The sequence below is a fragment of the Pseudomonas sp. A25(2017) genome, from assembly GCF_002001065.1.
Lineage (GTDB): Bacteria > Pseudomonadota > Gammaproteobacteria > Pseudomonadales > Pseudomonadaceae > Aquipseudomonas > Aquipseudomonas kilonensis.
On the sequence record NZ_MUOA01000046.1, the window covers coordinates 1 to 57,671 of the forward strand.

Below are 57,671 nucleotides of genomic sequence, written 5' to 3' on the forward strand. Positions count from 1 at the left end.
CCGCTATCGCGAGCAGGCTCGCTCCCACAGGGGATCCAGGGTGTAGCTCGAATTTCATGATCACCCCGGAAAACTGTGGGAGCTGAGCTTGCTCGCGATGGCGGCGGCACATTCAACATCCTTGCCAGCTGACCCTCCGCTATCGCGAGCAGGCTCGCTCCCACAAAGGCCTGCGGACGGGGCTCGGTTTATTCGCTCAAGGCCTGGGTGAAGGATCTGTCGATAATCCCCGCAGTGGCCAGCGGTGCCGGCAGCGCCTTGACCTTGAACAGGAAGTCCGCCGTGCTTTGCAGATCGGCGGCAGCCTGTTGGTCCACCGGGCCGACGCTCATGTGTGCCTGGCGCAACCAATGACGCGAGACGTTCTGGTCGAGATTGGCCTTTTTCGCCCACAGGTCCGCGTATTGGTCGGTGTGGTTGTCGACCCAGGCGCGGGCTTGCTTCACACGCCCGAGAAAGTCGGCGATGGCTTCGCGCTTACCGTCGATGGCCGGCGTCGAAGCGGCAATGGCGCTGAGGCCGGGCATGAGGTTTTTCGCCGTCAGGATCGGCCGGGCGCCGGAAAACAGAATCTGTTGCGAGATGTAGGGTTCCCACACCGGAAACGCATCGATGCTGCCCTGGGGCAAGGCCGCCGCCGCGTCGATCGGCATCAGCTTGACGAATGCCACATGGTTCTCCGGCAAACCGGCCTGCTCCAGGGCGCGCAGGGTCAGTTGCTGGCTCCAGGCACCGGGCCAATAGGCTACCTTCTTGCCCTTGAGGTCGGCGATGGTCTTGACCGGTGAATCCTTGGGTACCAGCAACGCGATAGTGTCCGGGTTCTGCCGCGAAACACCGATCAACTTGACCGGCGCCTGTTTGGCAGCCAGGAACAGAAAACCCGAATCGCCGAGAAAACCCAGGTCCAGATCGCCGGTACTCAGCGCCTCGGCCAAGGGCGCGGCGGCCTGGAAGTGTTTCCAGTCGACTTGGTAAGGTGCGCCCTCAAGCACACCCGAGGCCTCCACCGACGCCCGTACGTTGTAATAGTTCTGGTCACCGACGTGCAATACCAACGGCTCGCTGGCCTGGACCAACGGTGCGGCGAACAATGTGCTGAGGAGCAGACGGCGCAGGGATTGGGAGACCTTCATGAAGACATTCCTGAATGAATTTAATAGAACATAACGCTCTCGTAATTCACATTTGAAATTCTTTTAACGCATAAGCTAAGAGTCACAAACAGCCAGTGTCCAGGGCGCAACAGTGCCGCAACAGACTGTTGGCTGGGCAACACCTCCCTAAAGCCTTCACCCCATGGCGACGCCCGCAAAACCGCCCTTTCCCGGGCTATGGCACAGAGCCTGCAATATTCCTTTCAAGCGCGATTTCCTCCCGCCGTCCGTTTTTTCGGAAATAAGAACATTGCCTTCCCGCCGCCTTGTCTGGAGCTGCTCCATGAAACCCGACGTCCGCTTCTCCCTGGCCCGCGCCAGATACCTGATCAGCGCCTGCGCCCTGGCGCTGGGCCTGCCGTCCCTGGCCCTGGCCGCAGAAAGCCCTCCGGCCGAAGTGCACCTGGACTACGCCTATTACTCACCGGTCAGCCTGGTGCTCAAGCACTTCGGTTATCTGGAAAAAGCCCTGCCCCAGACCAAGGTCAGCTGGGTCCTGAGCCAGGGCAGCAACCGTTCCCTGGAATACCTCAACAGTGGCGGCGTCGACTTCGCTTCGTCTGCCAGCCTCGCCGCGGTGCTGAGCCGGGCCAACGGCAGCCCGATCAAATCGGTGTATGTCTACAGCCGCGCCGAATGGACCGCCCTGGTGGTGCGCAAGGATTCGCCGTACCAGACGATCGCCGACCTCAAGGGCAAGAAAATCGCCGCCACCAAAGGCACCGATCCTTATCTGTTCACCCTGCGCAGCCTGCAACAGGCCGGGCTGAAAAAAGACGATGTGGAGCTGGTGCACCTGCAGCACCCGGACGGGCGCACCGCCCTGGAAAAAGGCGACGTCGACGCCTGGGCCGGTCTCGACCCGCACATGGCCGCCAGCGAAGTACAGGCTGGATCGCGCCTGCTGTATCGCAACCCGGCCTTCAACAGCTACGGCGTGGTCAGCGTCACGGAAAAATATGCCCAGGAGCATCCGCAGACCATCAACACCGTGCTCACGGCCTACGAACAGGCCCGGGCGTGGTCGGTGGAGCATCCGCAAGAACTGGCTAAATTATTGGCCGACGAATCCGGCCTGCCGCTGGAAGTGGCCAAGCTGCAACTGTCGCGCACCGATCTGGGCAGTCCGCAGTTGAGTGCCAAGGATGTGCTGGCCTCCAAGGCTGCCGCGCCGATCCTGGTCTCCGAAGAGTTGGTACGTCGCGGGGTGAATGTCGACCAGGTGATTGATCAATTGCTCGACACCGGCCGCCAGCAGGCCGTGGCCCGCCAATAACCCCTTGCCCAAGCGACAACCGATCCGCGCCTGTCGCGGATTCGGCGTTGCCGGAGAACCGCCATGAGCAGCAACAGCAAAGACCTCTCCAGCCCGCGCCTGGCCCTGTCCGCGCCGGACAAAGCGCCGCTGTTCAATCCCGACCATTGGCGGCTGCGCCTCAAGGGATTGGCCCTGCCGGTGCTGATCATCGTGTTCCTGGAAATCATCGTGCGCATCGGTTGGCTGCCCGCCTACCAGATGCCGGCCCCCAGCGAGATTGCCCTGACCCTCGGCGACCTGGCCGAAGGTGCGCTGTGGAAACACATCAGCGCCAGCCTCTTGCGAGTGTTGCTGGGCTTTGCCATCGGCGCTGGCCTGGCCTTGATCTTCGCCGCCTGGGTTGGCCTGAGCCGGGAAGCCGAGGCCTATCTGGAGCCGACCTTCGCCGGTCTGCGCTCGATCCCCAGCCTGGCCTGGGTGCCATTGCTCCTTCTGTGGCTGGGCATCGACGAAACCTCGAAAGTGGTACTGATCGCCATCGGCGCGTTCTTTCCCGTTTACCTCAATGGCGTGGCGGCGATTCGCAACATCGACCGCAAACTGGTGGAGGTCGGCCACATGTACGGCTTCAGCCGCCGCCGTCTGGTGCGCCGGATTCTCCTGCCGGCCGCCCTGCCCGGCCTGTTCACCGGCTTGCGCAGCGGCATGAGCCTGGCCTGGATGTTCCTGGTGGCCGCCGAACTGATCGCCGCAACCAAAGGCCTGGGCTACCTGCTCAGCGATGGCCGCGAAACCTCGCGCCCAGACATCGTGCTGGCGGCGATCATCGTGCTCGCCCTGCTGGGCAAGCTCAGCGACGGCATGCTTGCCGGCCTGGAAAAACGCTTCCTGGCCTGGCGCGACACCTTTAACGGCACCGAGGAATGAGCCATGACCCAAGCCCTGCTGGAGATCCACGTCGAGCGCAAGACCTTCGCCGCCACCACCGTGCTCAATCACATCCACCTGCAATTGCAGCCTCGGGAAACCGTGAGCCTGTTGGGTCCCAGCGGCTGCGGCAAAAGCACCTTGCTGCGCATAGTCGCCGGCCTGGAAAAGGACTTTGAAGGGCAACTGCTCAGCCACACCGAACAATTGGCCTTTGTGTTTCAGGAACCGCGGTTGATGCCCTGGCTGACGGTGCAGCAGAACATCGGCTTCAGCGATGACGACCATTACGACCAGGCCTGGGTCGCGCAGTTGATCGAGGAAGTCGGCCTCACGGGTTTTGCCGATGCCTTGCCCAAGGCGTTGTCCGGCGGTATGGCGCAACGGGTGGCGATTGCCCGCGGCCTGTACTCGCGACCACAGGTGCTGTTGCTGGACGAGCCCTTCAGCGCCGTGGATGCCTTCACCCGGATGAAACTGCAGGACCTGTTGCTGCAACTGGCCGAGCGGCACGCCATCGCCCTGTTGCTGGTGACACATGATGTCGACGAGGCGCTGTACCTGAGCGACCGGGTGTTGGTGATGGATAACCGCCCCAGCCGCATTCGCCAAGAATTGGCGGTGCAACTGGACCACCCGCGTGACCGGCGCGACCCGTTGCTGGCCCGACTCAAGGCGCTGGCCCTGACCGAATTGCACCGCGCCCACGTGATTTGATCAGGCGTCTCGCTAAGAACACAAAAGCATTAATAAATAAACAATCAGTATTTATGGTTATAAACATAACCACGTACTCTCAGCTCATCCCGTCCCATTGGTCACGACAGTGAAGTGCCTTATGAAACCGACTGACAACGTTATCGACTTCGTCCAATTCCGCAAACGCAAGCAGGCCCAGCAACTGGCCCGGGCTATGTGGGAAATGTACGCGCGTAATGCCGGTTACCAGGCGTTCCAGTGGATTCAGGCGTCCCAGCCGACCAGGACGTACCAGGCGTGAGCGCCCAGGAACCCTCGCGCTTTTTGGCGAGTACCGATGAACCCGAAGTGGACCTCAGTCACCTGGAAGCCTTGGATGAGGATCCGATCTGCGAACGGGTTGCGCAGAACCTGCAACGCCTGCGCGGCAAACGACACCTGTCCCTCGACGCCCTCGCCCGCCAGTGCGGGGTAAGCCGGGCCATGCTGGCGCAGATCGAATCCGGACGCAGTGTGCCGTCGATCAAGGTGCTGTGCAAAATCGCCAAGGGCTTGAAGGTGTCGGTGGCCGCGTTCCTGGAACACCGGGCTTTCGAAGGGGTGGAGGTGCTGTCGGCCAGCCAGAGCAAACGCCTGGTCAGCGCCAATGGCGCGTTCGTCAGCCGCGCCTTGTTTCCGTTCGATGTGGCACGCCAGTCGGAATTCTACGAGCTGCGCCTGAGCCCCTTGGGCGAAGACCAGTCCGAAGGGCACGGGCCTGGCGTCCAGGAAAACCTGGTGGTGTCCCAAGGTGTGCTGGAGATCAGCGTCAACGACGAGCGCTACCTGCTCTCCACGGGCGATTCGATTCTGTTCTATGCCGACCAGCCTCACCGCTATCGCAACCCGGCCGACAGTGAAGCGGTGGCGTATCTGGTGGTCACCTATCCGGAACGCCTGGACTGAAAGGCAGGGTGGTGTATAGCAGGGTGGTGTATATCCGTTTCTGCGGTAACGGCTACTTAGGGTTTCGCCCTGACGGCGACTCACTTTCGAAAAGCCCGGAAGCCGGCCCAGTCGAAAGTAACCAAAGCGCTCATGCCCCACCACTCGGTGCCTCGCCTTGGCTCGGCATGCCTGAACGAAGGTATTGCTCCGTGGGCCGCCGCGAAGGGCCATCCATGGCCCAGCGCGGCTAACCCGGCATCCATGCCGGGTTGCCCACTGCGCAATACCTTCGTTCAGCCATCGTGGTTAACGGGGCGCCCGAGATCAACATCCACCGCGAGGCGGCCTGATAGCCGACCTGGCTCTGGGTGACCGCGTTCCTCCTGTGGGAGCGGGCTTGCTCGCGAAGGCGGTGTCACAGTCGATGAAGATGTTGGATGGGCCGGCCTCTTCGCGAGCAAGCCCGCTCCCACAGGAGGTCTGTGTTGGATATAAATTTTGTGTCCACCGAGGGTTGAATGTGGGAGCGAGCCTGCTCGCGATGGCGGTGGTTCAGTCACATGGATGTTGGGCTTGCTGGCCTCTTCGCGAGCAGGCTCGCTCCCACAGGGATCCTGTGTTGGATATGAATTTTGTGTCCACCGAGGGTTGAATGTGGGAGCGAGCCTGCTCGCGATGGCGGGGGTTCAGTCAATGAAGATGTTGAATGGGCCGGCCTCTTCGCGAGCAAGCTTTGCTCCCACAGGAGGTCTGTGTTGGATATGAATTTTGTGTCCACCGAGGATTGAATGTGGGAGCGAGCCTGCTCGCGATAGCGGGGGTTCAGTCAATGAAGATGTTGAATGTGCCGGCCTCTTCGCGAGCAAGCTTTGCTCCCACAGAACTGACGGGTGTATGACCGGGAGGAGCCAGGTCGGCTACTAGGCCGCCTCGCGGTAGACGTTGATCTCGGCGCCCCGTTAACCACGATGGCCGAACGCAGGCATTGCGCAGTGGGCACCTCGGCATGGATGCCGAGGTAGCCGCGCTGGGCCATGGATGGCCCTTCGCGGCGGCCCACGGAGCAATGCCGGAGTGAGGGCACACCGAGCCTAGGCGAGGTGCCGAGTGGTGGGGCAGAAGCGTTTTGCTTACTTTTGCGCTTCTCAAAAGTGAGCCGCTGTAAGAGCGGAACCGTCAGTGGCCGTTACCGAAGAAACGGATATACACACCGCCTGAAAAAAACCTCAGAACGGAATACCAAAATCCCCACTAACGGCAAAGTAAACAACATCACCGCACTGCCAGGCCTCCCCACTGACCGTAGCAACGAATCAGCAGGTGCAGCACATCATCGGCATACCGTTGCAGCTCATCATCATCGGCATGCTGCAGTCGTTCATCATCTTCATCATCAAGGCGCAGCAGCTTTTCATCATGTCCATGTTCATGCCAGCCATCGGCATGACTTTGCACATCATGCAGTCAGCCATCACCGTGCATTCCATCACACACTTCATCGACGGCATCGGCATGCCCATCATCGGCATTGGCATCATCATGCTCGCCATCGGCATGGCCATGCTCGCCGGGGACATGCACATCATGCTCATGTTGCCGCAGTGCATCATCATTGGCATGCCGCAGTTCATCATCATCTGCATCATGTCGGCGCTGTTCTTGAACATGGCCATGTCCATGCCGGCAGCGGGCATCATTTTGCACAGCATGCCGTCATCCATCATTTCGCAGGTCATGGTCGCCATCATCATCGGCATGCCCATCATTGGCATCATCGGCATGTTGGCGTTCATCGGCATCTGCATGGCATTCATCATGGTGGTGTTCCCTGTAAGGTTCGAGAGTCGGATGAGGCTGATGGGGCGGATTCTAAGGATTGGCCCGGGCCCGACAAGATGACGGTCGAACAGCAGGAATGAACGTTCAAGCAGGCTTACCGGAGTGACGCGCGCAGAGTCGTCTGCTGCTGCATGCCCTGCGCTTCCATTGCAGACATTTACCCTACGACAGCTTCGATTATCCGGTCATGGATATGCCATCCAAACCTATATAAATAACCGTAAGAAATAATCGATCTAAACTTGTTGCGTGGAAACGCCTGCCACAGCGGCAAGCCTGGGTTCAGCCAATCAGATTCGCATACACCGGCCGGTCGATATTCCCACCGGACAGAATCACCGCCACCCTTTTCCCCCGCATCGTTTCACGCTCCTGCATCAGCGCTGCCAAGGCGGCAGCGCCGGCACCTTCGGCGAGGTTGTGGGTGTCGGTGTAATACGCCCGCATGGCCCCGGCAATTTCAGCGTCGCTGACCGCTACGATTCGCGCCGCCCCGGCCCCGTAGATGGCAAAGGCCTCGGGAACGGGTCTGCGCACGGCCAGGCCGTCGGCAAAGGTATTCGCCGAAGCGGTCTCGCATAGCCTGCCCGCTTCAAACGACAACTTCGCCGCGACGGCCTCGGTGGACACCACGCCCACCACGTGGGTCTTCAGGCCCAAGGCGTCGCGGGCGGCGATGACCGCGCAGATCCCCGAGCCACAGCCTATCGGCACATAGACGGTGTCCAGGTCCGGCACCGCGTTGAACAGCTCAAGGCCATAGGTCGCCACGCCCTTGACCAACTCGGGATGGAACGGCGGCACCAGATAGAGGCCATGCGCTTGGGCCAGGCGCGCGGCCTCTTCACGGGCCTCATCGAAATCGCGGCCATACTCGACCACCTCACCGCCAAAACCGCGCATGGCGTTGTTCTTCTCCACCGAGTTACCTTGCGGCACGACGATCAACGCTTTCAAACCCAATGCGCTGGCCGCCAGCGCCAGGCTCTGGCCGTGGTTGCCGCGAGTCGCCGTGACGATGCCTTTTGCCTCTGGGTGCTCGCGCTTGAGCCAGCGCACGAAGGTCAGGCCGCCGCGTACCTTGAAGGCCCCCGTCGGGGTGTGATTCTCGTGCTTGACCCACACCGTGCAACCCAGCCGTTCAGCCAACAAGGGCCAGGCGTACTGGGCGGTGGCGGGCATGACTTCGTATAAGTGGCGGGCAGCTTGTTCAATATCGTCGCGAGTCAGTGTGTGCATGATGGGCCTCCGGGTTTTGCCCAGTCTAATCAGGGCTCCACCGGCGGGCTTTCAGAAAACTGACCTGACTTTCTGACCCTCTCTTCACTACTATGCTGGTCATGAACCCTCGAAACCGCCAACAGCCGCCCCAGTCCGAACCGGTCCGTCGCATCGAGGCAGGGCCTTGGGCGATCGAATTGCTGCCCGGCTGCGCCTACGCCACCCGCTATGTCGCGACCCAGTCGGCGATCGGCTTCGCCTTCGACAACCAGCGCGGCCTGCACGCCATCGGCAGCGACCGCGTGCAACCCTTCGAAGCGATCCCCAACGGCCTGGCTTTCGTCCCCGCCGAATGCGACGTGTTCTCCGAATCCCCCAGGGGCGGTGAATACCTGCGGGTCGTGCGCACCGACGGTATGGCGTTGCCGGGGGAACAGGCGTTCAACAACCGGATGGATCCGCAGGCCACCCCCCTCGCCCTGAGAATGCGCAGCGCATTGCTGCGTGCCACCGCAGACGATGACTGGGAAGCCTGGACGCTCGGATTGGCTGAACGGGTGAAGGCGCACAAGACGTTTTCGGCCTCCGTACAAGGGTCCATCACCGGCGGACGAATGCGCCTGCTCGACGAGTTCATCGACGCCGGTCTCGACGGTCCGCTGGGGGTCAAGGAAATGGCCGGCCTGCTTGGCTTGTCCGAAGGGTATTTCATGCGGGCATTCAAACAGGCGACCGGCAAAAGCCCACACAGCTACCTGATCGATCGGCGCCTGGCCAAGGCACGGGCGCTGATGTGTGATTCAACCGCCCGCCTGACCGACATCGCGCACACCTGCGGCTTCAACTCCCAGGCGCACATGACCACGCTGTTCAAGCAACGCCTTGGCGTCAGCCCGGCGCAGTTGCGTGGGTATTCGAGGCCCTGAACGAACGGGACAAGCGGCAGATGCGAGTCATCTGAGGTCCGAAGTGGCGCCCCAAAATCAAATTGCCATCAGATCGCCTTGCAAAAACACACTGGCCGTCTAGATTCAAACCTGTCTCCGACCACATCACACACCACCCATAACAGCCCCTCGGGCGAGAGCGTCTATTGGCCTAAAACACACACTTGGCGTTGCTTTCAATTACTGACACGGAATCAGTCAATAACCACAAGAGGGATGCTTGATGAAGCATGGCCGTGGGTATCGTTTGCTCTCGCAAAAAGGAGCAGCCGGACATTTCTGGCTGTCATTGGTTTGCTTTTCAGCCCTGGTGATCGCCAGCTTCCTGTTGTTCGAACAACAGATCCAGGACTTCCTGACCCATCTCAACCTGTACCAGCCCTCGACGCCCGCGCAGAAACTCTACCTGGCGTTGTTGCTGATCGCCCTGCTGGCGCTGGACGTGGCGCTGCCGGTGCCATCGAGCATGGTCGCGCTGCTGGCCGTGGCCATGCTCGGCAGCGTGGGGGGTTACCTGGCGATTTTCGTGGGCCTGTGCCTGGGCGCCGGGCTGGGCTATGCCCTGGGAGCCGGCTATTTGCGCTTATTGTCCGGCCGCCTCGGCCTGCATCAGCGCCAGCCGGGGCAACTGGCGTACCGGTTGGGCACACTGTCGTTGATCTGCCTGCGCGGGGTCCCGGTATTGGCGGAAACCTCGGTCGTCGCCGCCGGGATGCAACGCTACCCACTGCGCGCCTTCATCCTGGTCACCACCCTGGCCAATGCTGGCCTGGCATTGGCCTACAGCGCCATCGGCACCTTTCTCGTCGAGCAGAACGCGCTGTTGGTGACCCTGCTCGCCAGCATGGTATTGCCCGGGCTGTTCATCGCCGGGTACAGCCTGTTCAAAAGCCTTCGCCGCAGCGACGCGGAGCAACTGTTGCACGGGCGCTTCAAGGTCAGCTACGACTACCCGGTGGTGTTCACCGATCATGTATTCGATCCGCTCAATCCCTGCCTGCACCGCCAGCTCATGGCCGGCCACAGAGGCCCGGTCACGGTGTTGATATTTGCCGATGAACAACTGCTGCACAGCGCACCGCACCTGCTGGAACAGATCAACGCCTACTTCGCCAGCCATTTTCCAGACCTGCACCTGCAGGCGCCGCCGATCGCGGTCCCGGCCGGCGAGTCGAGCAAGGATTCGCAGGTGTTGCAGCGGCTGTACACCGACATGCTGAAACATGGCTTGGACCGGCATTGCCATGTGCTGGCCCTCGGTGGCGGCGCGGTGCTGGATGCGGTGGGCTACGCCTGCGCCACCTTCCACCGCGGCATTCGCCTGATTCGCATCCCCAGCACCGTGCTCGCCCAGAACGACGCCGGCATCGGTGTGAAAAACGGCATCAACGCCTTCGGCCAGAAGAACCTGCTCGGCGCCTTCTATCCCGCCACCGCAGTCATCAATGACTTTCAATTGCTGACCAGCCTGACCCGGCGCGACCAGATCGCCGGGCTGGCCGAGGCGGTCAAGGTCGCGCTGATCAAGGACCAGGCGTTCTTCCAGTGGATGGAGCAACAGGCCGACGCCCTCGCCCATTTCGAACATGGGGCCAGCCGCTATGCGATCCGCCGCTGCGCCGAATTGCACCTGGCGCACATCACCGGTGCCGGCGACCCGTTCGAACGCGGTAACGGGCGGCCCTTGGACTACGGCCACTGGGCCGCTCACAAACTGGAAAATCTCAGTCAGCACCGACTGCGCCATGGTGAAGCCGTCGCGGTGGGCATGGCCCTGGATGGGCTTTATGCCAATGCCCTGGGGTTGTTGAGCGACAGTGACACCGAACGGGTGCTGAACCTGCTACTCAAGCTCGGCTTCTGCCTGAACCCGCCAGAACTGACCTTGAAAGATCCATTGGGGCGCTCGCAGGTTTTGCTGGGGCTGGAGGAGTTCCGCCAGCATCTGGGTGGGCAACTCTCCATCCCTATGCTCAGCCGGATCGGCGAGTCGGTGGACTTGCATGAAATCGATACCGCGCGAATGGAGCAGGCGTTGCAGCGGCTGTCCACCCAGGTCGAGCTTGCGCTGACCCTGAACGAGCGCTGTGCGCAATGAACCAGACGGCGCCGAACCTCAAGACCTGGCTGACCCTCGGCCGTGTCTCCAACCTGCCCACGGTGTGGACCAACACCTTGGCCGCCGCCCTGCTCGCCAGCAGCGCCGGGGCCCTGGCGCCGCCGTCTTCCCTGGTGTGGCTCCTGCTGCTGGCGGCACTGTCGCTGCTGTACCTGGCCGGCATGTTGTTGAACGACCTGTTGGACGCCGACTGGGACCAACAACACCACAACCCCCGCCCCATTACCCTGGGCCTGGTCAGCCGCCAGCACGTGCGGCTGGCCACTGCGTTGTTGCTGGTGCTGGCCGCGGCCTCGCTGCTGGGCCTGAGCCAGTTGATCGAGCAGCCGCACTGGCTGCTGGGCAGCGCCACCCTGTTGGTGGGCTGCATTCTCGGTTACAACCTGCTGCACAAGAAATACGCCCACAGCGTCTGGCTGATGGGGGCCTGCCGCTCGGCGCTCTACCTCACCGCAGCGGCCAGTCTGGCGCTGCCACCGGGACCGATCTGGCTCTGCGCCATTTTGCTCGGTGTCTACATCAGCGGCCTGACCTACCTGGCCCGCCAGGAACACCGCAACCAACTGATCAGCCGCCTCCCCCTGCTCCTGATGCTGAGCCCGCTGGCCTTGGCGATCTATGCAGGCAGCGCCTGGTTTTGGCCGGTGCTGCTGTTATGGCTTGGCTGGCTGGGCTGGCATTACTGGCACAACCTGGCCAACCCTCGGCAACGGCAGGTCCGCGCCTTTATCGGCGCTGGCCTGGCAGCCCTGCCGCTGTTCGATGCCCTGGTGCTGGCCGTGGCTAACCAGCCCTTGGGCAGCCTGTTATGTGTCCTGGTGTTTTTCCTGCTTCCTCATTTCCAGCGCTGGATCAAACCAACATGAACACGGACGTTACTGCAGCGGCATCGGCGGCCCTCGACATGCGCCACGACTGCCTGAACGAACAACGGCAAAATTTCATTCGTCAGCTCGAAGAAACCGAGCGGCAATGGTGGCGTCAGGCACAGGAGCACCTTGCCCAACACCCGGACGCCAATACCTCGGCGCTCTTGAGCAGCCAGTGCAAGCGCAACCTCAAGGAGCGAGCACTGCCCGATATCGCCGGCTGGAGTAACGTCCAAATGGCGCGAGCGTTGCTGCTGGCCCAGGTGCTGGAACAGCAGCCCGCCGTCGGGCAAGTCCCGCTGCTGCACCAGTTGTTCCTGTGGGGCGACGACCAGGAAAAGGTCGCCACCTTGAAGGCCCTTGATTGGCTCGATAGCCGCGGGGCCTGCGTGGAGCTTGCACGCCAGGCCGGGCGCACCAGCAACAGCCAGGTGTTCGCCGCCCTCGCCCTGGACACTGCCTACCCGTCGCATCACTACAACGAACAGGCCTTCAACCAACTGGTGTTGAAAGCGCTGGGCATGGGCCTCGATGTACGACGCCTGATCGGCCTGACGCAACGACACAGCGTCACCCTCAACCAGTTGGCCCTCGACCTGCTGGACGAACAACTCGCCGCCGAACGAACGGTGTCCGCCGGACTGCCCCACGTCATTGCCTTCGCCTTGCTGAGCCCGGCGCAACGTCAGCGCCTGGCCGGCCTGGGCCAGCAACGACGCTTGCCGGCGCAATGGCACGAGCACCTGGGCGGCGTTTCGCCGAACTGATGCGCCACCGTCCCCCGCTTTTTTTGACGAGGATTCACCATGCTCAAGTACTTTGACCCGCATATCCACATGGTCAGCCGCACCACCGACGATTACCAGAACATGGCCGCCGCCGGCATCACCGGGGTGATCGAGCCGGCCTTCTGGCAGGGCCAGGCCAGGACCAGCGTTGGCAGCTTCATCGACTACTTCGACACGTTGTTGGGCTGGGAGCGTTTTCGCGCCAGCATGTTTGGCATCCATCACTTCTGCACCATTGGCCTGAACCCCAAGGAGGCCAATGACCTGTCGGTGGCCAACGAGGTGCTGGAGATTCTGCCGCGCTACCTGGTGAAAGACGGCGTGGTGGCGGTGGGTGAAATCGGCTACGACGACATCACCCCGGAAGAGGATCGCTTTCTCGCCGCGCAATTGGAGCTGGCCAAGCAATTCAATCTGCCGGTGCTGGTGCACACCCCGCACCGCGACAAGATCGGTGGCACCAAACGCACGCTCGCCGTCATCCGCGAGGTCGGCATCGCCGAACACCTGGTGATCATTGACCACCTCAACGAACTGACGCTGCCCCTGGTGCTGGACAGCGACTGCTGGCGCGGCCACTCCATCTACCCCAACACCAAGATGTCGGAACAGCGCATGGTCGCGCTGCTCCAGCAGTACGGCACGGAAAAAATGGTGGTCAACAGCGCCGCCGACTGGGGCATCAGCGACCCGCTCAAGGTGCCCAAGACCGGCCAGGCAATGTTGGCCGCAGGCTTCAGTGAAGCCCAGGTCGAACAAGTGCTGTTCCACAACCCGGTGGACTTTTTTGCCCAGAGCGGCCAGTTGGACAAAGCCCTGGTCAGCACGCCCCTGCCCATCGATCAGCGACGGCAGTGGCAGGACAACTCCGCCCTGCGCGGCCAGGAACCGGTGATCAAATGAGTGCCCGCACGGGTTGGACGGCCACGCAGATCGGCTATTGCAGCAACGTGCACCCGACCCATGACCTGGGCGGGCTGCGCGCATCCATCGAACGGCATTTCCAGACCGTACGCACACTGCGCGGGCTCGACACGCAGGACAGTGGATTGTGGATCAGCGCCCTCGCCGCCGCCGAACTCCAACAAGCGCCGACCCGTGCGGATTTCCTCGACCTGCTGCAACGCAGCGGACTACGCCTGACCTCACTCAATGGGTTTCCCTATGGCCAATTTCACCAGGGCGCGGTGAAAGCCGACGTCTACCTGCCCAGCTGGGCCGATCCGCAGCGGCTGGCGTACAGCCTGGACCTGGCTCGATTTCTCGCCCAGGCCCTGCCAGCGGACTGTGCCCAAGGGGTGATCTCCAGCCTGCCGCTGGGCTATGCCGCCCACTGGAGCCCGACGCTACAGCAACGTGCCGAGCAGCAACTGCGCGAGCTCACCGCCGGGCTGGCCCGGCTGCAACGTGAGACGGGCAAGAAGATCGTGGTCTGCCTGGAGATGGAGCCCGATTGCGTGCTGGAAAACACCGACCAGGCCATCGCCTTCTTCCGCCACTGGCAAGCCACGGACCCGCACCATGAACACCTGGCGCTGTGCTTTGACGTTTGCCACCAGGCCGTGATGTTCGAAGACTGCTATCAATCACTGGACCGATTGCGTCAGGCCCAGGTCCCCATCGGCAAGATCCAGTTATCCAATGCGCTGATTTGTCGCCTGCCTGAGGACGAGCATCGGCGCGAACAGGTGCTCAAGACATTGAGCGGTTTTGCCGAGCCCACCTACCTGCATCAAGTGAAGGCCCGCGCTGGGCAGGATCGGTTATCGGCCTGGGCCGACCTCCCCGCGGCCCTGGATGATTGTGAGCAGAACCGCGCCTCTCATCCCGAACTGAGGATTCACTTCCACATTCCGCTGTTCAGCGAGCACCTGCTGCTGCCCGAACTCAGCGGCAGCCAGCTTGCCCTGTCGCAGACGTTCGATTTTTTGGCCGACCATGGGGATTTCCGCCCCGTGCTGGAAGTGGAAACCTACAGCTGGGGCGTCCTGCCCAGCCAGTTGCGGCCCACGACCGAGCACGCCCAGCTCCAGGGCATCGCGGCGGAGTTGCATTGGGTCGAGGATCAGTTGCAGCAGCGCCGCTTGCTGCAACCTCAAGCGCTGGAGGCCCATGCCCATGCGCTCTGATCCTGCGCGCCAGCCGCTGCTGCTGATCAACGTGGTCGGCCTGACGCCCGCACTGTTGGGTGCCGCGACGCCCTGCATCAATGCCCTGTTGAAAACGGCCAAGATGGCCACGCTGCAACCGGTGTTCCCGGCGGTCACCTCGACCGTGCAGGCTTCGATCCTTACCGGACAGCCACCGTCGGAACACGGCATCGTCGGCAACGGCTGGTATTTTCGCGATCAGGCCGAAGTGCGTTTCTGGCTGCAACCCAACGCACTGATCCAGGGGGAAAAGGTCTGGCAGACACTCAAGCGTCAGTACCCCGGGTTTCGCTGCAGCCAGTTGTTCTGGTGGTACAACATGTATGCCGACGTGGACGCCGCCATTACCCCACGGCCGCATTATCCGGCCGACGGCCGCAAAATGTTCGGCCTGTATTCGACGCCGGCCTCGTTGCATGAGCGTATCGAGCAGCAGATCGGCGAATTTCCCTTTCCAGGTTTCTGGGGGCCGGCGGCCGGCATCGCCTCGAGCCGCTGGATCGTCGATTGCGCCATCGCCGAATTCCAGCTCAACCGCCCCGACCTGCAATTGATCTACCTGCCCCACCTCGACTACAGCCTGCAACGCCTGGGGCCCGATCACCCGGCGATTGCCGACGAGGTACGGGCCATCGACAGTGAAGTCGGGCGTCTGCTGGACTTTGCCCAAGCGCAAGGCGCGGCGGTGATGCTGCTGTCCGAATACGGGATCGAAGCCGTCACCCAATCCGTTTCCATCAACCGGTTGTTACGTGCCGAGGGCTTGTTGCAGGTACGCCAATCGCTGACCTGGGAATTGCTTGATCCCGGTGCCAGTGCAGCGTTTGCCGTGGCCGATCATCAGGTCGCGCACATCTACGTGAAGCACGCGCGCGACATCCCCCGCGTCAAGGCGCTGTTGCAACGCCAGGCCGGCATCGAGCAGGTACTGGATAAAACCGAACAACAGGCCTGGCAACTGGATCATCCGCGCAGCGGCGAGCTGGTGGCCGTGGCCGCGCCCGGTTACTGGTTCGATTACTACTACTGGTTCGACGAGCGCAAGGCTCCCGACTTTGCCCGCACCGTGGACATCCATCGCAAACCAGGCTACGACCCGCTCGAGCTGTTCATCGACCCGGCCATTCGCTTCCCGAAATTGAAAGTGGCGCGCCGCCTGCTCCAGAAAAAGCTCGGCTTTCGCTACTACATGGACCTGATTCCGCTGGACACCCGCCTGGTCCGCGGCAGCCACGGACGGCTGCCCACGAGCGAGAAGACCGGCCCGCTGCTCATCACCAATTGTGATCTGTCGTTGCCACAGCACCTTGCGGCCACGGCGGTGAAGCAACTGCTCCTGGAACACTTCCAGGGGCGCCCTCATGCCGATACGGCGAATGCCAAGGAGCTTCCATGCGGCGAGCCATTTCCATAACCGTTCTCAGTGCCCTGGCCGGTTTGGCCCAGGCACAGAACACCAACAACTTCGATTGCAGCAACTTCCTGCAGTTTGGAGCAGACATCAACCAGACTCGGACCGCGTTTGCCCAGAGTCCCGAGACCATGGCCTGGAACTGGTTCGTCTGCTTGAACCAACCCAGCACCGCGCAAAGCAGCAATCTGGTGTGGGAGATGATGAAGCCCTCGGACCAGGTCTACCTGCCCAACGGTGCTCCGCCGGGCACCTATGACAGCTCCGTGCCGCTCCCGGCCGCGGTGGTGACGCAAGCCAAGGCACAAGGCATGGACCTGTCCCGATCCTTCCATAACATCAATGCCACCCAACAGGTCGATGGCCTGATCCTGCAAATGGGCGGTGCCGTGCCCGACACCCAACAGGGCAACCCGGTACGCTTTCAGTTGCTGATGGGCAAGGACACGTTCGATTACGTCGTGCAGAAGCAGGTCTACAACATGAATGGCCAGGCCGCCCTGGCCAACGACCTGGACTTCCCCCCCACCGCCTGGGAGTTGAAAGCCGCGTGGCTGTGGATCGGCACAGACACGACCTACCGACAAACCCTGGTGAACGACGGCTACTACATTGCCCAGGCCTACTACCAGCAGGACGACGGTACTTACCAGGTCGGCTATGTGGCATTGAGCGGTCTGCATGTGGTCAACAAACTGAACAGCGATTGGGTCTGGACCACCTTCGAAAACATCAACAACAGTAAATACACCGTCACCAATGCCGCCCCGCCTGCGCCGATGACCAACACCACGGGGCCGACTCCGGCCGCCAAGCCGGTCAATGCCAGCTTCCAGGCCAATAACCGGAACCTGTCGAAGTACGAGTTGATCGGGGTCGAGTTCCAACCCATCACCCAGGTACTGGCCAACTCGCAACTGGAGTCGGCGTTCCAGAACACCTCGTCCTGCCTGGCCTGTCACAGCACTGCCGCTTACTCGAACGACGACGGCTACTTCAATTTCGCCCTGAACCAAGGGGGCGGCATTGTTTACCCGACAGCCCCGCTGCCAGCCTCAGACTTCGATGGCTACAAAAAACTGGACTTTGTCTGGTCGCTGAAACGCGCCCAGTGGCAACGCTAAGGAGCATGACATGAGCGTATTGAATTTCCCCCGTATCTACCTCAACGGCCATATGTTCTGGAACCCACCAACGGCCAACAACAATGACGTGTACCCGCTGTATGACGCAGTCAACGCGGACATCAACTGGCCGTTCATGAACTACTTCGACATCAACGCCGCGAACGCCCCCACCCAGCTGATGCCCTGGGCCATCAAGCCGCTGAAAATGGACGAGCTGCCGGCCTATATGCTGCAGGTACCGACCAATGCCAACCCGAAAACCTACCCGTACATGCCCGCCGAATGGGATCTGTTTGGCGACAACGCCTGCGGCACGGTGAGCTACAAAGGTACTCGCTCGACGATCATTGGCGGCGAGCTGCAGGCCAACACCTACATCACCGAGGATGCGCTGGTTGGCAGGGACTACCAACTGCTCGGCAATCCCTTTGGCAGCAACGCTCCGACTGCCGCGCGCTTCGTGGACGTCAGCCCGTGGCAGAACACCTTCACCGCGTTGTACTTCGACAAGCTGATGCTGGGGGATACCACCTGTGGCCTGACCCTCAATCGCCAGTATCGGATGATGGACCGGTTCCTGAATTTCAATTGGGGCGCCTTCGGTGGCCTGGTGTATGTCACCACCACCTGGCAGTCCTGCTTTCCCCAGGAGAACCTGGAATGGGTCATCGGCGATTCGGCGCTGCTGAGTAACCTCCAGCAGCAGATGAAGCTGCAAGGGGCAAAGGGCCTGATGTTCAGGTTCTCCACCTACCTGACCTGCTACGACAGGAACGGTGTTTTCAACGACTTCCCGTACGTCAACACCCGTTCCAACGCCCCCTCGGATACGGCTCGTCTGCAAGCGATGTATCAGAAGGGCCTGGACAACGTTTCCGGTATTTTCTTCAACCCCGCCTACAGCCGCACCGCCGCGACCTTGGGCCTCTGGTTCGCCGACGAATACCCGACCGCCCCCGCCGGCCTGCGCCTGGTGCCCGTCGCCCCCGTGCCGCTCATTCAAACGAATCCACCTCGTGATGTCGCACCGGCCAAACTGGGTGTAGTGTCGGCCCAAGTCACCGGGAACACCCTGTCACTGGATCTGACCAATACCTTCCCGTTCTATCCGGTGGACCCCACCGCGCCTATCCTGACCGCAGAAAAATTCCAGGCCGGCGACTACCAATTGGGTGTACGCGAGGGTGATCAATTCACTCCGGTGGCCGACTTCGGTTACGAGCAGTACCGCCAGTCCGCCTTTGATGAACGCTCGGGCCTGCTGGACTTCGCACTCAACGACGACAAAGTGAAGGCCTTGCAGTCGGGTACATTGGAACTGCAACGCAAGAGCCCGGCTCCGGCCACACCGCTGACCGCCGCCGCCCAACAGACCTGGACCGCCGAGGTCATAGAAAGCGGCAGTTTCATCGACGTGGGCGACCACAAGACACTGACCATCATGGTGCAGAAAAATGGTCAGCCGGCGGCCAATACCACGCTGTGGGTGGCGGAATATGGCAACCCCTACATGGTGACCACCAGCGACTACTACCTGGCCTCCAGCAATGGGGCCAATTTCACGCTGTTCTTCAACCACCCAAGCGACCCGAACCTGAACAAGGCCAATCTGCCGCACTTCAATGACACGCCGCCCGTGCAAAACTATCTGGCCGAAGGCAGCGGCCGCCGACTGACCGCGCTGCGGAAGATGGATCAACCCAGCGGAGACCCGATCGGTTATCAGCAATTCCTGCAGGGCGAGGGCAAACCGGTCACGATCGACTTGCACCCTTGCCTGGCATTCGACGCCGGCGTCTACGCCACCGGAACCCTGTTCAACGATGTCCACGCCACTCCGGTGGATTACTCTTATGCAGCGACTACCACCGACGCCAATGGCATCGCCCAAGTGAGCTTCAGGGCCGTGGCCCCGGGCTTCCCGACCTTGCGCTTTTTCATCAAGGACGGCACCAGCGATCCGGTCATCCCCTTCAGCTTCCCCCTGCCCCACGCCTACATCGACTTCCTCGCCCCGCTCCGCGTCCTGCCCTTGGACGTGCAGCTGCAACAGGACTTCATCAACTACTGGAACACCGTCTACAAGGATCAGAACGCCGCCACGCAGCTGTGGGAGGGTTTCCTCTACCCACGCATCCTGCAGACCTTCTATTACCTGTACCCGATCATGAACAAGTACATGCCGCTCAACTCCCAGGCGCGAGTGGAAGGCGCCATCGACCAGTTGATTGTGCTGATCAGCAAGCCCTACCAGGAGGAAAGCACGCTCTCGATGCCCATCACCCGTGACATGTCCCAGAGCCTCCGTGCGGTATTGGAGCTGTGGGCCAAGAAACTGGTGAAACGCAACTATCCGCCACAACAACTCAAGATGAGCGATTACGACAACCTCTGAGCTTGTGTGGGAGCTGAGCTTGCGCGCGATGAAGGCACCTCGGTCTTTCGAATGACCGCGTTATCGTTCATCGCGAGCAAGCTTTGCTCCCACAGGCTCGCACCCAGTGTCACTCGGTACTTTTCAAAGGAATGACCTATGAAAACCAGTCTCTTGAACCGGTTGCTGCTGTTGATCCTGCTGTTCAGCCCGCCTCTGTTCGCCCAGGACAGCGGTGCCGTGTACTTCACCATGGGCGTGCACAACACCGAGGGCTGCAACGAACAGAACGGCAACTGCATCGCCAAACGCCTCCCAGGCGAGCCTTCCGATCCGTTTTTCCCGGCGTTCTGGATCAGCGACTGGACCATGTACCGGGTGATGCACAACTACGAAAAAAACCCGCCGCCCTACAGCAATCCACCCTCCACCCTGACCCCGGCGGACTACACCGTCTCCCGAGGAACCAGCTACTACGACACGGCCTATATCCCGGCCGATGGCGATGGTTTCGGTGCGATGATGGAGCACTATGAGAAGTACTGCCTGCCGATCTTCCCGATCAAGAACAACAACTACACTTGCTCCTTCGTGTCCCTGGGCAACAAGGCCTACTTCCTGACCTACCCGCAGGATCGCCCCAAGGACATGCCGGCCTGCTGCATGTTTTCGCCGATGAATCATCCGCCGCGGCAAGACTTCATCCAGCACCTGCCCTACAGCGCCGAGCGCAGCCAAAACCTCGACGGTAGCGTGCAGGCCTACGCGCTGGACCTTCAATCGCCGCAGGGGCCGATCCTGTTCGGCTATGCCTTCTACAAAAAGATGTCGGGACAACCGCCCTACCGGCAGCCCCAGTCGTTCTTTTTCTCCGGTGACACCAGCGTCGCCAATGCCCCCATCGTCAGCCAGAACTACACCAACTTCCGCATCGCCAAACCGGACCCTGCCCAGACCTGGGCGCAAGTGGCCGCGATGTGCCCGGCGAATCCACCGCCGTGCCAACTGTTCGAGCCACCGGCTTCACAGAGCAACGGGCAAAAGGCGCAGTGGAACAAGCTCATGCAGCGCAAACCCTGACAATGACGAAGGATCGCCATGAACATTTCAATCCGCCTCACCGTGGTACTACTGGGCTTGGCGAACCTTCCAGCCCAGGCCTTGGAGCAATCCCAGGAGCAAGCCTTGCGACAGGCGCAGGCCACCAGCCTGAATTGCCAGCCCCCCAGCACCGCGCCGGCGACCAACGCCAGCCAGGATCTGTTCGATCAATACAGCTGGCAGTTGTTCATCGCCATGAACTGGCCCGCCCAGGCGGGGCAACGCGGTGATCCCGACTGCAGTAAACAGCCGGGGGACCCCGGCTACACCGTCTGGCAGACCTACAAGACCGTGGAAGAAACCTTCCTGCCACTGGGGGCCGATCCAGGCCCCTGGAACACCCCACAGCTTGCCAAGAGCCTGGGCATCATCAACATCGCCGCGCTGAAGAACAGCTCCCAGGTGAATGCCGTCGACCAGGCCGTCGGCGGCTGGCTGATCGACCAGGCCGGCAACCCGACCTACTACGACATCTCGGCCAACGAGACCTCCTACAACTACATCGTCGCCAACCAGTTCTATAACGCCGATGTGGTTTCCAGAGCCAACAACATCAACTTTCCCTATGGGGTCATCGAGGTCAAATCGAGCTGGCGCATCCTCACCACGAATGACAACGCCAGCCGCTACCTGACCATGCTCGCGCGCGTGGCCACGTTCGACGACCAAGGCCAGCGCACCGGCGTCACCGAGGCCTACCTGGGGCTGGTGGGCCTGCACGTCATCACTAAGGTGAACGGCTATCCGCAGTGGATCTGGTCGACCTTCGAGCAGATCGACAACGTTGCGCCCAAAACAATGGTGAACGGTGTATGGGTCGACCAGCCGGCAGCCGGCACGGCCTATTCCTACTTCAACCCCAGCGCCCCGGCAGCCACCCTCAACCAGTCGCCCTGCGACTGGCAGACCCAGGGCGCACACCTGGTCTGCGTGCCCAAACCCGGCACCACCTTCCAGACCCCGAACCCGTTGAACCGCTTCACGCCGATCGCCGAGATCACCAACGAGGTCAACGCCCGTTACCGCAGCGACCCGGACCTGCAACGCAGCGTATTGAAGTACTACCAACTCATCACCACCCAACGCCCGCTGATGCCGGACAACCCCAGCAACCCGCTGGGCCAGCCGACCCCCGCCCTTTCGGCCAACGTGACCATGGAAAGCTACATCCAGCCCAACAGCAGTTGCATGAACTGCCACTCCATGGCGACACCGGTCAAGAGTCCCTACAAATCCGATTACTCCTACCTGTTCAAATTCGCCAATGCGCCTGTCGGCAACACCATCAAGGACGAGGAATAACTCATGAGCATCCTGAACGGACCACGGCTGAACTTCTGGGGCGGCATCCGCACCGACGTCAGCCTGCCGAACAACTCCCCGACCATTCCTTACGATGGCAACGATGACTGGCCGCTCTTCGACCTGACCACCTCGACCCTGGCACCGGGCGCCGAGTCCTACTCCGATGACCAGTTGAACAACATGATCAATGCTCCCACCGGCGACTACTACACCGCCGGTGGCTGGAATCACTACGGGCAACATGTCGTCGACATGCAGAACGCCCTGATCAGCTCCCAGGGCATCCCCGGCAGCATCAACACCACCGGCGACCTGGTGGGCCAGGCCGTCTATTTGCTCGGTTCGGTGGACCCGGTGACCGGCCAGGGGCCCGTTTCCGGCCCGATGATGGTGGACCTGGACCCCACCGCCTCGACGACCACCCAAATCTTCGTCGGTGGCCTGCAGATCGGTGGCAACGACAACATCCAACTGCTGATCCGCAGCAACACCGTGTGCAGCAGTTTCGACGTGGCGGGACGTGTGCTGCTGCCGAAAAAAATGGACGCGCCGGGCTCTTTCCACGCCAGCGGCACCTTTCAACTGACCTTTCCCTTGAGCAGCATTGTCAGTTGGAACCAGAACAGCAGCGGCCTGCGCTCGATCATCCAGGCACCGGGGGCGACGGGCATCGTCCTGCGTTTCGTCATGTTCGAAATGTGCCCGACGATGACCACCGAACAACTGGACGCCGACTACGCCGCCGGCAAGTACACGCCCAACCCGAGCATCGGCCGGGTCATCGGCACACTGGCCCCGGCCTTCGCCGACGAGCCGCTGAACTGCCAGCCGGGCCGGCAACTGGTCAACCAGAGTACCGGTAATGCCGGCTATGCCGACCTGGGCGACACCGGTTACCTGAGCATCGACATGGTGAACGTCATTCCGAAGGAAACCTTCCGGGCCGCCAGGGACGACATCACCAGCCCGATCGGCCCCAACGCCGATTACGGGACCGTGACCATCAGCGCCGGCGCCACCACCCTGACGACCCTGGAGCCGACCAGCCGCTTTTTATTCGACTACTACGTGTATGGCGGCATCGTCGACCTGCCCCTGACCGCCGACCAGCTGCAGGCAGTACGCACCTCTGCCTTGGCGATCAACGCACCGGGCAAGGTCGCCGGTACCACGTTGCAAGCCACCGAGTCGACCTATCGGATCTATGCCGACCAGCGCAACGTCTACCTGGAGGACTATCCCAACGGCCTGTCGATCACCTTGCAGGTCAGGTACCTGGGCGGAGCGGTCCCCAGTACGACCGAAATCGGCCTGCAGGCAATCCCGGCAGCGGATCCTCCCACGTACAAAGAACCGCAGTACTGGGACTTCCTCGACTACCCTGACTCGCTGACGGTCAGCGCCGGCCAGCTTTCAGTCTGCTTCCCCGTCAGCGTCAAGCCGGGCAGCGCCGCCCAGGCCGGTTTCGTCGCCCTGACCTGCACGGCCAACGGCCTCGACAGCAGCGCTTACTTCACAAACTTTCGCAAGTACGCCCAGACCGACTTCGGCATTCCCCAGGGCACCACCATCACCTGGCCGCTGATGTACCCCAACGTGCTGCGCTTTCACTACCTGGCGTTCCCCGCCATGTCGCGCTATATCCCGCTGAATCAGCCCGATGCAATCAAGGGTGCCAAGAACCCCATCCTCGCCCGCACCTCGGATGCCTACAAAGGCACCACGCTGTTCATGCCGGTGGTGCGCTCGATGTCGCCCTGCCAACGGGCGTTGCTGCGGGCCTATCTCACCGGTGAACCGTGGCAACCGCCGCAATGACCGTATCCCCTGCTCATTCACGGAGAGAGCCTATGCCCGTTCCCCTTCAGATCCCCGCACACCCCGGGGAAAGCCTGCGCCCCAGCACCCTGGTCGCCGAGGACTTGCTGAACCCTCGCGGCCTCTGCCTGCAAGCCGACGGCAGCCTGCTGCTCACCGAAGCAGGCTCGGGGTTGCCCGACCAACCCTTCAGCGGCCGTATCAGTCGACTGCGACCGGATCCGCAGCGGCCCGGCGCCTACCTGCCCCGCGAAACCCTGGCGCAAGGGTTTCGCGCCATGAACATGCAGGCGCGCATGCTGCGCGATGAAATCATGGGGGTGTCGGACATCGCCTGCGGTGACGGACGCTGCCTGGTCAGCCAGACCGATTATGTCGCCGGGTCCAAACTGCTGGACCTGCAATTCACACCGCCCGAACCGGTCTTTCATAGCCGTGGCAACCTGAATGCGCTGTGCTACCACCCGACCCGCGGCAGTTGGCTGGCCGTCAAGCCCGATACTAATCAGTTGGTGGAGTTCGTCACAGGCCAGGAAGAGCGCGTGCTGGCCCAACTGCCCGAACTGGATCAAGGCCAGGAAGCCGTTCCCGTGACGCTGGTGTACGAACCGGCGACAGACGCCGTGCTGATCAGCCTGTTCTCGGGCGAACTGCACGGCAACCCGAACCGCAAGGGCATCGACTTTGCCGAGAAGGCCGGCCAGGTGATCCGGGTCTGGCCCGCCAGTGCCAGGATCGACATCCTGATTTGCGGCCTGCAACTGCCCACCGGGCTGGCGCTGCGCCCCAACGGCCAACTGCTGGTGCTGGAACTCTGCGAGCGCCTGCAACAACCGCTGCTCCCCGACTGGAACGGCGAACCCCTGCATGGCGGCTTTACCCGGTTCAGTGGGCGACTGCTGAGCTGCGACTTGCAAACCGCCCAGGTCACGGTGCTCGCCCGCGACCTGGATACCCCTTCCAACCTGTGCCTGTTACCGGACGCGGTACTGGTCAGCGAAGGCATGGGGCTGGTCGGGCGGCCACTGCCCACGGCAGATGAAGGCGTGGTGCCGTTAAGTGGCAGACTTCGTCGGGTGCAACTCTGAACAAACGCTCAAGGCCACAGGCAAAAAAAACGGCGCTTACCCTTCATGGGGTAGGTGCCGTTTTTCCTTGACTCAGCCAGCGGTGACCGTCATGCCACCGTCCGCCATGACCACCGAACCGACGATAAAGCTGGCACGGTCCGACGCCAGGAACGCTACCACCTCGGCAATTTCTTCCGGCTGTGCGGCCCGGCCGATAGGCGCGGCTTGACCATGCTGGGCAAGGAACGCCGGGCCGTCCTCGACCACGTCATTGAGGATGTTGGTGACCACATCGCCAACGCCGACCGCATTGACACGAATACCCTGTTCGATGGCTTCCAGCGCCAGGGTCCGCGTCAGTTGCGCCAGGGCGCCCTTGGAGGCGGTGTAGGCAGCAATGGTCGGGAAGGCAAAATAGGACGCGTAGGAGGCAATGTTGACGATGGCCCCCGACTGGTTGGGCATCATCGCCTTGACCGCTTCGCGTGAATGCAGGAAGGCCGCGGTGGCGTTGACCGCCTGGATGCGCTCCCAGTCCTGACGCGTCATGTCGATCACCAGTTTGTTGATGATGATCCCGGCATTGTTGACCAGGATGTCCAGCCGGCCGAACTGCTCGAGCGCCAGGCCGACGGCGCGCTCGGCGGCGCCGTCCTCGGTGATGTCGGCCTCCAGCGGTACCAGCCCGGGACGAGCCAACTCATGGACGGCGGGGTTGATATCTTCCGCAACCACCTTGGCGCCACGGGCATGCAACAGCAAAGCAATGGCTTTGCCGATGCCACTGGCGGCGCCGGTGACCAGTGCAACCTTGCCTTCGACTTCGTGGGGAATGCTGTGTTGGAAATGGGTCATGATCGCTCTCCTGCGTGAGCAGGCCGACGAGGCATTCGCCGGCCCGACGCCCGTGGGCGCTGTCGTTATCGACGGCTTCACTCTCTCGCAACGGAGAATGCCGGGCTTTCGCAGGCTTGCTGGGACTGTCGGGGTTTTGCGCAAAATGTGGCCAGGGATCGCCCCCGCTGGGCCCTGTAGGAGCTGGCGAAGCCTGCGATCTTTTGATCTTGATCTTGATCTTTCGCTTGAGATTCTAGTGTCTGGGGAAAGATCGCAGCCTCGTTGCACTCGACAGCTCCTACACAGCTCCTACAGAGTCAGGAACAGTGCCGAGGTCCAGACCCGTGATTGATCCCGCTGGCGGGCGCAGATGAACAACGGGTGTTCACGACCTGGCTCAAGACCCAACCGGGCAAGTTCGATTGTCCCCTCCAACTCACGGGGCAGCGCTGCGGCGGTCACCCGTTCCAGGGACACCTTCAACTCCGCGCCCGGCAACTCTTCGACCACTTGCGATTGCGCCAGCAACTGTTCGCCGGACAGCGCCATCAACACCGTCGGCGCGTGTACGTAAGGTTGCGGTTCGGACGGGTCGCCGACCTTGACGTAGTTGTCGATACGGCTGTGGACCTGCAACGTCGCGCCGGCCAGTTGCGACAGGTCGATTTCGATGCTGTCGGTATCGCCGTTGGTGTCGGTGCGAAACGCCAGGACTGTCGCATCCTTGCGCCATACGGTCTGCTCGGGATGGTCGAGGCCCAAGGCGCGGAAGCCATTGATGACCGCCCCCGTGATGCGGATCTCACCGGTCCAGTAGGCGCCGCGATAACGGTCCTTGATCCGTGCGCCCCCCAGGCGCAGGCGAACGCGTTGCTTGCTAAAACCCAGCTCCTGATGCAGGTTGCGCGACCAGATCAGCTTGTCGCCATCGAACAGATCGACCTGCTCCCAGCCCGCCTCGCCCAACAGTCGATAGTCCAGCGAGGCATTCGAATCGGCGGTGAAAACCTCACCCATGAAATGCTTGCCCTGGCGCAGGTTGGCAAACGAGCGTTCACCTGTCGTGGCAAACGTGCGGCGGGCGCGCAGGGCCTTGCCAACACTGGCGCGGTCGAAAGCCTCGGCGACAACGCCGGTCAGCCCGCCACGGGAACCGAACACCGCCGTGGCCGGCACGCCGCCACCGCAGCGGCCCTGGTGTTCATCACTGTTCGCCGCGGCGCCCACCCGATAACCGCGCTGCAACGCTTCGGCGTAGACCCAATGGAACTGGCCCCAGGCCGAACCGACCTCGATCAGCCGCTCGAGCTCCGGGTGATGCCAGTCGAGGTTGCAACGGCGTCCGCCGACGTGGGGCATCATCAGATGCCCTTCGGGGTCCTTGGCATAGGCGGCGTACAACTCGTCCACCGGCCAGGCGCCCGGCTTGATGGTGCCGGCGGTGAACTCGTTCCATTCGAAGGAACGCACCAGCCGCCCCTGGTTGTCGAAGGGGAACTCGGGCTTGCGGTCATGCAGGAACACCACGTTGCGGTCGCCGCCGGCGCAAGAATTGCCGCACCATTCGGTGCCGGGATAACAAACAAATCGCCCCGGTTCGTTGAGTTCGTGAATCAGCTTGACCGCCTGGTCCCAGCGTTGCTCGGTGATATTGAAGTCATTGGCGGTGTAACCGAGTACATCGAGCCCGGCGACATCGCGACCGTAGCTAAGGTTATAGAGGGTGTCGTTGGTGCCCACCGTGTCATCGGAATGCACATGCAGGTCGGCGTAGAGCGGGCGCAACGCTGTACCGGCCGGGTCGACGGTAACAAAGGCCTGGGCGCCGTAGACAAAAGGCTCTGCCACCTTGGCGGACAAACGCCACTCGCCCACGGCCCCAAGATCAAGCCCCTCGAGCCGGGCCGTGGCCCAACCTTCGGCGGCCAGAGTGAACGGCTGTTGGCGCTCGCCGCCTTCTGGATCCACGAGGGTCAAGACACCGTTGAGCGGCAAGTTTCGGCAGGTGTTGCCCCAGGCATCGTCCACCCGCAACAGGACATCGAACGCCTCACCGGCGCTGACCAATCGAGGCACGATCAACTGCACGTTCCGCGCCGGCCCCGGCACGATGTCCAGCAAGGGATCACCCGGCACCTCGGCAAATTTCGAGCTGCCCAACGGGTCGATGAACAGACGGAAACGGAAGTCTTTCTCGACGAAACTCTGCACCCGCGTCCCCGCCCCGCCCTGGCGTCGGTCGCCCAGACGAATGATGACCTTGTCGCCCGGGTTCAGGTAACCGTCGATGATGTCGATGATGATCGCTTTCTGGAACGGCCGTTCATGGCCCTTCTGGTCGAAGCGCACTTTCAAGTGCTGCACCGTGGCCTGGCTCTGGCCACGCACCAGTTCACCCGCGTGGTATTCGGCGCTGACGTAGTTGGGGCCGGACGGGTTCGAGGTCTGGAACAAAGCCCAGTCGGAGTAGAACTTGAAGGCCAGCTTGAGCCAGGCACCGTCCGCCAGGCCGCTGCCACCGACCTCGTAGACCAAGGTAATTTCATCCCACTGCCCGGCGACCAGCGTGTCACGGTCACAGTGGACGCTGCCCAGGAACGGACGTTTCTTGTTGCGCTCGTACAGGCCTTGCGGGGCGATGTAATGCCCGGCTTCGCGGGGATCGAAAACGTTACTCACATGACACCTCGTGCAGTGGTCCACTGAAGGTTTGAAAGGGGGGACGAAGACAAGCAGGCAGCGCTTACTGCACGCGCCATTTCTGGTAGTGACGCTCGATGCGCCTGAATACAAAGCTCTCCATCAGCCAGGCAATCAGGCCGATCACGACAATGCCCAGCAGCACCTGGCTGCTGTTGCCGATCTGGCCGCCCGTGGAGACCATCCAGCCGATGCCCTGGGAGGCGCCGATCATTTCCGCCGCGACCAGTGCCCGCCAGCCCTGGCTGAAGCCAATGCGCAAGGCGGCGGTCACGAACGGCAACGAGGCCGGCAGGTAGACGTGGGCCAACAGTTGCCAGGCGTTGGCACCCAAGGTGCGTGCCGCGCGGACTTCACCGCCGCGAATACTCTGCACGCCCTCCTGGATGGTCACCGCCATGGGGAACATCGCAGCAATGAAAATCACCAGCACGATGGACACATAACCCAGGCCGAAAATGATCATGATCAGCGGCGCCCAGGCAATCGGCGGGATGGCCATGAACAGGCTGTTGAGCGGCGAGATAAAGTCGCGAAAACGCGAGGACAGGCCAGCGCCAGTGCCCAGGGCAATCGCAACGATCACCGCCGCGCAAAAGCCCCCCACCTCTTCAAGCACACTGGCCTGCAGGTGCTGCCACAGCGAACGGTCGCCCAGCCAGCGCACCGCCTCGCGGGCAACGTCCCAGGGCTGCGGCAGGATGTAGGTGGGAAAGCGGCTCGCCAGGGCGATCCAGATCAACAGCAGGAATGGCAGCGACGCCCATCCCCAATTCGGTTTTGGCAAGGACATGACGGACTCAGTGCGCGGCTTTTTCGAGGTAGGAGGTATCCACGATCTGATCAGTCTTGAGCGTGGTCTCGATAAAGCCCAGGTCGTGGGAGTAATCCATCAGACGTTGGATGAACTGGATGTCCGACGCCTGCAAATCCGCCGACCAGCCCAGCCGGGTACGGGCCTGGGCGACGATGGCGTCCGGGGCGATGGTCTTGCCGTCAGTGCCTTGCACTGCTTCAAGCTTGAAGGCCTCGGCGATGAGCCGGTTCGACTCGGCGGGATGCTCATTGAGGAAGGCGATGGCCTTGCGATGGGCACGCAGCAGCTTCACCACATCATCCGGGCGCTCCTGCAAGGTTTTCGGCAGGGCGATCACCACGTACCACGGGTACTGGGGCAGCGCCTGGTTGAGGTCCAGCAGGATCCGGCTCGAACCACGTAACACCGATTGGCTGACGAAGGGCTCCCAGGAAAATGCCGCGTCGACGACGCCGCGTTCCAGGGCCGCGTTCATGTTGCCCGGCGGCATGTCGATGATGTCCAGGTCCTTGTCAGGATCGAGCCCGGCCTTTTCCTTCAGGACATAGCCGCGCAGCAGCACATCCATGCCGCTGCCCTTCTTGACCCCGGCCAGTTTCTTCCCCTTGAGCGCATCCAGGCTAGTGATCGGACTCTTGGCGTCGACAATCACTGCAGCCTGACCGTAGTTGACCTTCGCCAGGATCCGGCTTTGCAGCCCGCGGGAAAACCACTGGTACACCGGCGGCGTGCCGACATAGGCCACATCCAGTTCACCGGCGGCCAGCGCCTGCTGGATCACCGGGCCATCGCCCAATGCCTTGAGGTCGACGTTCAAGCCTTCCTCGCGGTAGTAACCCTGTTTGTCGGCAATCAGCGCCGGGGCGTTGGCCATGGCGAAGACGTACCCCACACGCAAGGGTTTCTCCTCGCCCGCCACGGTGAATGCACTGCCTGCCAACGTGGCAGCAGACAATGTAAAGGCAAGCAGCGAACGTTTGATCATGCTGTCAGCTCAAGTCGAGGGATGGGGTGAGCAATGGCCTGAGGCGCGTCCATCACCTGGGCAATGCGCGTCATCAGTTCATTGCGGTAATCCAGGAAGGCCGGCAGGCGGCGGGTTTTCAGGTTGCTGCGGGGGCGCGGCAGGTGGATCTCCAGCTCGCTATGAATACCGCCCGGCGCGATGTTGAGCACGACGACCCGATCGGCCAGGAACACCGCTTCGTCGATGTCGTGGGTGATGAACAACACCGTCTGGCCCAGTTCGGCCCAGATGCGCAACGTCTCTTCGTTCATGCTGTTGCGGCTGATGGCATCGAGCGCGGCGAACGGCTCGTCCATCAGCAACACGCTAGGCTCCAGTGCCAGGGTCCTGGCCAGGGAAACGCGCTGTTGCATGCCGCCGGACAGCTGGTGCGGCAGCCGATGCGCCGCATTCTCCAGACCAACCAGGCGCAGGTACTGCAACGCCTGGGCGCGCTGCTGCGATTCGTCGATTCGAGCGCTCATCCGCAGACCGAAACGGACGTTTTCCAACGCGCTCAACCAGGGAAACAGTTGCGGTGCCTGGAACACATAGCCCAATTCCGAACGCTCCGGACGTACCGCTGTCTGGTTGATCGTGATACCGCCGCTTTGCGGTTGCACGAACCCCGACAACAAGTTCAGTAAGGTGGTTTTGCCACAACCGGATGGCCCCAAGATCGCGACGAACTCGCCAGGCTTGGCATTCAGGCTGAAAGCGGAAAACACGGGGTGCCCATTGGGGTAACTGAAGCTGATGTCATCGACCGTCAGGGCATCGGCTTGCGGCTGTGCGTAAGGAAAGGTTTTGAGCATGGCAAGTGTCGTCAGGTCGTTTACAATGGGAACACCTGACATAATACGTATTAATACAAGTAGTCCTAATAACCTATTTTTATAACCTTAGAAGTGAAGGCACCTTGCCCCGCTCAAGGCCATGGAAGCTGACCGTGTCCACGTCCATTCTTCGCGACAGCACCACCTCGCTCTACGAACAGATCGCCCATCAGCTGTTGGAGGAAATCCAACGCGGCGACTACGAACCCAGCGGCAAGCTGCCGTCCGAGGCACAGTTGGGCGAACGGTTCGGGGTGAGCCGCGTCACGGTTCGCCTGGCGGTAGGCAAGCTCAGCGAAGACGGCGTGGTGGAGCGCAAGCAAGGCAAAGGCACCTTCGTGGCGGCCAAGCAGGTACGCCACGGCCTGGATGCGTTACGCAGTTTTCATGAGGCGTTGTTACTGCAAGGGCTGCAACCAAGCATGCAGGTGGTCAGCCATGCCCTGCAGCCCGTTCCAGAGACCCTGCGTGGTTTGTTTGAGGAAGCAGACGACTGCCTGCTCCTGGAGCGGCTGCACTTCGTCGATGACGAACCCATCGCGTTGGGACGCAGCCACTTACCGGCAGCGCTGGCCGGCGTGGCCTGGGCGGAAGTCGAACATCAGCCGATCTATTCCATTCTCGAGTCGATCACCGGCCTGGCGGTCACCCGTGCCGACCTGGCGATCCGTGCGCAGGAAGCCGACAAAAGCCTAGCCAGCGCGTTGCAGGTCAAACGCGGCGCCGCGCTGCTGGTCATGGAGCGCACGTCCTATTTTGCCGACGGCCGCTGCTGCGACCGCACGACGTTTTTCATCCGCCCGGAACGCTATGCCTTCATCCTTAGCGGTGTTTTCAAATCCACGACGGCCAATTGATCTCGACGGATTACGCGTCAACGTGATGAGGCGGCAGGGCCTGGCCTGACAAAGCACTGTTCCATGACCCGTTGCCCCCATTGCTGCCCTTCTTGCTCCAGCTCCAACTTGAACCCGAAATCCTCGTACAACTTGCGAGCAGCGTCGAGCCCCTGAAACGTCCAGAGGCTCGTTGAACTGAAGCCCCACTCGTCACAGAACTGCATCGCTTCAGCCAACAGACGCCTGCCAGCGCCCTTGCCTCGCGCCGAATCATCCAGAATGAAGCAACGCAGCACCGCACTGCCGCCCTCGCCTTCGCCGTCGATGGCGATCGAACCGACCACTCGTTCGCCATCCAGGGCCACCCAGACCTCGTTGCGCGGGTTATGCAGACGCCCCATCAGCTCGGCCATGTCCGATGCAACCAGGCTTTCAAACGGCTGGCCGAAGTTTGAATGCCTTGCGTAATAGTCCGCATGCATTTGCACAATGCGGCCGATGACGCCAGGACGGTAGCCACGCGCAATCTCCAACTGCGTCGGCGCAGGCGGCTCTGTACCGAGTCGATGGGCGTGCAGTGCGACGGCATAGCTGGCAATCCCCTCACTCACGGTCTGACATTGCTCGCTGGATAAATGCGACATGGCCGCGACAACCTGTTGCGTGGCGAAAGTATCAATGGTTCGAAGAGTGTTTTGCCCCTGCACGGTGAGTCGCAATCGCTTGGCGCGTGCATCCTGTTCATGGGCAATTTCTTCGATCTCGCCGGCCTCGATGAGCTTGCGAACCATCCGGCTTACGCTGGATTTTTCCAGGCCAAGCAACTCGACAAGCTCGCCCGCGGTCAGGGACTCACGATTGCCGAGCTCCACGATTGTGTGCACCGACGACGGCGGATAATCCGTCGCAGCCAGCGTGCTGTGCATGAACCCCAGCTCGCGCACCATGAGACGCGACGCCGAACGGATGTTCTCAATCAGATCTGGTGGGCAATGGTTCACGGCGGACCTCGGACAAAATGAGCGATTAGTTGTATTGCACAACTAAATACTCATCAGTGCACTCAGTCAAGCTTCCCGGTCCAATTCCAGGATAACGTCAAGACCTTCCAGGCCCATGGCATTGCCGCCATGCCTTCATGTTGCTGGCATGCGCGCTGGTGGGGGTAATTGCGATTGGCTGAGCGCCAGTTGCTGGCTTATCAGCGATAACGTTCGGGGCTTACAGAGGCTCTGCGGTCTGGATGAGCGAGTTCAACACCAGCTTGATTTCAACAGCCGGGTCTTTATGCCCTTGCAATATCAGGCCTTCCGCCAGGGCGGTGAAGGTCTTGGCAAGCGCGGCGTAGGCCAGGGGCGGCTTCTTGCCAGCATGATTGAATATGATGGTAATCAACTTGCCCAAGGCCTCGCTGTTTTCCTCATGCAAGTCGTAGTAATGCGGCGAGAACTCTTCATCGCGCAGGGCGATCAATTGCAACTCGGCATCGAGGATCGCACAGCGGGTATTGTTCTTCAGCGTATCGATATAGGTATTCAAGCCGTGGCTCAACTGCTCCGCCGAGTATCCCGATGCCAGGGTCGTACTCAATCGGTCGATCTCAACTCGCTTGAAGCGTTGAGTCAATTGCAGCAGCAAGTCCGATTTACTTGAAAAATTTGAAAAAAAGGCGCCTTTGGAAAAGCCGGCCTCCTCGGCAATAACGTTGACGCTGGCGGCATGAAAGCCTCTTCGGATCATCAGCTCAGTGGCTGTGTCGAACAATCTGTCTCTTGTTACTTGCTGGCTCTCTTCTCGACCTAGTCTCTTTTTAATCACGCCCTCGGCTCCTTTGGCCAAACAAAATATCTACGTGTAACTGGATGCAACGAATCGACGCCTCACTGTACGGAACCCGTTCTCGCCATCATATCTTATACGCGCCTTGTTCAATCATTTACATTTTAACTTTCAAAAACCGCCATGTATGTGCCATGTAGTTGGAGCAACCGGCAGGGCACGCTAGATGAGCCGGTGGCCACAGTTTTTGCCGGTGTACAGGCGAATTGAAATTTTCGTTTGCCCCCACTCGATAAGTCCCTGACGTGGTGTCGGGCGACTCAAACCGGATATTTTTCTGTCCGACACCCCACGCTGGAGCGTGAAAAAACGGGCATGAAGCCCGATGCAGAGCCATCAGCTCATCAATCCGACGAAATACCACTTGATTTTCAGATACCGGATGGTTTTTACTTGCGCCGTTGGTGGAGCCCAACGCCTGATCAGGGCATCGAGTCAGTGACACGGGTCTCGATGCGATGGCAGGTCACCTCACAGGAGCGGGATTTTAATGGAATATGCCTTCGTTACAGGCGCTACTGGCCTGCTCGGGAATAATGTCGTTCGTGCGCTACTAAAACGAAACATCAAAGTAAAAGCGCTGGTTCGTTCTGTAGAGAAAGCCCGAAAACAGTTCGGCAACCTGCCCGTGGAGTTGGTCGAAGGCGACATGCTCAATGTCGATGCTTTCGCCCATGCCCTGCAAGGGTGTGACGCCCTGTTTCATACGGCCGCCTATTTCCGCGACAGTTACAAAGGCGGGAAACATTGGCAAAAACTGTATGACACCAATGTGACCGGCACCGAGCGTTTGTTGCAAGCCGCTTATGACGCCGGCATCCGTCGTGCAGTCCACACCTCTTCCATTGCCGTGTTGAAGGGCAATCGGGATCAAGTGATCGATGAAACCATGTCTCGCAGTGAGTTGGAGGCTGACGATTACTACTTGAGCAAAATATTGTCCGAACAGAAGGTCCAGCAATTCCTGGCGCAGCACCCGGACATGTTTATCGCCATGGTCCTGCCAGGGTGGATGTTCGGCCCCGGCGATATCGGCCCTACTTCGTCAGGACAGTTCCTGCTCGACTTTGTCGGACAAAAATTGCCCGGCGTACTCCCCGGAAGCTTTTCCGTTGTCGATGCCCGGGACGTCGCCGAGCATCAAATCGCGGCCATCAGTCGCGGCAGGTCCGGAGAACGTTACCTGGCCGCCGGCAATCACATGGACATGAAGAGCATTTTCCAGGCGCTGTCCAGCGTCAGTGGCATAAAAGCCCCAGAGCGAAAAGTGCCTCTGTTCATGCTGCGAATCATCGCGCTTATCTATGAAGGTTACTACCGGATCACCAAAAAACCGGTGCTCATCAGTACCTCCACAGTCAAGCTCATGGAGCAAGAACAAGGCCGTACTCATTTCAGCCATAACAAAAGCTCACGGGAGTTGGAGTGCAAGTTCCGCCCTGTTGCTGAAACCCTGACCGATACCCTGGATTGGTATCGGAATAACAACTACACAGATGCTTAATTGAAACATTTCATATATAGCCTACCTCTGTAGTACTTTTTTTGACTAGCCATACACCCAAGGATTGAGAGAGGTTGGTAAATGAAAAGCCTTTCATATAAAGAAGGTTTTCTGCATCGCTTTGTCGGTTTTTCGGAATCGTTCCCCGAGCAAGTTGCTATTCGGCATCTGGACACGGAAGAAGATACCGTTACTTACCGAGAGTTGCACATCAAGGCTGAACAATGCAATGGCGCTCTTACAGCGCTTGGTGTATTGCCTGGCGACAAAGTAGCGCTGGTGCTGCCCAATGGGGTGGCATTCATCGCTTACTACTTGGCGATCATCGGGCGAGGCGCCATTCCGGTCATCCTCAACTACAAGTTGACCCCCTTCGAAATGGCCAATGTCGTCAGCCTCGCCAGGCCGACGCTCGTGGTCACGACCGAAGCGCTATGGGTGCAACACAGTGAGGTATTCCAGGCTGACAACGGTGTCAGGCACTCCCTGGTGCTGGACGGTGGGAGCGAACCGTCATCGCCCCTGCCCGCCAACGCAACGGCCCTCTCTCAACTGCCTTGCCAGATCGAACCCTTGTTGTTGCCCGAGGGCAATCCGATCGTCTCGGTACAATTCACCTATCGTGGCATCGGCAGGCCCCTGGCGGTTTCTCACCGTTATCTGGACCTGACGCAATCGAGCGACGGGCTGCATGAGCACTTTCATCTGCAAGGCGTCGGATCCGTTCATCTGGTGACGCTGCCGTTGTATGCCATCTTCGGCCTCTCCGTGATGATGGTGTTTCCTTTGAGCATTGGCGCCACCCTGCTAATGACCAACACCCTGCTCAATCGAGACCTCGCCGAAGTGCTGTCCGAGCATCAGGTCACCTTCGCCTGCCTGGTGCCCGACGTCATTCGCTACTTCAATACACGCCTGGCCAAGCGCAAAGGCGCGCTGTTGCCGCTGCACCCGCAGCTGATGATTTACTCGGGCGGCAGCCACCTGCCGGCCGATGAAGCCGAGAAGCTGGGGAAACTGCTGGGGTGCAATCCGGTGCTGCAAGGCTATGGGTTGACCGAAAGCATGCCGGTGATCGTCCAGAGCTCGATTGGCACGGTCCACCGTGGCGCCATGGGCCAGCCGATCAGCGGTGTGGAGCTGCGAGTCGTCGATGCCCAGGGCCAGGATGTGGCGCCTGGGCGCATCGGCGAACTGCTGATACGCGGCTCGATGGTGATCGACGGCTACAACGATGCCGAGGACACCAATGCGCGGTTCTTCCGCGATGGCTGGTTCCACAGCGGTGACCTGGTCTGGCGGGACGACGACGGGCATGTGTTTTTCTATTGCCAACGCCTGCGAATCTCGAAGATCAAGGCGCAGATGGTCGACCTGGTGGAAATCGAATCCGTCGCGCTCAAGCACCCTGACGTGCTGCGTGCCAAGGCCTATATCGTCCCGGACCACAAGGAAGTCAACGTGCTGCACCTGTGCGTCGAAGGGACCGGCGAGCTGACCCAGAACGCGCTGTCCACCCTGCTTTCGCGCGACCTATCGGGCTTCAAGCTGCCCAAGACCATCGAGATTATTTCTCTCAAGGAAGAGGCACATGCACGCTAACAGCACACAACCGGTCCTGGCCGTTTTCGACTTCGACGGCACATTGACCGACCGACACACGTTCTGGCGCTACATGCGCTACATCGTGGGCACCCGCTCGTTCTGGCTGCGGATCATTCCCCTGCTGCCCAAGATGCTCAGCGTGATCGTCGGCATCACCCCGCTGATGCAAGCACGGCTGGCCTTCATTGCCTGTTACCTGGGCGGCCTGTCGGTGGAGCAAGAGCGCGAGCATGCCAAGTATTTCATCAGCGAGCTGCTGCCGCTCTGGCTCAGGCCCGAGGCGATGCGGCGGCTGCAATGGCATCAGTCCATGGGGCACGTCACCGCGCTGGTGAGCAATTCGCCGGAAAACTACCTGATCCCCTGGGGCCAGGCGGCGGGTTTTGACTATGTGTGCGGCACCCGCCTGGCCACGGCAAAGAACAAGCTGACCGGCGGAATATCCGGTACCAACTGTGTAGAGCGAGAGAAAGTCACGCGGCTCAAGGGCTGCTTGAGCAACCTTGATGATTTTTACATTTATGCCTACGGCGATTCATCAGGCGACGATGCCCTGCTCGGCATTGCCAACTCTCCCTTCTACAGAAACTGGTACTGATCGATGAACACTCTGAGCACGTTGGCCCCCAAGCATTTCAAGCGACCTGGCAGCGCCCCGACCGTGATGATCGTCGGTGCCGGTCCTGTTGGCCTGTCCCTGGCAATCCTGTTGAAGAAATGGGGCGTGTCGTTCCGCATCATTGAAAGGAACGCCGGCCCCTCGACGGCGACCAAGGCGATGGCCATCCATTCCCGGACCCTGGAAATCTTTCGGGACCTGGGCGTTGCCGAGCAAGCCATCAGCGACGGCTTCACGATCAACCAGTTTTCGGTGCAGTCCAATGCCAAGCGGGTACTGAACTACAACTTCTCCTACCTGGACGCGCCCTATCCCCTGCTCCTGAGCCTGCCACAGCCGCAAACGGAGAAAATTCTCCTGGAGCGGCTCAAGGCGCTGGGTGCCGAGGTGGAGTGGAATACCGAACTGGTGGACATCGAAAACCTGCCGGGTTCGGTGAGCATGACGCTCAAGCATGCCGACGGCACCGACGAACACTTCACCAGTCGTTGGGTGGCCGCGTGCGACGGTGCTCGCAGCAACATCAGAAAACGCCTGGACATGACCTTCGAAGGCTCGTCCTACGACCGCTTCTTCATGCTCGCCGATGCCGATATCGAGTGGTCCGGAAGCAAGGATGAGGGCGCATTCTTCCTGGGTGCGCAGGACGGTTATGTGGCCGTTGCACCGATCAGTGCTCAATCGCGTTATCGGCTGTTCATCGAAATGCCCTACAACCTGCCGCCAGAAGGCGAGCGCCCATCCTTGAGCCTGGAGAACTTCCAGCGCTTGTGCGAAGGGCGTGGGCAAAAGATGACGCTGTCCAACATTTCATCGACCACCATCGCCTCTTTCCAGCATCGCCGCGTGCAATCGATGCAGCAAGGCTCCGTGTTTCTGCTGGGGGACTCGGCGCATATCGGCAGCCCCATCGGTGGGCAATGGATGAACCTAGGGGTTTCCGAGGCCTACAACCTGGCCTGGAAAATGGCCTATGTCGATCAGGGCCTGGCGAACCCGTCCTTGCTCGACAGCTACAACGAAGAGCGCTACCCGGTTGCCCTGGAAGTCGAGAACACCGCCCACCGGCTGACGGGGCTGATTACAGTCCAACGTCGCGCCCTGGTGTGGTTGCGCGACAACGTCCTGCCGCTGTTGAGCAACCGTAAAAAGGCCCAGCGCAAACTGCCGTCGATGATTTCCGGTCATCAATATCACTATGAGAAAAGTGACTACATTCAAGAATCGCTGACGAAGAAGCAGCGCAAGAACTGGAGCAAGAAAGGGAAAAAACCCGAGTTCCAGACCGCACCGCCTCGCGCCGGGCAACTGGCGCCCGATGTCGAACTGTGGCAACTGCAAGGGATGCCAACAAAACGCTTGATCGACTTGTTCCACGGGACATTCACGCTGTTGATTTTCAGCGCGGCCGATCAGTTTTCGCCGTTGTTGCCAGGCTACTACACGCTGGCCAAGTCGGTGGAAAAGGACTACCCAGGCATCAAGGCCTACTGCGTGATCGACGCCCTGAGCGGCGCCGGCCTGCCGGCTTGGCACTCGACGTTGCTGGACCCCGATTGGCGGCTGCATAAGCGCTACCACGCCAAGGAAGGCACGATGATGCTGATTCGTCCTGACGGCTATATCGCTTTCCTCGGCGCCGATGCAATAACGCTGATGACATACCTGAACGTAAGGTCCGGGTTGCTCAAAGGCGCCAGAACAACAATATCTTGCGAGACCGAAGCAGTGGAACTCCAACTTTAAGTCGCTCCATGGCTACTGCCAGTTTGATTAATTGATATAAACAAGGCCCCGCCCTGGGCCATGATTTTTGATCTTTCTTACTTAAAGAAATATCGACCGACTTGGTTAGGAGAATCTTATGCGCTTGCAACTTAACGATGTTGTGCAGGAATTCATCGTGTCCAATGGGAGAATAGCCCATAGCTATTTCTCTCTTTCCGAAAAAATCATTGATTCACTGTGCGAATCCAATGTCGCCAAAGAATCGATATTACTGCGTCTCTTGGAACAGGCTGAAACGGTCACTGCGCATTATTTCAATGCTCATCAACAAGTCCTTGAAGGCGTTTATGCCAATGGGACCGAAGCTGCCGTCAACAAGAGTGTTCCCGTGCTGGAACCGGCTCATTCGAACCCGACCATACCGGCGCCGACGCCTGTCGTCGAAGCCGCCGCAGCCGTCGAAGAGACAAATGCACTCAGCTACGGGCAATGGTTGCGTGCGGAAATCAGCACGGTCACCGGCTTCCAGGCGCAACAGATCGACTTCGACCAGAGCTTCGAGAGCCTGGGGATCGATTCGCTGGGGCTGGTGGATATTTTCGAATCCCTGGCCCAGCACTTCCCGGAAAAGAAAGACCTGACCTCGCAGCTCTTCGACGCCCCTACCCCAACCGCTTTGCTGGCGCGGCTTGAAGCCGATCCGCAGGCGCCAGCGGTGGACGTCCAAGCGTGGGTATTCGAGCAATTGGCGACCATCACCGGCTTTACGGTCGAGCAGATCGACCCGACACAAAGCTATGAAAGCCTGGGCCTGGATTCGCTGGTGCAACTGGACTTCCTGGAGTCGGTAGTCGCCATGTGGCCTCAGCTCAAGGCCCACAGTTCCGAACTGGCCAACGCCAAGTTCCCGCAGGCAACCATCGCCCTGATTCAAGCCGCCCTGGCCGATCCCCAGCCGCAGGCGGTGCCTGGCGACGAGCCTTCACCGGCCACAACGAACACTCAAGGGCAGGAAGAAAACCTGCTGCTCAACGCCCTGTCTCCGTTGATCCCGGACGCCGCGCAGTCGATCGACATCCAGACGCCGTTCGCCCAACTGGGTCTCAACGGCTTTGCCCGAGAAGCGCTCTGCCAATCCATGGCGCAACAGTGCTCTGCCAGCGAGTTTGCCGGTGAAGCGCTGATGTCCCGTCGCACGCCCCAAGATGCCCTGTCGTTGCTCGCCAGGCTGAGCTGACCGGTAACGAGCGACAGGAATGGAATCCGGGTGATCGAACAGGTCACCCAGCTTTTTTGCGATCAGGGAGACAGGGTATGAGTGGCGCAGTCACAACAACGGGCGATTTTTGCTTCAGCGCGATGGCGGGCGAGTTTCCGGGGGCGCCGTCCACGGATGCGCTTTGGCAGTTGCTCTCGCAAGGGCAGATCGCACCGATCGAATCCATGCCGGCACGCTGGGAACTGGACAAGGCGTCGATCTATTCAAGCACGACCGGGGAAAAGGATCGCATCTACCTGGACAGCGCTTTTTGCCTGACCGACGACGCCTCGACCCCATCACGGCACGAAGGACGACAGGTCGCCATCGGCAAGAAAGTGCTCCAGGCGCTGCTCACCCAACTCGCTGGACAAGGCTCGGCGCTGAATAGGGAGCGCACCGCGCTGGTGGTCGCGACCTCCTGGAGTGACGAGAGCTATTTCGTCACCGGCATGTCCGGAAAAACCGACGCACCGGCGGGCTTTACACCGGGCGAACAAGTTGCAGAACTGGCGGCGGCCTTTGCCTTGGGTGGGCCGGCGTTATCGGTAGACACCGCGTGCAGTTCGTTCCCCTATGCCCTGGATATGGCCCAGGCGCTGGTCAACAGTGGCCAGGCGGACAACGCGATTGTCATGGCCCTCAACACCGTGCTGCCACCGGCACTGTTCCTGGGTTTCTCGCAATTGACGGCCTTTTCCGCCCGCGCGCGGATGGAAGCGTTCGGCCAGGACGCCGACGGCATCGTGCCGGGCGAATGTGCCGTGGCCTTTCTGGTCGAACCGGTGGCCCAGGCCCTGACGGCGCAGCGCCGTCCCCTGGGCGTGCTGCGCGCCTTGGGCATGTCCGCCGACGGCGCCGAAGGCTCGGTGTTTGCGCCAGGCAAACAGGCCCAGTACTCGGCCTACCAACGTGCCTATCGCGGCCTTGATCCACGGGACGTGGACTACATCGAGACCCACGGCACCGGTACACCGCTGGGGGACGCAACGGAGCTGGCCTCGCTGAACAGTTTCTTTGCCCCCCATCGCCCAGACGGCAAGAAAATCACCATCGGTTCGATCAAGTCGGTCATCGGTCATCCCCTGGCCGCTGCCGGCGGTGCTTCGCTCGCCAAGGCGTTGATGATACTGCGCCATAAAGGCATTCCACCGCAGCCCGGTTACCGCCCCAGCACGAAGGTCGACGAGACCTGCCTGCGACTCGCCACCCAACAGGTACACCCGCTGGAGGAGCGTCAGTCTGCAATCCGCATTGGCATCTCCAGCTTTGGTTTCGGCGGTGCCAACGCGCACCTGGTGGTGGACGAATACATTCCCGCCGACCGCCCTGCCACGCCCCCGGCGAGCGCCAGTGGCGTGGTAATGCTCGACCTTGCCATTGTCGAGGCCGAAGCAGCGCTGGGCAGCCACCGTTCCTTGCAGTCATTCCAGCAGCAACTCGATCAACCCGCCGCGCCCTCGGTCATGTTCCCCTATGGGCGCTTCGTTGATTACACCCCGGCGCCCGGTCAACCGTTGCTGGGCAAATTCCTCGCGCAAGACCACGTCATCGATATCGATGGCTTTGGCATGGGTCCCAAGCCATTGGCTCATGTCGACCCGTTCAAGCTGTTGATCACCGATCGCGTCAATCATCTGCTGCGACGTTTGCCAGGCGTGGCCGGTTCGCCCGGCACAGCGATGGTCATGTGCTGCAACATGGGTGGCGAGCGCTTCAGCAATGCCTACAGCAGCGCCCACACCTTCTACTCCCGGGCGCAAGGTGCGGCACCGGGCGTCGAGGTGACGGACGTGGCAACCATGCTGCCGAACATGTTGTCCGGCTACCCGGCGCAGATTTTTGACTTCAAGGGTTTCCATCAGACCCTGGTCGGCACGGCGGGACTGTTCTGGCAAACCTTGCTGGCCTCGCCGCAATGGTTCAACGACGGCATCACCACGCTGCTGCTCGGCGCAGGGCGTTTTGTCAGCGGTGAAATCGAGGTCGAGCGCGCCCGGAGCAGCACGATCACGCAAGGTGAAGGACTGGGGCTGATCGCGCTGCGTCGCTATCAACCGGATGCCGCAGACAAACCCTTGCTGGTGATCCGCGCGGCGGTCCTCGCCCACGCTGCCGACTCGTTGGAAGAGGCTTGCCAACGGCTGGGCAAAGCGCCGAGCGACTATGCAGACGTTGAGGTCTGTCAGTTGCAGCCTGCTGCGACACCTGCCAGTGGATCACTGCAGGAGATGACCGGTTTCCTGGCTGAAGCCAGTGGCATCGAGACCCTGTTGGCGGTGATGTTGAAGGGCGCGACCCATTCCGTGATCGAGGTACGCGACGCCGGCAAGACGGTGATGTGGCTGTTTACCGAAAAGCTTCGCCAATGGAGCCCGACGGCGGCCGAAGCCAGCTCGCCCATCAAGCATCCCTTCATGTTGCGCTTTGCCCATTCGTCATCCCACGAACTGCAGCAGGTCATCACGCCTGCCCGACCTGTCAGCCTGGTCCGCGAACCGCAGAACGATGGCGTCGACGTGCAGCAACTCAGCGACTTGCTCACCAGTACCCTGCTCTCCGGGCTGCGGGTGCGGGTTCGCGCCATGGAAGGCCTGTTCGCCCTGCACCGTGGCGACACAACCCAGCGTCCGACGCACTGGCAGCGCAGCGCGAAACATATCGTGATCGCCAACGCCCAGCGCAGCCCACAGTCACTGCACGCCCAGCTGGTGGTGGATGAGGCGCACCCGTACTTCTTCGATCATCCCCTGGATCACGTCCCGGGCATTTTGTTGCTCGAGGGGGTGCTGCAACTGATCGAACTGGCCATGCCGCCTCTGAGCGGACGAGTCGCCTACATCAAGAGCCTGACGATCAAGTTCCAGCAATACGTGCAGAAGCAGGGCGTGATCGATCTGCATGTCGAGCAAGGCCAGGATCCCCAGGTGTTCAATGCCAAGGTCATGCAAGATGGAAAAGTGATGTGCACCTGCGTCTTGGGGATGGGCTACAGCTCGGCGTTCGAGACATTGCCAGCCAGCGAATTCACCGCCACGCCCTGCCGTAACAAGGCCCTGTTGCACAAGGCCAGGGAGGAGAACGTCATCGTCAGTGAGATGAGCAGCGTCGCCCAGGGCCTGAGCGTGGACACGTTGAAACTGCCGCCGGAACACTTCTTCCACGCCGGTGATCCCGAGCACTATTCGATGGTGTATTTCCTCGAAGTCGCTCGCCAGTGCTACATGCAGATCGCCCACAGCCATCTGCGGATTCCACTCAATACCCCGATGAATCTGCTGGCCTTGAGCTTCACCCTGGATCGCCCCATCCCCAGGAACAGCCCGCTGTCATTGGCGCCGCAAGCCGGCTTTGATGCGGCGCTCCAGGCATTCAAGACCAACCGCATCTATATCGACCTGTTCAACCGGGGCGAAAAAATCGGTCAAGCGAGCATTACCGCTCAGGTGCTGAGTCAATCCGCACCGGCGGCCTGAGCATTGAATGGATCTGCCCTCCAGCATGACCGTGTCCCCCACAACCAAGGTGTCGCCGTGAACGATGTCAAAGTGCAAGTCATAGTCAAATCGCCTCCTTCTGAAATCTGGAAGATCTGGAGCAATTTTGCAGAAGCGCCGTTATGGGATACCGACGTTCGCCAGTGTCAACTCGACGGCCCGTTCCAGGTTGGGACGCGCGGCAAATGTGTGCTCAAGAATGGCTTGAACATGCCACTGAAACTGGAAGCCGTGAGCCTGCACGAAAGCTATCGCAACAGCGCACGGCTGCTGTGGATCGACCTCGAATTCGATCACCAGATGCGCAGGATTTCTCCCGATGAAACCCATGTCATCCATAGCGCGAAGATTTCCGGGCCGTTGAGTTTTCTGTATCGCGGACTGCTGCGCAAAGCGTTGACCGCAGCGATGACCACGGCACTGGACAACCTGTGCACGCTGGCTGAACAACGGGCCATCGGCGCCCCAGGACACGAGAAAACCGCGACGCCTTTGCACCTCGTGTGAATGCCTCCCGGAAGCACGCGTGCAGAACGCGCCTTCCCGGACTCGCTTTGCTTACTTATCGATAACAGCACATTTCGGATCTAGCATGAACGTACAGAAAAACACCCAGTATCTGCTCATGGCAATCGTTGGCCTGGGGGCTATTGCCCCAGCATCGAGTTTCGCCGACAACCTCGGCCCCTATGTCAGTGCCATGGGTGGCGTGAACTGGGTCTCTAATCAGGACCTGACCCAGAACAACAACGAATTCGTCGAGATGGAATACAACCAACCGCTGCACTCGGGCTACGCCACCGGGCTGGCACTGGGCTGGCGGTTCCCGGTCGGGCTACGGCCCGAGGTGGAGCTGAGCTATCGCCGCAACACCATGGACCAGTTCAATAACCGAATCTACGAGGGCGGCAGCAGCATTGAGGGCAAAGGCGAACAGGAAGCCACCAGCCTCATGGCCAACCTCTGGTATGACATCTCGAACCTGCCGGCCCCCTTGAGCCGCTTCACACCTTATGTCGGCGGTGGCCTGGGCTACGCCGTGATGACCATCACAGGCCTGGAAGCGGGCGGCGTCGAGTTCGGCGGCACCCATCGCGACACCGTCACGGCCTGGCAACTCGGCGCCGGCGTCGCTTACGAACTCAGCGAACATTGGTCCATGTCCCTGGATTATCGCTACTTCAAGACCGGCGAAGCGAACTTCGGCAAGATCCAGGGCCTGCCCCCGGCTGATGTGGAAACCGAATACAATGCCCAGTCCTTGATGGTCGGTTTGCGGTACTGGATGTAAGCGCTGGACGGATCGGCGCCTGTCCTTTGACAGGCGCCGATTTATCATCATGCTGACCTAACACTGTCCTGCGTGAATCAAATTTCTAGATCGAAAGCGCAAAGCGGCCTCCACCCTCGATTTCCTCGCTACCCAACAGCGCTTCAGGCACAAACCCGCACCGTTCAAGGACCTTCCTTGAGCCGACGTTGCTCTCATAAACATAAGCCACCAGTTGCGTAAGCTCCCAACGTATCCGTGCCGCCTCGATCAGGTGTTTCAGGGCCTGCGTTGCCAGCCCTTGCCCGCAAACGCGTTGATCAATGCGATAGCCCACTTCGGCGCAACCGTGTGGTGAGTGGATGCTTTTCAGGTTCGCTCGCCCGACGATTCTCCCGCTGGAATCTTCGATCACAAAGGGGGGGGCTGCGCAGCAGCCCCAAAAAGGCTGAATGCGGTCGGCCTGAAACACCACAGTGTCAGGGTTCAGGGCTGCTGCGCAGCCCAGCGGGGATAAATCCCCTCGCCACAAGGTTATTCATTTGACGCGGGCATAAACGAAAAATGCTCCGTACCTTTCGATACGGAGCATTTCTTCAAGACTCCCACTGATTGCCAGGTATTCACGCCTGGTTCAATCGCCTGCAGAATTCAGAGGGATTCTGCAGTTCCTATCGGGGAGTCGGAACGGAACCTGCCTGGCGTCCTTCAGGCGTTCTGGTTCCAGGGACGGTCTCCATGCTCGTCCTTGATGCGCGTCGGCAAGCCCATCACATCCAATGCCTCGAGGAACGCCTCGGCGGGCAGCTCCTCGACGTTGACCATGCGCTGCACGTCCCACTCGCCACGGGCTACCAGCAAGGCTGCGGCCACGGGTGGCACGCCTGCGGTATAGGAAATACCCTGGCTGTCGGTTTCGGCGTAGGCGTCCTCGTGGTCGGCCACGTTGTAGATGAACATCTCGCGCGGCTGGCCATCCTTGACGCCCTTGACCAGGTCACCGATGCAGGTCTTGCCGGTGTAGCCCGGCGCCAGCGAACTCGGATCAGGCAGCACGGCCTTGACCACTTTCAGCGGCACGACTTCCAGGCCTTCGGCGGTCTTGACCGGTTGCTCGGAGAGCAGGCCGAGGTTCTTCAGTACGGTGAACACGTTGATGTAGTGCTCGCCGAAGCTCATCCAGAAACGCACGTTGGGCACGTCGAGGTTCTTCGACAGCGAGTGCACTTCGTCGTGGCCGGTCAGGTACAGGTTCTGCGAGCCTACGACCGGCAAGTCGTCGGTGCGCTTGACCTCGAACATGGTGTTGCTGGTCCACTGGCTGTCCTGCCAGCTCCACACCTGTCCGGTGAACTCACGGAAATTGATTTCCGGGTCGAAATTGGTGGCGAAATATTTGCCATGGGAGCCGGCATTGACGTCAAGAATATCGATCGAATCAATGCGGTCGAAATGCTGTTGCTGCGCCAGTGCCGCATAGGCATTGACCACACCCGGGTCGAAGCCCACGCCGAGAATGGCGGTGATGTTCTTTTCCTGGCACTCCTGGAGGTGGTTCCACTCGTAGTTGCCGTACCAGGGCGGCGTCTCGCAGACCTTGCCCGGTTCTTCGTGGATGGCGGTGTCCAGGTAGGCCACGCCGGTATCGATGCAGGCACGCAGCACCGACATGTTGAGAAAGGCAGAGCCGACGTTGATGACGATCTGCGACTCGGTTTCGCGAATCAGCGACTTGGTCGCTTCGACATCCAGAGCGTTCAGTGCAAAGGCCTTGATGTCGGCGGGTTGCTTGAGGCTACCCTTGGCCTTGACGCTGTCGATGATGGCCTGGCATTTGGAGATGTTGCGCGACGCGATAGCAATACGACCGAGTTCGTCGTTGTGCTGCGCGCACTTGTGGGCCACCACCTTGGCGACACCTCCTGCACCAATGATAAGTACGTTCTTCTTCAATTTCTTCATTTCTCCTTCCGCCAGCTCAAGACAGGCTGGACAGATAGTCGTCGTAAACAAACTCGCGAACCACCTCGACGCTGCCGTCGAGTTGCTTCACTACGATGGACGGCATTTTCAGGCCGTTGAACCAGTTTTTCTTGACCATGGTGTAGCCCGCTGCGTCGATGAACGACAGCCGATCGCCGATGGACAGCGGACGATCGAATTGGTACTCGCCGAAAATGTCTCCGGCCAGGCAGGATTTGCCGCACACCATGTAGGTGTGTTCGCCCTCGCTCGGTGCCAGCTTGGCGTCCAGGCGATAGATCAGCAGATCGAGCATGTGTGCCTCGATGGAACTGTCCACCACGGCCAAGTGCTTGCCGTTGTAGAGCGTGTCGAGCACGGTGACTTCCAGCGATGCACTCTGGGTGATCGCGGCCTCGCCCGGCTCCAGGTAGACCTGCACGCCATATTTTTGCGAAAAGGCCTTGAGCCGTGCGCAGAAGGCGTCCAGGGCGTAGCCTTCGCCGGTGAAGTGAATGCCGCCACCGAGGCTGACCCACTCGACCTTATGCAGCAAGTGACCAAAGCGCTCTTCGATAGTGCCCAGCATCTGGTCGAACAAACCGAAATCGCCGTTCTCGCAGTTGTTGTGGAACATGAAACCGGAGATATGCTCGATGACTTGCTCGATTTTCACCGGATCCCATTCGCCCAGGCGGCTGAAGGGGCGCGCCGGGTCGGCCAGCAGGTAATCGGAGCTGCTCACTTGCGGATTGACCCGCAGGCCACGGACCTTGCCGGCCGTCGCCTCGGTGTAGCGCTGCAACTGGCCGATGGAGTTGAAGATGATCTTGTCGCAGTTGGCGAGCATCTCTTCGATTTCATCGTCAGCCCAGGCCACGCTGTAGGCGTGGGTCTCGCCAGCGAACTTCTGCCGGCCGAGCTTGAGCTCATAGAGCGACGACGACGTGGTGCCGTCCATGTACTGCTGCATCAGGTCGAACACCGACCAGGTGGCGAAGCACTTGAGCGCCAACAAGGCCTTGGCCCCGGACTGCTCACGCACGTAGGCGATCTTCTGCATGTTCGCCAGCAGCTTTTGTTTGTCGATAAGGTAGTACGGGGTTTTGATCATTTTCGAGGCCTCCGGGCAAGGCGAGCCAAAAAAGGATGCGCATTGTGCCTTCACTGACTGCAGATCGAAAGAGCGAAAAGCCCCGTTCACGCAATCACCCTCATCCAGGCCCACGCTTTGCGATAACCGGACATACCGACTGCCCAGGCGATGAAATGCTGGATGATCGGGTAAAGAAGGGGTCACCGAAGAGGCGTCGATGCTCGAAATCGAGCCATCGCTGATAGACGGCAATGGGCAACAACCGTCCGTGATCAGTGCTGATGCATCAGGCCATGCAGAACGCCGAACCTCAGGCCCGGCTCGGAAGCAATCATCTGCGAGATACCGAAGACCTTGAATGCCGCCAGCATGATCGCCAGACCACCGGGCAGGATGCCCAGGCGATGGCTTTGCAAGCCGGCCAACCTGAGCTGCTCGACATGGCCGACTTCCAGCAACCGCAGCGACAGACGCAACAATCCACCGTAGGTAATGCCGCCTTGCCCACCATCGTTGAAACCATTGGCCTTGAGCACTTTGGCCAACATCCGCGCCGTACCGGAAGAACCGATTGCCTGCTGCCAGCCCTGGGCGCGATAACCCGCCGCGACTCTTTCAAACTGCAGGACAGCCACTCGCTCCGCCTCCAACAGCGCCTGGGCGGTGATGCATCCGCCCCGAAAGTAACGCGCACCAAAGGTGCCACTGCCGATGGCGATGCTTTCCGTCAGCAACGGTTGAGCGCCCTGCCCCAGAATCAATTCGGTCGAGCCACCGCCGATGTCCACCACCAGCCGCGTGTGCTCGACACCGGGCACCGTATGGGCAACACCGGCGTACACCAGCCGGGCTTCTTCATGCCCGGACAGCACGTCGATCCGAAACCCCAGGTGCCGCTCGGCACTGGCCAGGAACAGCTGGGCATTCGCCGCTTCGCGCACGGCACTGGTCGCCACCGCCCGCACCCGTCCGGCTTCAAAGCCACGCAGTTTCTTGCCGAATCGAGCGAGAGCCTGCCAACCCCGATCCAGCGCCAGCTCGTCCAAAGCCCCGGCCTGCAGGCCCTCGGCCAATCGGACCGGCTCACGCAGGGTCTTCACTTCCTGGATCACCAACTGTCGATTGCGCTTGACCGACTGGCCAATCATCAGGCGGAAGGCGTTAGAGCCCAGGTCAATGGCCGCGAACAGGGGGGCGTCGCCTTTCATAGCGGTGTTCCTTGATTCATCAGCCAGCAGGCACAAGCGCTGCCGGACTTCCCACGATGGTTTGCGAGGATCCTGCCACGGCTTCGATGACACCTGGATGACACCCCTGGCGCTCGGCCATGAAAAACAGACGCGTGCCAGCGAAATTTCGGGCGAGTCCCGCGCCTTCGAGCGTAATCGATAAAACCTGATCGTGCGGGCATCCTCCACAGATAAACGGTTTAGCCAGGGGAAAGCGCGTGAAGCACAGATGACGTTCACGGCCATGTAACAAAATGCAACTAGCGTGGCATCCATGACCTGCTCACGCAATGGAAGCTCAGCCGCTCACTTCCACCGCTCACCGAATCGGGTTTCATCATGACAAACCAGACCCTGGTCATGGACTCATCGAGTGCCATCGCCCCCAGTTCAAGACCGCAGCTCAACCGCAAACCGAGCGTGATCACCCTGGTGGTGTTTTTCGCCGTACTGGGCAGCGGCCTGCTGTTTACCGCCTACAGCCTGATGCACGACATGAGCGAACTCGGCACCGTGGTGACCACCTGGACGCCGTTCCTGCTGTTGGGCGTGGCGCTGCTGATTGCCCTTGGCTTCGAATTCGTCAACGGCTTCCACGACACCGCCAACGCCGTCGCCACGGTCATTTATACCAACTCCATGGCGCCGAACTTCGCCGTGGCCTGGTCGGGCTTCTTCAACTTCCTCGGAGTGCTGCTCTCCAGCGGCGCCGTGGCCTTCGGCATCATCGCCCTGCTGCCGGTGGAACTGATCCTGCAAGTCGGCTCCTCCGCCGGCTTCGCCATGATCTTCGCCCTGCTGATCGCCGCGATCCTGTGGAACCTGGGCACCTGGTGGCTGGGCTTGCCGGCGTCGTCGTCCCACACGCTGATCGGCTCGATCATCGGCGTGGGCGTCGCCAATGCCCTGATGCACGGGCGTGACGGCACCAGCGGTGTGGACTGGGCCCAGGCGACCAAGATCGGCTATGCGTTACTGTTGTCGCCGCTGGTGGGCTTCGGTTGCGCTGCGTTGCTGCTGCTGGCGCTGCGGGCCTTCGTCAAGAACCGCTCGCTGTACAAGGCCCCCGAAGGCAATACGCCGCCGCCCTGGTGGATTCGCGGCATGCTGATCCTGACCTGCACCGGCGTGTCATTCGCCCACGGCTCCAACGACGGCCAGAAAGGCATGGGCCTGATCATGCTGATTCTGGTCGGCACCCTGCCGATGGCGTATGCGCTGAACCGCACCATGCCGGCCGACCAGGCGCTGCAATTCGCCGCCGTGGCGCAAGTCACCCAGCAAGCCCTGGTCAAGCACTCGTCGCTGCCGGCCCCGGCAAATCCGCGAGCGATCCTTTCCGCCTACGTGGGCAGCAAGGAAGCGACGCCGCAGTTGGTTCCGGCCCTGGCCGCCATGACCGGCAGCATTGGCGCCGAGGTCAAGGGCTACGGTTCGCTGGCCAAGGTCCCCGCCGAAGCCGTGGGCAACGTGCGCAACGACATGTACCTGACCAGCGAAACCATTCGCCTGATGGACAAGAACAAGGTCGGCAACTTCGACGCCGACACCAGCGCCCAGCTGCAATTGTTCAAGCAGCAGATCGACAACTCCACACGGTTCATTCCGCTGTGGGTGAAAATCGCCGTGGCCATCGCCCTCGGCCTGGGCACCATGGTCGGCTGGAAGCGCATCGTGGTGACGGTGGGTGAGAAAATCGGCAAGTCCCACCTGACCTACGCCCAGGGTGCCTCGGCCGAAACCGTCGCCATGCTGACCATCGGCGCCGCCGACCTGTTCGGTTTGCCGGTGTCCACGACCCATGTGTTGTCCTCCGGTGTGGCCGGCACCATGGTCGCCAACGGCTCTGGCTTGCAGATGCGCACCATCCGCAACCTGGTGATGGCCTGGGTACTGACGCTGCCTGCTGCCATCCTCCTTTCCGGCAGCCTCTACTGGTTGTTCACCAAGCTGTTCTGACCAATGTGGGAGCGAGCTTGCTCGCGATGGCGTCAACCCAGACAACCCAGAACCTGTGGCGAGGGAGCTTGCTCCCGCTCGGCTGCGCTGTAGGAGCTGCCGAGCGAAGCGAGGCTGCGATCTTTCCAGAGCCGGTTGAGTATCAAGCGAAAGATCAAAGATCGCAGCCTTCGGCAGCTCCTACAGAGGCCAGCGGGAGCAAGCTCCCTCGCCACGGGGGAATGAGTGAGTTCAAGGCCAGAAACGGTTAATATCGCGCTCCTTCGTCTACCCTCACAGAGCGGCGTACCGCCCTCGTGGGCGTGATGCTTCACCATTCCTTGCCTTCATGTACCGGAGATCCTCCATGCTCAAGCGTTCCCTGGCATTGGCCGTCGGCGTTGCCCTGTCTTTTAGCAGCCTGCTGACCCAGGCCGCCGACACCTTGAAAGTCAGTGCGATTCCCGATGAGGCCCCGACCGAACTGCTGCGCAAGTTCAAGCCGCTGGGTGCCTATCTGGAACAGCAAACCGGCATGAAAGTCGAGTTCGTCCCCGTCAGCGACTACCCCGCCGTGGTCGAAGCGCTGGCCACCGACCGGATCGACATGGCCTGGCTGGGCGGCTTCACCTTCGTGCAGGCACGCCTGAAAACCGGCAACGCCATCCCCCTGGTCCAGCGCGAACAGGACGCCCAGTTCACCAGTAAATTCATCACCGCCGACCCGGCCGTCAAATCCCTCGCTGACCTCAAGGGCAAGACCTTTGCCTTCGGTTCGGTGTCGTCGACGTCCGGCAGCCTCATGCCGCGCTATTTCATGCTCAAGGACGGCATCAAGCCGGAAAGCTACTTCAGTCGCGTGGGCTACTCGGGCGCCCATGACGCCACCGTCGCCTGGGTCCAGGCCGGCAAGGTCGACGCCGGGGTGCTGAACGCCAGCGTCTGGGAAAAACTGGTTGCTGCCGGCAAGGTCGACACGACCAAGGTCAAGGTCTTCGCCACCACCCCAGCCTATTTCGACTACAACTGGACGGTGCGCGGCACCCTCGATCCAGCGCTGGCGGCCAAGATTAAGGCAGCCTTCCTCGCTCTCGACCCGGCCAACCCGAAGGACAAGGAAATCCTCGATCTGCAGGCCGCCAGCCGCTTCATCGAAACCAAGCCTGAGAACTACAAGGGCATCGAGGAAGCCGCACGCGCCGCCGAACTGCTCAAATGACCCTGCAACTGACCCAGGTCAGTGTTACCCATGCCAACGGCGTCCAGGCGCTGCGGGGCATCGACCTGCACATCGGCGCTGGCGAACAGGTCGCCATCATCGGCCCGTCCGGCGCGGGCAAGTCGAGCCTGCTCAACCTGCTGGCCACCGCCCTGCGCCCGGGTAGCGGCGAGCTGCAGTTGCTCGGTGAACGCGCCTGGCAGCTGTCTGCCCGCCAGCGTCAGCGCCTGCGCGCGCGCATCGGCCTGATCCACCAATCGCCGCCGCTGCCGCCACGCCAACGCGTGGTCACGGCGGTCCTGGCCGGAAAGCTCGGTCAGTGGGGCATCGGCAAAAGCCTGTTGAACCTGCTGCATCCGCTGGATATTCCAGGCGCCAGGGCGGCGTTGGCCCGGCTGGACCTGGGCGACAAACTGTTCGCGCAATGCCAGCAGCTGTCGGGCGGACAGCTGCAACGCGTAGGCATTGCCCGGGTGTTGTACCAGGCGCCAGAGGTGCTGCTGGCCGACGAGCCGGTTTCGGCCATGGACCCGGTATTGGCCCAGCACACGCTTTCGGTGCTGTGCCGCCATGCCCGGGAGCACGACGTGACCCTGGTCGCCAGCCTGCACGCGGTGGAACTGGCCTTGGCACACTTTTCCCGGGTCATTGGCCTGCGTGATGGGCAGATCCTGTTCGACCTGCCAACCGAAGCCGTGGACCGTCAGTTGCTCGACACGCTCTACGCCAACGAACAGCTACAGTCTGCGCCAACACCCCCCTCTTCCTTGAGCGTGCAGATCCCCCGATGCTGACACGCGATACCCGAGACCCCGCTACCCGCCCGCGCCTGCGGCTCACTCTGCTGGCCCTCGTCCTGCTGTGGCCAGGCATCCAGTTCAGCGAACTGGACCTCAGCGTGCTGGTGGCGAGCGACAGCCAGAGCGAAATGGGCCGGTTTGTAGCGGCCTTCTGGCCTCCAGCCCATGGCGACGAATTTGTCGAGCTGCTGTGGCAAGCCACCTTGCAGACGCTGGCGATCGCCACGGCCGGCATGGCCCTGGCGTTGCTGTTGGCGGTGCCCGCGAGCCTGCTGGCCAGTCGCGCCCTGTCGCTGTCGGCGGCCTCCCGTGCCGGGCACCCGGGCTATTGGGGCCAACTGCTGCGCTGGCCGGTGCGCGGTCTGCTGATCTTCCTGCGCAGCGTCCCGGAAATCGTCTGGGCGTTGCTCTTCGTCCGTGCCGTCGGCCTCGGCCCCACGGCCGGCGTACTGGCGATCGCCATTACCTACAGCGGCATGTTGGGCAAGGTCTACGCGGAAATCTACGAGTCGGTCGACCAGCGTCCGGCCCATGCGCTCTTGCAATCGGGCAGCAGCCGACTCGCGGCCTTCTGCTACGGGATCCTGCCCAATGTCGCGGCGGAACTGTTGTCGTACACGGTGTATCGCTGGGAATGCGCCATTCGCGCCTCGGTGGTGATGGGTTTCGTCGGTGCCGGGGGCCTGGGCCAGCAGATGGACCTGTCGCTGCGCATGTTCGCCGGCGGTGAAGTGGCCAGCCTGCTGCTGACGTTCCTGGTGCTGGTGCTGCTCGCCGATCAACTCAGCCGCCTGCTGCGCTGGAGGCTGGTATGAACCGCCTGTTCAACGTGGTCATGGTCCTGTGCATCGGCGCGGCGGTCGTCGCCTCGTTCGTCTACCTGGGCATCGACCTGGGCGAGCTCGGCGACAGCGGCAATCTGCACCAGATGGGCGCTTATGCGCAGCGTTTTCTCAGCCCGGACCTAAGCCTGGGCCACCTGAAGGCGATCGGCCACGGCGCCCTGGAAACCCTGGCCATGTCGGCCCTTGGCACCCTGCTCGCGGCGGTCTTCGGCCTGCTATTGGCCTTGCCTGCGGCCGGGCGCTTCGGCTGGCCCCTGCAGAGCGCTTCGCGGCTGGCGCTCAACGCCTTGCGCGCGGTTCCAGAACTGGTGTGGGCGGCGCTGATGGTCCTCGCCGCCGGGCTCGGCCCCAATGCCGGCACCCTGGCCTTGGCCCTGCACACCACCGGCGTGCTCGGCCGGCTGTTCGCCGAAGCGCTGGAAAATACCCCCTCCGAACCGGCCGACGCCATTCGCCTGCAAGGTGGCAATGCGGTATTGGCGTTCTGTTACGGCACGCTGCCCAACCTCCTGCCGCAGCTACTGGCGTACGTCCTGTACCGCTGGGAAAACAATATCCGCATGGCCAGCGTGCTCGGCTTCGTCGGCGCCGGGGGCTTGGGGCAAATGCTCTACGTCAGCCTCAGCCTATTCCAGGAAGCCCAAGGCAGCACGGTGATCCTGGCGATGTTGCTACTGGTTTTCGCGGTCGATACGTTGAGCAGCTGGAGTCGTCAACGCTGGGTCAAGGCTTGAGGTCTTTGGCAAAACCAACACGTTCGATGAAACCACGCAACCTGTGGGAGCGTAATGCTGTTCACTTAAGCCTTCCCGAGATTCTGGTCTTCCGTTCCGAGAGGCATAGTTTTTTTGGTGTGGATATCCGTTTTCTTTGTAACGGCTACTTATGGTTCCGCTCTTACAGCGGCTCACTTTTGAGAAGCCCGGAAGCCGGCCCAGTCAAAAGTAAGCAAAACGCTCCTGCCCCACCACTCGGTGCCTCGCCTAGGCTCGGCATGCCCTCACTCCGGCATTGCTCCGTGGGCCCGCCGCGAAGGGCCATCCATGGCCCAGCGCGGCTATCCCGGCATCCATGCCGGGATGCCCACTGCGCAATACCTGCGTTCGGCCAGCGTGGTTAACGGGGCGCCCGAGATCAACGTCCGCCACGAGGCGGCCTGATAGCCGACCTGGTTCTTGATGGGGACCGCGTTTTTCCTGTGGGAGCGAGCCTGCTCGCGATTGGGCCAGTAAACCCAACATCCATGTGACTGAACCACCGCCATCGCGAGCAAGCTCGGCTCCCACACAGGTTCTTGGTCGTTTATAAGATCAGTGTCCACCGCCGATCCCTGTGGGAGCCGAGCTTGCTCGCGATGGCGGTGGATCTGCTTGCATCAATGCTGATTGTGGCACCTTCGCGAGCAGGCTCACTCCCACATTAATTGGATTGGAGTACGACCGGGAGAACCAGGCCGGCTATCAGGCCGCCTCGCGAGCAAGCTTTGCTCCCACAGATCTGATGGGTGTACGACCGGGAGAGCCAGGTCGGCTACTAGGCCGCCTCGGCGTGGACGTGGATCTCGGGCGCCCCGTTAACCACGATGGCCGAACGCAGGCATTGCGCAGTGAGCCCAGGGAGCAATGCCGGAGTGAGGGCATGCCGAGCCTAAGCGAGGCACCGAGTGGTGGGGCAGAAGCGTTTTGCTTACTTTTGACTGGGCCAGCTTCCGGGCTTCTCAAAAGTGAGCCGCTGTAAGAGCGGAACCGTCAGTGGCCGTTACCGAAGAAACGGATATACACACCAAAGCAAGTAGATACCGGCTCAAAAAACGGCGCTTTCCATTCCTGAAACAAGCACCATCTACACCCTCTCCATCAACGTCTGCTGGGCATCCGCCTCTCCCTGCAACAGCTCAATTACCCAGTCGATAAAGACCCTCACCCTGGGCGACAACTGTCGATGGGGCGGGTACACCGCTGAGATCGGCCACGTCGGCACGCTGTAGTTTTCAAGTACCTGAACCAACCTGCCCCCGGCCAACTGCTGTTGCACGTGATAACGCGGCACCTGGATCAAGCCGAACCCCGCTTCACAGGCCGTCACATAGGCGTCGGCATTGTTGACGTTCAAGTCACTGGGCAATTGCATTTCGCGCACCCGTCCCGCCACCTCGAATTCGAACGGGAAGAACCGTCCATTGCCAGACGCAAACCCTATGGCCCGGTGCGCCGTCAAATCCTCCAACCGCCCGGGTGTGCCGGCGCGGGCCAGATAGCCAGGGCTGGCGCACGTCAGTTGATGCAGGCGCACGATGGGACGCGCCACCAGCGCCTGGTCGACGACATTGCCGGCGCGGATTGCGCAATCCACGCCCTCGCGCTGCAGATGGACCTGGCGGTCATGAAAACCCATGTCCAGTTGCAACGCCGGGTAGCGGCGATAGAAATCCGGCAGGCGCGGCAAGATCCAGGTGCAACCAAAGGCGATGGGCATGTCCACTTTCAAGGTGCCGCGCGGCTGGCTGCGTTGCGCCGATAACGAACTTTCCAGGTCGTCGAGGTCGTCCAGCAACTGGCCGCTGCGCTGGTAATACGCTTGCCCATCGAGCGTTGCGCGCACCTGCCGGGTGGTGCGTTGCAACAGTTGCACGCCCAGATGGGCTTCCAACTGTTGGATCAGCAGGCTGACGGTGGCCCGGGGCAGCCCAAGGTCATCGGCCGCCTTGCCAAAACCGCCCAGTTCAACGATGCGCCGGAACACCTGCATGGCCTGTAATCGGTCCAATCTCGCGCCTCACTATTTAGACATCACGAATAGTTAAACCAATAATCGTGGATTTATCCAGGAAACCGCTTGATAGAGACTGCACAGGTCGTTCATTTCCAGGAGCTATCAGCATGAAGACTCGCCAACTCGGCCATCACGGCCCTCACGTTTCCTCCATCGGCCTGGGCTGCATGGGCATGTCGGACTTCTACACCACGGGCGTGGACGAACGCGAAGCGATTGCCACGCTGCACCGCGCCGTGGAACTGGGCGTGACGCTGTTCGACACCGCCGACATGTACGGGCCGCATACCAACGAAGAACTGCTCGGACGGGCCCTGCGTGGCAAGCGTGACGGCCTGTACCTGGCGA

Annotated in this window: 47 protein-coding genes and 1 pseudogene (1 of these 48 running past the window's edge); 33 read left to right on the top strand and 15 right to left on the bottom strand. The window is 61.1% G+C overall.

From position 1 onward, the window contains the following. Positions 1-188: 188 nt before the first annotated feature. Positions 189-1,136: an ABC transporter substrate-binding protein gene (locus B0E42_RS07220; RefSeq protein ID WP_053179235.1), complete on the bottom strand. Its 948-nt coding sequence runs from the start codon at positions 1,134-1,136 to the stop codon at positions 189-191. A 304-nt stretch (positions 1,137-1,440) separates the two neighbouring features. Here B0E42_RS07220 and B0E42_RS07225 point away from each other — a divergent pair, with 304 nt between their 5' ends. The 5 genes from B0E42_RS07225 to B0E42_RS07240 all read left to right on the top strand — a co-directional run bounded on the left by B0E42_RS07225 (position 1,441) and on the right by B0E42_RS07240 (position 4,986). Then, complete coding sequence (locus tag B0E42_RS07225; RefSeq protein ID WP_077506095.1) at positions 1,441-2,433, top strand: aliphatic sulfonate ABC transporter substrate-binding protein; 993 nt, start codon at positions 1,441-1,443, stop codon at positions 2,431-2,433. Positions 2,434-2,496: 63 nt separating this feature from the next. Then, positions 2,497-3,342, top strand: coding sequence for an ABC transporter permease (locus tag B0E42_RS07230; RefSeq protein ID WP_018605143.1), 846 nt, complete (start codon positions 2,497-2,499; stop codon positions 3,340-3,342). A 3-nt stretch (positions 3,343-3,345) separates the two neighbouring features. Further along, on the top strand, positions 3,346-4,059 hold the full coding sequence (locus B0E42_RS07235; RefSeq protein ID WP_018605145.1) for an ABC transporter ATP-binding protein: 714 nt from the start codon (positions 3,346-3,348) through the stop codon (positions 4,057-4,059). A 121-nt stretch (positions 4,060-4,180) separates the two neighbouring features. Beyond that, complete coding sequence (locus B0E42_RS31045; RefSeq protein ID WP_018605147.1) at positions 4,181-4,342, top strand: hypothetical protein; 162 nt, start codon at positions 4,181-4,183, stop codon at positions 4,340-4,342. A gap of 47 nt (positions 4,343-4,389) precedes the next feature. Continuing rightward, positions 4,390-4,986 (top strand): helix-turn-helix domain-containing protein, encoded by a 597-nt coding sequence (locus B0E42_RS07240; protein WP_168188500.1) that lies wholly within the window; start codon positions 4,390-4,392, stop codon positions 4,984-4,986. A 1,295-nt stretch (positions 4,987-6,281) separates the two neighbouring features. Here B0E42_RS07240 and B0E42_RS07245 read toward each other — a convergent pair. Further along, positions 6,282-6,785, bottom strand: coding sequence for a hypothetical protein (locus B0E42_RS07245; RefSeq protein WP_077506097.1), 504 nt, complete (start codon positions 6,783-6,785; stop codon positions 6,282-6,284). A gap of 304 nt (positions 6,786-7,089) precedes the next feature. Further along, positions 7,090-8,046, bottom strand: coding sequence for a threonine dehydratase (locus B0E42_RS07250; RefSeq protein ID WP_077506098.1), 957 nt, complete (start codon positions 8,044-8,046; stop codon positions 7,090-7,092). 92 nt (positions 8,047-8,138) lie between these two features. On the opposite strand from B0E42_RS07250, the gene B0E42_RS07255 reads away from it, so the two are divergent. The 13 genes from B0E42_RS07255 to B0E42_RS07315 all read left to right on the top strand — a co-directional run bounded on the left by B0E42_RS07255 (position 8,139) and on the right by B0E42_RS07315 (position 25,125). Further along, the gene (locus B0E42_RS07255; RefSeq protein ID WP_077506099.1) at positions 8,139-8,954 is read left to right on the top strand and encodes a helix-turn-helix transcriptional regulator; all 816 of its coding nucleotides are present in this window, start codon (positions 8,139-8,141) and stop codon (positions 8,952-8,954) included. 244 nt (positions 8,955-9,198) lie between these two features. Continuing rightward, positions 9,199-11,073 carry a 3-dehydroquinate synthase gene (locus tag B0E42_RS07260; protein WP_077506100.1) on the top strand — a complete coding sequence of 625 codons (1,875 nt, stop codon included), beginning with the start codon at positions 9,199-9,201 and terminating at the stop codon, positions 11,071-11,073. Beyond that, positions 11,070-11,960 (top strand): UbiA family prenyltransferase, encoded by an 891-nt coding sequence (locus B0E42_RS07265; RefSeq protein WP_018603870.1) that lies wholly within the window; start codon positions 11,070-11,072, stop codon positions 11,958-11,960. The genes B0E42_RS07260 and B0E42_RS07265 overlap by 4 nt, the downstream gene beginning before the upstream one ends. After that, complete coding sequence (locus B0E42_RS07270) at positions 11,957-12,730, top strand: EboA domain-containing protein (protein WP_077506101.1); 774 nt, start codon at positions 11,957-11,959, stop codon at positions 12,728-12,730. Before B0E42_RS07265 ends, B0E42_RS07270 begins: the two co-directional genes overlap by 4 nt. A 39-nt stretch (positions 12,731-12,769) precedes the next feature. After that, positions 12,770-13,654, top strand: a complete 885-nt coding sequence (locus B0E42_RS07275) for a TatD family hydrolase (protein ID WP_018603866.1) — start codon at positions 12,770-12,772, stop codon at positions 13,652-13,654. After that, entirely contained in the window at positions 13,651-14,880 is a 1,230-nt protein-coding gene (gene eboE / locus B0E42_RS07280; RefSeq protein WP_077506102.1) for a metabolite traffic protein EboE, read from the top strand. Before B0E42_RS07275 ends, eboE begins: the two co-directional genes overlap by 4 nt. Continuing rightward, the gene (locus B0E42_RS07285) at positions 14,870-16,315 is read left to right on the top strand and encodes an alkaline phosphatase family protein (protein ID WP_077506103.1); all 1,446 of its coding nucleotides are present in this window, start codon (positions 14,870-14,872) and stop codon (positions 16,313-16,315) included. Before eboE ends, B0E42_RS07285 begins: the two co-directional genes overlap by 11 nt. After that, positions 16,294-17,436, top strand: a complete 1,143-nt coding sequence (locus tag B0E42_RS07290) for a hypothetical protein (protein ID WP_077506104.1) — start codon at positions 16,294-16,296, stop codon at positions 17,434-17,436. The genes B0E42_RS07285 and B0E42_RS07290 overlap by 22 nt, the downstream gene beginning before the upstream one ends. Before the next feature lie 10 nt (positions 17,437-17,446). Beyond that, positions 17,447-19,834, top strand: a complete 2,388-nt coding sequence (locus B0E42_RS07295; RefSeq protein ID WP_077506105.1) for a hypothetical protein — start codon at positions 17,447-17,449, stop codon at positions 19,832-19,834. Positions 19,835-19,972: 138 nt separating this feature from the next. Next, positions 19,973-20,893 (top strand): hypothetical protein, encoded by a 921-nt coding sequence (locus B0E42_RS07300; protein ID WP_018603856.1) that lies wholly within the window; start codon positions 19,973-19,975, stop codon positions 20,891-20,893. Positions 20,894-20,911: 18 nt separating this feature from the next. Then, positions 20,912-22,216, top strand: coding sequence for a hypothetical protein (locus tag B0E42_RS07305; protein ID WP_018603854.1), 1,305 nt, complete (start codon positions 20,912-20,914; stop codon positions 22,214-22,216). 3 nt (positions 22,217-22,219) lie between these two features. Continuing rightward, entirely contained in the window at positions 22,220-24,037 is a 1,818-nt protein-coding gene (locus tag B0E42_RS07310) for a hypothetical protein (protein WP_077506106.1), read from the top strand. 32 nt (positions 24,038-24,069) lie between these two features. Then, complete coding sequence (locus B0E42_RS07315) at positions 24,070-25,125, top strand: hypothetical protein (protein ID WP_077506107.1); 1,056 nt, start codon at positions 24,070-24,072, stop codon at positions 25,123-25,125. Between the two features lie 72 nt (positions 25,126-25,197). Here the strand turns inward: B0E42_RS07315 and B0E42_RS07320 are convergent, their stop codons facing one another. The 5 genes from B0E42_RS07320 to B0E42_RS07340 all read right to left on the bottom strand — a co-directional run bounded on the left by B0E42_RS07320 (position 25,198) and on the right by B0E42_RS07340 (position 31,282). Continuing rightward, positions 25,198-25,962 carry an SDR family NAD(P)-dependent oxidoreductase gene (locus tag B0E42_RS07320; protein ID WP_053179198.1) on the bottom strand — a complete coding sequence of 255 codons (765 nt, stop codon included), beginning with the start codon at positions 25,960-25,962 and terminating at the stop codon, positions 25,198-25,200. A 291-nt stretch (positions 25,963-26,253) separates the two neighbouring features. Beyond that, complete coding sequence (locus tag B0E42_RS07325) at positions 26,254-28,623, bottom strand: hypothetical protein (protein WP_077506108.1); 2,370 nt, start codon at positions 28,621-28,623, stop codon at positions 26,254-26,256. Between the two features lie 64 nt (positions 28,624-28,687). Next, positions 28,688-29,437, bottom strand: coding sequence for an ABC transporter permease (locus tag B0E42_RS07330; protein WP_053179194.1), 750 nt, complete (start codon positions 29,435-29,437; stop codon positions 28,688-28,690). 7 nt (positions 29,438-29,444) lie between these two features. Then, entirely contained in the window at positions 29,445-30,446 is a 1,002-nt protein-coding gene (locus tag B0E42_RS07335) for an ABC transporter substrate-binding protein (RefSeq protein ID WP_053179191.1), read from the bottom strand. Continuing rightward, positions 30,443-31,282: an ABC transporter ATP-binding protein gene (locus B0E42_RS07340; RefSeq protein WP_053179189.1), complete on the bottom strand. Its 840-nt coding sequence runs from the start codon at positions 31,280-31,282 to the stop codon at positions 30,443-30,445. Before B0E42_RS07340 ends, B0E42_RS07335 begins: the two co-directional genes overlap by 4 nt. Before the next feature lie 134 nt (positions 31,283-31,416). Between B0E42_RS07340 and B0E42_RS07345 the strand changes: the two genes are divergently transcribed. Continuing rightward, positions 31,417-32,160: a GntR family transcriptional regulator gene (locus B0E42_RS07345; RefSeq protein ID WP_053179187.1), complete on the top strand. Its 744-nt coding sequence runs from the start codon at positions 31,417-31,419 to the stop codon at positions 32,158-32,160. A 17-nt stretch (positions 32,161-32,177) separates the two neighbouring features. On the opposite strand, the gene B0E42_RS07350 is transcribed toward B0E42_RS07345, so the two are convergent. Together B0E42_RS07350 and B0E42_RS07355 are read right to left on the bottom strand one after the other, a co-directional pair. After that, positions 32,178-33,089: a helix-turn-helix domain-containing GNAT family N-acetyltransferase gene (locus B0E42_RS07350; protein ID WP_077506109.1), complete on the bottom strand. Its 912-nt coding sequence runs from the start codon at positions 33,087-33,089 to the stop codon at positions 32,178-32,180. Positions 33,090-33,363: 274 nt separating this feature from the next. Next, complete coding sequence (locus B0E42_RS07355) at positions 33,364-33,960, bottom strand: TetR/AcrR family transcriptional regulator (RefSeq protein ID WP_024619328.1); 597 nt, start codon at positions 33,958-33,960, stop codon at positions 33,364-33,366. Positions 33,961-34,471: 511 nt separating this feature from the next. Between B0E42_RS07355 and B0E42_RS07360 the strand changes: the two genes are divergently transcribed. From B0E42_RS07360 to B0E42_RS07395, 8 genes are all read left to right on the top strand, one after another. Beyond that, positions 34,472-35,485: an SDR family oxidoreductase gene (locus tag B0E42_RS07360; RefSeq protein ID WP_014338495.1), complete on the top strand. Its 1,014-nt coding sequence runs from the start codon at positions 34,472-34,474 to the stop codon at positions 35,483-35,485. A gap of 81 nt (positions 35,486-35,566) precedes the next feature. Next, positions 35,567-37,087: a class I adenylate-forming enzyme family protein gene (locus tag B0E42_RS07365; protein ID WP_018603842.1), complete on the top strand. Its 1,521-nt coding sequence runs from the start codon at positions 35,567-35,569 to the stop codon at positions 37,085-37,087. Beyond that, positions 37,077-37,688 carry an HAD-IB family hydrolase gene (locus B0E42_RS07370; RefSeq protein ID WP_053187761.1) on the top strand — a complete coding sequence of 204 codons (612 nt, stop codon included), beginning with the start codon at positions 37,077-37,079 and terminating at the stop codon, positions 37,686-37,688. The genes B0E42_RS07365 and B0E42_RS07370 overlap by 11 nt, the downstream gene beginning before the upstream one ends. A 3-nt stretch (positions 37,689-37,691) precedes the next feature. Next, a complete protein-coding gene (locus B0E42_RS07375) occupies positions 37,692-39,455 on the top strand; it encodes an FAD-dependent monooxygenase (protein WP_053179181.1) in 1,764 nt (587 codons plus the stop codon). Positions 39,456-39,573: 118 nt separating this feature from the next. Further along, positions 39,574-40,674, top strand: coding sequence for an acyl carrier protein (locus B0E42_RS07380; RefSeq protein ID WP_053179180.1), 1,101 nt, complete (start codon positions 39,574-39,576; stop codon positions 40,672-40,674). Positions 40,675-40,751: 77 nt separating this feature from the next. Beyond that, positions 40,752-44,171, top strand: coding sequence for a beta-ketoacyl synthase N-terminal-like domain-containing protein (locus tag B0E42_RS07385; RefSeq protein ID WP_077506110.1), 3,420 nt, complete (start codon positions 40,752-40,754; stop codon positions 44,169-44,171). Between the two features lie 57 nt (positions 44,172-44,228). Further along, positions 44,229-44,699 carry an SRPBCC family protein gene (locus B0E42_RS07390; RefSeq protein WP_018603832.1) on the top strand — a complete coding sequence of 157 codons (471 nt, stop codon included), beginning with the start codon at positions 44,229-44,231 and terminating at the stop codon, positions 44,697-44,699. Positions 44,700-44,784: 85 nt separating this feature from the next. Beyond that, entirely contained in the window at positions 44,785-45,483 is a 699-nt protein-coding gene (locus B0E42_RS07395) for an outer membrane protein (RefSeq protein ID WP_077506111.1), read from the top strand. Between the two features lie 85 nt (positions 45,484-45,568). Here the strand turns inward: B0E42_RS07395 and B0E42_RS07400 are convergent. The 4 genes and pseudogenes from B0E42_RS07400 to B0E42_RS07415 form a co-directional block, all read right to left on the bottom strand. Continuing rightward, a pseudogene (locus tag B0E42_RS07400) lies at positions 45,569-45,925 on the bottom strand (GNAT family N-acetyltransferase); the annotation flags it as partial. A 245-nt stretch (positions 45,926-46,170) separates the two neighbouring features. Beyond that, a complete protein-coding gene (locus B0E42_RS07405; RefSeq protein WP_018603827.1) occupies positions 46,171-47,415 on the bottom strand; it encodes a saccharopine dehydrogenase family protein in 1,245 nt (414 codons plus the stop codon). 25 nt (positions 47,416-47,440) lie between these two features. Then, entirely contained in the window at positions 47,441-48,538 is a 1,098-nt protein-coding gene (locus B0E42_RS07410) for a carboxynorspermidine decarboxylase (RefSeq protein WP_077506112.1), read from the bottom strand. 254 nt (positions 48,539-48,792) lie between these two features. Beyond that, positions 48,793-49,728: a phosphatase gene (locus B0E42_RS07415; RefSeq protein ID WP_077506113.1), complete on the bottom strand. Its 936-nt coding sequence runs from the start codon at positions 49,726-49,728 to the stop codon at positions 48,793-48,795. A 360-nt stretch (positions 49,729-50,088) separates the two neighbouring features. On the opposite strand from B0E42_RS07415, the gene B0E42_RS07420 reads away from it, so the two are divergent. From B0E42_RS07420 to phnE (B0E42_RS07440), 5 genes are all read left to right on the top strand, one after another. Further along, positions 50,089-51,708 carry an inorganic phosphate transporter gene (locus tag B0E42_RS07420; RefSeq protein WP_053187723.1) on the top strand — a complete coding sequence of 540 codons (1,620 nt, stop codon included), beginning with the start codon at positions 50,089-50,091 and terminating at the stop codon, positions 51,706-51,708. A gap of 346 nt (positions 51,709-52,054) precedes the next feature. After that, entirely contained in the window at positions 52,055-52,906 is an 852-nt protein-coding gene (locus B0E42_RS07425; RefSeq protein ID WP_014339226.1) for a putative selenate ABC transporter substrate-binding protein, read from the top strand. Continuing rightward, positions 52,903-53,700, top strand: a complete 798-nt coding sequence (locus B0E42_RS07430) for a phosphonate ABC transporter ATP-binding protein (RefSeq protein ID WP_077506114.1) — start codon at positions 52,903-52,905, stop codon at positions 53,698-53,700. Before B0E42_RS07425 ends, B0E42_RS07430 begins: the two co-directional genes overlap by 4 nt. Continuing rightward, a complete protein-coding gene (gene phnE, locus B0E42_RS07435; protein ID WP_077506115.1) occupies positions 53,694-54,521 on the top strand; it encodes a phosphonate ABC transporter, permease protein PhnE in 828 nt (275 codons plus the stop codon). The genes B0E42_RS07430 and phnE (B0E42_RS07435) overlap by 7 nt, the downstream gene beginning before the upstream one ends. Beyond that, entirely contained in the window at positions 54,518-55,285 is a 768-nt protein-coding gene (gene phnE, locus B0E42_RS07440; protein ID WP_018603814.1) for a phosphonate ABC transporter, permease protein PhnE, read from the top strand. The genes phnE (B0E42_RS07435) and phnE (B0E42_RS07440) overlap by 4 nt, the downstream gene beginning before the upstream one ends. 1,108 nt (positions 55,286-56,393) lie before the next feature. Here phnE (B0E42_RS07440) and B0E42_RS07450 read toward each other — a convergent pair. Beyond that, complete coding sequence (locus B0E42_RS07450; RefSeq protein WP_077506116.1) at positions 56,394-57,317, bottom strand: LysR family transcriptional regulator; 924 nt, start codon at positions 57,315-57,317, stop codon at positions 56,394-56,396. 113 nt (positions 57,318-57,430) lie between these two features. On the opposite strand from B0E42_RS07450, the gene B0E42_RS07455 reads away from it, so the two are divergent. After that, positions 57,431-57,671, top strand: the start of a protein-coding gene (locus B0E42_RS07455) for an aldo/keto reductase (protein ID WP_018600658.1). It continues 755 nt past the right edge of the window; only the first 241 of its 996 coding nucleotides appear in the window; its start codon is at positions 57,431-57,433; its stop codon lies off the right edge, out of view.

Coding starts and splice junctions, on each gene's coding strand:
- B0E42_RS07375 (WP_053179181.1), top strand. CDS start 37,692: ATGAACACTCTGAGCACGTTGGCCCCCAAGCATTTCAAGCGACCTGGC.
- B0E42_RS07260 (WP_077506100.1), top strand. CDS start 9,199: ATGAAGCATGGCCGTGGGTATCGTTTGCTCTCGCAAAAAGGAGCAGCC.
- B0E42_RS07385 (WP_077506110.1), top strand. CDS start 40,752: ATGAGTGGCGCAGTCACAACAACGGGCGATTTTTGCTTCAGCGCGATG.
- phnE (WP_077506115.1), top strand. CDS start 53,694: ATGCTGACACGCGATACCCGAGACCCCGCTACCCGCCCGCGCCTGCGG.
- B0E42_RS07235 (WP_018605145.1), top strand. CDS start 3,346: ATGACCCAAGCCCTGCTGGAGATCCACGTCGAGCGCAAGACCTTCGCC.
- B0E42_RS07370 (WP_053187761.1), top strand. CDS start 37,077: ATGCACGCTAACAGCACACAACCGGTCCTGGCCGTTTTCGACTTCGAC.
- B0E42_RS07290 (WP_077506104.1), top strand. CDS start 16,294: ATGCGGCGAGCCATTTCCATAACCGTTCTCAGTGCCCTGGCCGGTTTG.
- B0E42_RS07285 (WP_077506103.1), top strand. CDS start 14,870: ATGCGCTCTGATCCTGCGCGCCAGCCGCTGCTGCTGATCAACGTGGTC.
- B0E42_RS07225 (WP_077506095.1), top strand. CDS start 1,441: ATGAAACCCGACGTCCGCTTCTCCCTGGCCCGCGCCAGATACCTGATC.
- B0E42_RS07310 (WP_077506106.1), top strand. CDS start 22,220: ATGAGCATCCTGAACGGACCACGGCTGAACTTCTGGGGCGGCATCCGC.
- B0E42_RS07380 (WP_053179180.1), top strand. CDS start 39,574: ATGCGCTTGCAACTTAACGATGTTGTGCAGGAATTCATCGTGTCCAAT.
- eboE (WP_077506102.1), top strand. CDS start 13,651: ATGAGTGCCCGCACGGGTTGGACGGCCACGCAGATCGGCTATTGCAGC.
- B0E42_RS07320 (WP_053179198.1), bottom strand. CDS start 25,962: ATGACCCATTTCCAACACAGCATTCCCCACGAAGTCGAAGGCAAGGTT.
- B0E42_RS07220 (WP_053179235.1), bottom strand. CDS start 1,136: ATGAAGGTCTCCCAATCCCTGCGCCGTCTGCTCCTCAGCACATTGTTC.
- B0E42_RS07250 (WP_077506098.1), bottom strand. CDS start 8,046: ATGCACACACTGACTCGCGACGATATTGAACAAGCTGCCCGCCACTTA.
- B0E42_RS07425 (WP_014339226.1), top strand. CDS start 52,055: ATGCTCAAGCGTTCCCTGGCATTGGCCGTCGGCGTTGCCCTGTCTTTT.
- B0E42_RS07350 (WP_077506109.1), bottom strand. CDS start 33,089: ATGGTGCGCGAGCTGGGGTTCATGCACAGCACGCTGGCTGCGACGGAT.
- B0E42_RS07300 (WP_018603856.1), top strand. CDS start 19,973: ATGAAAACCAGTCTCTTGAACCGGTTGCTGCTGTTGATCCTGCTGTTC.
- B0E42_RS07255 (WP_077506099.1), top strand. CDS start 8,139: ATGCTGGTCATGAACCCTCGAAACCGCCAACAGCCGCCCCAGTCCGAA.
- B0E42_RS07340 (WP_053179189.1), bottom strand. CDS start 31,282: ATGCTCAAAACCTTTCCTTACGCACAGCCGCAAGCCGATGCCCTGACG.
- B0E42_RS07330 (WP_053179194.1), bottom strand. CDS start 29,437: ATGTCCTTGCCAAAACCGAATTGGGGATGGGCGTCGCTGCCATTCCTG.
- B0E42_RS07265 (WP_018603870.1), top strand. CDS start 11,070: ATGAACCAGACGGCGCCGAACCTCAAGACCTGGCTGACCCTCGGCCGT.
- B0E42_RS07365 (WP_018603842.1), top strand. CDS start 35,567: ATGAAAAGCCTTTCATATAAAGAAGGTTTTCTGCATCGCTTTGTCGGT.
- B0E42_RS31045 (WP_018605147.1), top strand. CDS start 4,181: ATGAAACCGACTGACAACGTTATCGACTTCGTCCAATTCCGCAAACGC.
- B0E42_RS07410 (WP_077506112.1), bottom strand. CDS start 48,538: ATGATCAAAACCCCGTACTACCTTATCGACAAACAAAAGCTGCTGGCG.
- B0E42_RS07305 (WP_018603854.1), top strand. CDS start 20,912: ATGAACATTTCAATCCGCCTCACCGTGGTACTACTGGGCTTGGCGAAC.
- B0E42_RS07335 (WP_053179191.1), bottom strand. CDS start 30,446: ATGATCAAACGTTCGCTGCTTGCCTTTACATTGTCTGCTGCCACGTTG.
- B0E42_RS07295 (WP_077506105.1), top strand. CDS start 17,447: ATGAGCGTATTGAATTTCCCCCGTATCTACCTCAACGGCCATATGTTC.
- B0E42_RS07415 (WP_077506113.1), bottom strand. CDS start 49,728: ATGAAAGGCGACGCCCCCCTGTTCGCGGCCATTGACCTGGGCTCTAAC.
- B0E42_RS07270 (WP_077506101.1), top strand. CDS start 11,957: ATGAACACGGACGTTACTGCAGCGGCATCGGCGGCCCTCGACATGCGC.
- B0E42_RS07430 (WP_077506114.1), top strand. CDS start 52,903: ATGACCCTGCAACTGACCCAGGTCAGTGTTACCCATGCCAACGGCGTC.
- B0E42_RS07395 (WP_077506111.1), top strand. CDS start 44,785: ATGAACGTACAGAAAAACACCCAGTATCTGCTCATGGCAATCGTTGGC.
- B0E42_RS07275 (WP_018603866.1), top strand. CDS start 12,770: ATGCTCAAGTACTTTGACCCGCATATCCACATGGTCAGCCGCACCACC.
- B0E42_RS07315 (WP_077506107.1), top strand. CDS start 24,070: ATGCCCGTTCCCCTTCAGATCCCCGCACACCCCGGGGAAAGCCTGCGC.
- B0E42_RS07230 (WP_018605143.1), top strand. CDS start 2,497: ATGAGCAGCAACAGCAAAGACCTCTCCAGCCCGCGCCTGGCCCTGTCC.
- B0E42_RS07420 (WP_053187723.1), top strand. CDS start 50,089: ATGACAAACCAGACCCTGGTCATGGACTCATCGAGTGCCATCGCCCCC.
- B0E42_RS07245 (WP_077506097.1), bottom strand. CDS start 6,785: ATGATGAATGCCATGCAGATGCCGATGAACGCCAACATGCCGATGATG.
- phnE (WP_018603814.1), top strand. CDS start 54,518: ATGAACCGCCTGTTCAACGTGGTCATGGTCCTGTGCATCGGCGCGGCG.
- B0E42_RS07360 (WP_014338495.1), top strand. CDS start 34,472: ATGGAATATGCCTTCGTTACAGGCGCTACTGGCCTGCTCGGGAATAAT.